Consider the following 57671-nt stretch of genomic DNA (forward strand, 5'->3'; position numbering starts at 1 on the left):
GTAGAGGCGCGTGAGCTATTAAACGGCGTAGCGGATGTGGTTGTAACAGATGGCTTTACAGGAAATATGGTGTTAAAGACAATCGAAGGTACAGCAGGTACACTATTTGCGATGTTAAAAGGCGCATTTACTTCTTCAACAAAAGCCAAAATTGGGGCTGTGTTAGCTAAAAATGGCTTAAAAGATTTAAAAACAAAAATGGATTATACAGAATACGGTGGGGCTGCGTTATTCGGGCTAAAAGCACCGGTTATTAAAGCACATGGTTCATCGAATGCTCGGGCGATTTATAGTGCCATTAAACAAGCGCGTACAATGGTTGAACATGATGTATGTGCGACAATTCAAGCAACGATTACGGTAGAGTAATCACATTTTGCAAAGGGGAATTAAACATGACAAAAATAGCTTTTATTTTTCCGGGGCAAGGCTCACAACAAGTAGGTATGGGGGCAGAGCTTGTCGCAGTAAATGAAAATAGTAAGGCGTTTTACACGCAAGCAGATGCTGTACTTGGTTTTTCATTATCAAAATTGATGTTTGAAGGGCCACAAGAGGAGCTTACTTTAACGTATAATGCGCAGCCAGCATTACTAACAACAGGTGTCATGATTGCTCGTCAATTAATGGATGCTGGGGTGAAACCGGATTATACAGCCGGTCATTCCTTAGGAGAGTATAGTGCATTTGTTACGTCAAATGTATTGACGTTTGAAGAGGCCGTACAAGTTGTTCATAAACGTGGTTTATATATGGATGAGGCAGTGCCTGCAGGTGAGGGTGCAATGGCCGCTATTTTAGGCATGGAGTCCACTGAATTACAACAAGTTTGTGAAGATGTGAGTGCAACAGGAGAAGTCGCACAATTGGCTAACTTAAACTGTCCAGGACAAATCGTGATTTCGGGTACGAAAGCAGGGATTGAACAAGCTTGTGCGCTAGCGAAAGAACGTGGCGCAAAACGAGCAATTCCGCTAACGGTTAGTGGACCGTTCCATAGTACATTGATGCAACCAGCAGCGGAAAAATTGGCTGATGCCATTGAGCAAGTCGATTTTAAAGTGCCTTCTATCCCTGTTGTAAGTAATGTTACATCGACGCTACTTGAAGATGTACAGGCGATTAAACAGGAAATGATTGATCAAGTATCAAGTCCCGTACAATGGGAGCAAAATGTGCGTACATTAATGGATTTAGGTGTAACCGTATTTGTTGAATGTGGTCCAGGAAAAGTGCTATCAGGGCTTGTGAAAAAAATTGACCGAGGCGCAACAGTATACGGTGTCTATGATGAAGCAACAATGGCGCAAGTGATTGAAGCGTCGAAAGGGTGGAATACACAATGAGTTTAACAGGTAAAACAGCAGTCGTAACAGGTGGTTCGCGTGGTATTGGTCGCGCAATTTGTATCGAGCTTGCGAAACAAGGCGTAAATGTTGTTGTGAACTTTAGCGGCAGTGAAGAAAAAGCAAAAGCAGTTGTTGCAGAAGTAGAAGCGCTTGGTGCAAAAGCAATGGCTGTACAAGCGAATGTAGCAGATAGCGATGCGGTAGAGGCTATGATGAAACAGGCGGTAGAAGCGTTTGGTTCACTTGATATTTTAGTAAACAATGCCGGTATTACACGTGATAATTTACTAATGCGTATGAAAGAACAAGAATGGGATGACGTTATTGATACGAATTTGAAAGGTGTATTCCTTTGTACAAAGGCTGTCACGCGTCAAATGATGAAACAACGTGCAGGCCGTATTATTAATATTTCGTCCATTGTTGGTGTCGCAGGTAACCCAGGGCAAGCGAATTACGTGGCGGCGAAAGCTGGTGTCATTGGTTTAACAAAAACATGTGCACAAGAGTTAGCAAGTCGCAACATTTTAGTGAATGCTATTGCACCGGGCTTTATCACAACAGAAATGACAGATAGTTTACCAGAAGAGTTAAAGGAATCAATGTTAAAGCAAATTCCGTTAGCGAAATTAGGACAACCAGAAGATATTGCAAAAGCGGTTGTATTTTTTGCATCCGAAAATGCGAATTATATTACAGGGCAGACATTACATATTGATGGCGGCCTAGTGATGTAACAACTGATTCATTGAGGGGAGGTGACTGATTTGGCTACAGTAATAGAGCGTGTAACGAAAGTAATTATCGACCGTTTAGGTGTTGATGAAAGCGAAGTAAAACCAGAAGCTTCATTCCGTGAAGATTTAGGTGCTGATTCATTAGATGTTGTAGAGCTTGTTATGGAACTTGAAGATGAGTTCGATATGGAAATTTCTGATGAAGATGCAGAAAAAATCGCAACAGTTGGGGATGCAATCACTTACATCGAAAACAAACAGAACTAATTATAAAGAGACACATAAATGCGGGAAATCGTGTTTATGTGTCTCTTTTTACTCATAATTTTCGTGAATGTGCAAAAAACGAAGGATAAACAGCGCATTTTATGAGAATCCCTTTGCGCAAAAGGTTTTAACGATGTAAACTAAACGATAGAAACTGAGTAGGAAGGCAGATTTGTCCATGACGATAAGAAAAAAAGGGAATCATCAGAAAACTGGTATATTGCCAGAAAAAGTTCGCACTCATTTTGAACAGTTGCAGCAAGAGTTGAACGTAGTATTTAGCAACAAAAATTTATTGTATCAAGCATTTACACATTCATCCTATGTGAATGAACATCGTCGCAAGCTATTTACGGACAATGAACGACTTGAGTTTCTAGGAGATGCTGTATTAGAGCTATCGGTGTCGAAATTTTTATTCGAAAAATATCCACAAATGAGTGAGGGTGAGCTAACAAAGCTGCGTGCGTCTATTGTTTGCGAGCCGTCATTAGTTATTTTTGCGAATGAATTAAAATTTGGACAATATGTATTACTTGGAAAAGGTGAAGAACTGACAGGTGGTCGAGAGCGCCCAGCATTACTAGCAGACGTATTTGAATCATTTGTCGGTGCGCTTTATTTAGATCAAGGGCTTGAAACGGTCGTCACATTCCTAGAGAAAATTGTGTTCCCGAAAGTAGAGAACGGTGCTTTTTCGCATGTGATGGATTTCAAAAGTCAACTACAGGAAATGGTGCAACAATCGAATAATGGGCTATTACATTATGAAATTGTTGATGAAAAAGGTCCAGCACATAATCGGACATTTGTATCACGTGTGCTATTAAATGATGAAGAGCTCGGTATTGGGCGAGGAAAGTCTAAGAAAGAGGCTGAGCAACAAGCAGCGCAAAGTGCGATGCAAAGGCTAAGACAGCAGGCACAAAAGGAGGAGTAACATGTTCTTAAAACGACTTGAAGTAGTTGGCTTCAAATCTTTTGCGGAGCGTATTGGTATTGATTTCGTCCCCGGTGTTACGGCTGTTGTAGGTCCGAATGGTAGTGGGAAAAGTAATGTAACAGATGCAATTCGTTGGGTTTTAGGCGAGCAATCGGCAAAATCATTGCGTGGTTCAAAAATGGAAGATGTTATTTTTGCTGGTAGTGAGTCTCGCAAACCACTCAATTTTGCGGAAGTAGCGCTAATTTTAGATAATACAGATGAACGAATCCCGATACCTTACACGGAAATTAGTGTGACAAGACGTGTGTATCGTTCAGGTGATAGTGAGTATCTACTCAACAATCAACATTGTCGCCTGAAGGATATTACGGACTTGTTTATGGATTCGGGACTGGGTAAAGAGGCGTTTTCAATTATTTCCCAAGGTCGTGTAGATTCTATTTTAAATAGCCGACCAGATGATCGACGCCTTATTTTTGAAGAAGCAGCAGGTGTTTTAAAATATAAACAGCGCAAGAAAAAAGCCGAGCTCAAGCTTGCTGAAACAGAAGAAAATTTACATCGCGTCTTAGATATTTTACATGAACTCGATAATCGTTTAGAGCCGCTTCAAATCCAAGCTTCTGCTGCTAAAGATTATGTCCGTATGAAGTCAGAGCTGAAAGATTTCGATATTTCGCTTATTGTCCATGACTTAACGGCATGTGAAGCACAATTAAAAGCTTTACAAGATGAATTAGCTGACCTTGAAGCAAATGAATTACTACATGCTGGTGAAATGACAATGCTTGAAAAAAGTTTGCGCCAAGTACGAGCAGAGTTAAAAACGCTTGACAGTCATTTAGATACGTCTCAGGAAAATTTAGTAGAAGCAACGGCTGAAGTGGAACGCTGGGATGGACGAAAAGCGCTCATGCATGAAAAACGTTCAAATGCAGAAAAGCATTTGAAACAATTGGAAGCACAATTCGTTGTATCGCAACAGGAAGCAAAGAAGCAAGCGTTAAACAAATCAGAGAAAATGGTGCTATTTGCGGAAAAGCAAAAAGAGGTTAGTTCACTTCGTCAAGCGATTAAACAGTTGGAACAAGCATTAACACGCTCAGCTTCTGAAATCGAAGAAGAAATTGACGTATATAAACATCAATATATCGATTTGTTAAATGAAGAAGCCACGATTAAAAATGAATTAAAGCATATAAATCAGCAATTACAACAACAACAAGAAACAGCTGAACGTATGACAGATCGCTCAGCGGAAATGCAAAAAGAGTTAACGCGTGTCATGGCTGAAAAGGAAGTGATTGCTGAGCGATTAGTGAATCTTCAACAACAGTTAAAAGACAAGCTTGCGTTACATGAAGGGATGCAAGGTTCGTTACAGCAGCTAACAGTTCAACTGGATGAGAAGCAAGATTTACTGTATAAAGCGTATCAGCATCAGCAACAGTTAAAAGCGCGTCGTGAAACATTAGAAGAATTAGAAGCGGATTTCTCGGGCTTCTTCCAAGGTGTAAAAGAAGTACTGCTGGCACGAGATAGAGGAGAGCTGTTAGGGATTGAAGGTGCTGTGGCGGAACTTGTTCAAGTAACAGGACAATATTCGCAAGCAATTGAAACAGCACTAGGCGCAGCGAGCCAACATATTGTAACGCAAAACGAACAATATGCACAGCAAGCAATTAATTGGTTAAAACAAAAACGTGCAGGGCGAGCTACTTTCTTACCAAAAACGGTGATGAAATCACGCCGCTTAAGCGATGCACAAATTTCTGCTGTCTCCAGTCATCCTGCCTTTGTCAATATGGCGTATAATCTTGTGACTTTTGATGAATCGAATCGCTCGATTGTTGAAAATTTACTTGGGAATGTACTGGTTGCTTCGCATTTAGAAGGTGCTAGCCAAATGGCGCGATTACTTGGCTTTAAGTATCGTGTCGTGACACTTGATGGCGATATTGTAAATGCAGGTGGTTCATTAACAGGTGGATCAGTCAAACAGCAAACATCCTTATTTACACGGAAGGCAGAACTAGATACATTATCGGCAAAAATTGCTGAACTGGAGCATTCCATTCAATCGGCTGAGCGTACAGTAACCGTTGAAAAAGAAAAGGTAGCAAACTTACGCCAAGATTTAGAAGAAGTACGTTTACTTGTAGAAGAGTTACGGGCACAAGAGCAGAAGCACAACACAATCTTATTTGAGCTAGATATGCAAGAAAAGAACTTAACTACGAGTGTTACACTTGCTACAAGTGAGCAAACGTCTATGGTCACGCGTGGGCAAACGCTTGCTGAACAAAAAGCACAAGCAGAGGTACGTCTTGCTGAATTAGCAACAGAGCTTACTGAAATTAATGAATTAGTAGAGCAATTAACATTGGCCAAAGCGCAAGGCGATACGCAAAAGGATGTACTCCGTGATGAAATAGGAGAAAAGCGCTCGCAACTTGCCGTAGCACAAGAACAGCTTTCACAAGTTCAGATTGCAATCGCGGATATGGATCTTCAAATGGCTAAAACAAATGAAACAATCGAAAAGATTTCCCAGGAAATCGAGTGGTTCCATTCAGATGCTGACGCCAATGGTCCTACAATGGAAGAAATTGAGCAAGCGATCATCGATTGGGGAGCAAAACGTGAATCATTACTGACAATGATTACGGAAAAGAAAGAACAAAAGGACGAATTACAGCGAAAGCTTGCTGCTATCGAAGAAGATTTAAAAGAGAAGCAACGTATTCACAAAAGCTTTATGGAAGCGATTAATACGTTATCGATTAAACGAAGTCGACTACAATATGAGCAAGGGAACTTCATCGCGCAGCTCAAAGAAAACTATGAACTTGATTTTGAGGCGGCGAAGGAACTGGCAGAAGCAATTGACGATGTCGCGCAAGTCCGCCGAAAAGTCAAATTACTGAAGCAATCGATCGAGGAGTTAGGCCCTGTTAACTTAACCGCGATCGATGAATTTGAGCGTGTGCAGGAGCGGCATGCCTTTTTATCTGAGCAACGTAGTGATTTATTAGCAGCGAAAGAAACACTGCATGAAGCCATTAAAGAAATGGATGCAGAAATGACTGCTCGCTTTAGTGAAACATTTACAAATGTAAAAGTGCAATTTAAAGCGGTGTTCCGTGAATTGTTTGGGGGAGGGCAGGCGGATTTAGTATTAGTTGACCCTGACAATTTACTAGAAACGGGCATTGAGATTGTTGCACAACCCCCTGGGAAGAAATTGCAAAGCTTGAGTTTACTATCAGGTGGGGAACGCGCTTTAACGGCGATTGCCTTATTATTTGCGATTTTAAATACACGTCCAGTACCGTTCTGTATTTTAGACGAAGTAGAGGCAGCGCTGGATGAATCCAATGTCATTCGTTATAGTCAATATTTAAAGAAATTTAGTAAAGAAACACAATTCATCGTCATTACACATCGTAAAGGGACGATGGAAGGTGCAGATGTTTTATATGGCATTACAATGCAAGAATCAGGTGTATCGAAGCTTGTTTCGGTCAAGCTTGAAGAGGAAGAAGTGCCAGTAGGTGAAGGAGTGTAGGAAATGAGCTTTTTTAAACGTTTAAAAGAAAAGTTAATCGGTTCATCAGAAGAAGAAAAGGTAAAAGATGAACTCGCTGAACAGGAAGAGGCTAAGCAGGATGATCTAGTCGATGTGAAAGAAACAACGCTACAAGATGACGCAAAAGTAGAGGAACCTGTAACAGTTGAGGAAGTAGAGCAGCCAACTGTAGAAGAAGAGCTACCACCAGTAGCAGAACCGATTGCAGAAATAACGGAAGAAGTAACAGAAGAACAGAAAAAACCTTCCGCTTGGTCTATTACACAAAAGTTTAAAGCGGGTTTAGCGAAAACACGTGACTCATTTACATCAAAAGTAAACGATCTTGTGGCGCGTTACCGCAAAGTAGATGAAGACTTCTTCGAGGAACTAGAAGACGTATTGTTACAAGCGGACGTTGGCTTTGAAACGGTCATGGAGTTAATGGACAAGTTGCGTTTTGAAGTACAACGTAAAAATATTAAAGATACAGAAGGCATTCAAACGATTATTTCAGAAAAGCTTGTGGAAATTTATGAGGCGGGCGAAGAAAATTTAACTGAATTAAATGTACAACCAAACGGGGAACTCACGGTTATTTTATTCGTTGGGGTGAATGGCGTTGGTAAAACGACAACCATTGGTAAGCTCGCACACCGCCTAAAATCAGAAGGTAAAACCGTGATGCTTGCTGCAGGTGATACATTCCGTGCAGGTGCAATTGATCAGCTTCAAGTATGGGGCGACCGAGTAGGTTGTGAAGTGATTAAACAATCAGAAGGGTCAGATCCGGCGGCAGTGATGTACGATGCGATTCGCGCGGCGAAAAATCGTAATGCGGATGTGTTAATTTGTGATACAGCAGGACGATTACAAAATAAGGTCAACTTAATGAACGAGCTTGAAAAAGTACACCGTGTCATTTCACGTGAAGTACCAAATGCACCACATGAAGTATTATTAGCACTTGATGCCACAACAGGTCAAAATGCATTAGTACAGGCGCAAATGTTCAAAGAGGCAACGAACGTAACAGGTATTGTCTTAACGAAGCTAGACGGCACAGCAAAAGGTGGTATCGTTCTTGCGATTCGTAACAAATTACACATTCCAGTGAAATTTGTCGGTCTCGGGGAGAAAATGGACGACCTACAACCATTTGATGCAGAACGCTATGTATACGGTTTATTTGCAGAAGGCTTAGAAAAAGAACTAGAAAAAATAGAAGACTAATCAAAAGTGGCTCAGAAATAATTCTGGGTCACTTTTTTCATTTACTAGCTTCATAATAAGCAAAAGTCTATTTTAAAAATACCATTTAAATGGTAAAAGGTGTTTATTATAGCCTCCGCGCTTTGCCACAGCCTACACAGGAGCTAAAACAGGCGTGGCCTGTTTGGATCTCCTGTTTCTGCTCCTGACGCTACGCTTTCGTCGCAAAGAGAATCTTGGCTCCTGTGGCTATGGCGCGCTACGGCAAAAAGTGAATACTTCTCAATATGCTAAAAAGTATTCTCCTTCTCTAAAAGAAATCATTTTCTTTCTATTTGCACATATCGTTGCCTAGCCCCTGTAATCTATGGGGAGATTTATTGCTTTTTAGCAACACATTTTTTATTGAACAACAGTTGCTTGTAGCGGAGGCACGAGACTCCTACGGGAAAAGCGAGACAATCAAGACCCCGCAGGCGCGAAGGATGAGCGACGAGGAGGCTTGATCTCGCCCGTGGAAAGCGAGTGCCGGAGCGGAAAGCAACGGTTACTCAAATGGTAATATATTTATGTGTTTACTCATTATGAGTTACTAGTATAAACATAAACCAAGCGCTTAACAGCAAAATCAAATTGCAAAAATTCTACTATAATCTGCAAGTAAATTCCCTTGACACTTCCCCTTAAAAAGCTATATGATACAGTAGAATAAATATGAATGGAGAGATGAAAATGCTACTTGAAAAGACAACACGCATGAATTTTCTCTTCGACTTTTATCAAGCGTTATTAACAGAAAAGCAGCGTAGTTATATGGAGCTTTATTACTTAGATGATCATTCACTCGGTGAAATTGCGGAATCTTATGAAATATCTCGCCAAGCGGTGTATGATAACATTCGCCGTACAGAAGCTATGCTTGAGGAATATGAAGATAAATTACGCTTATTAGAAAAATTTCAGCAACGCCAGCGTATGTTACAGCAGCTGACGGTAGCCATTCAAGACGATGATGCGACGTTAGAAGCGCGTCTTGCGTTAATTGAACAACTGAAGGAATCGGATTAGGAGGCGAACAATTTGGCATTTGAAGGTTTAGCAGAGCGACTCCAAGGAACCATTCAAAAAATTAAAGGTAAAGGGAAAGTAACTGAACAAGACGTAAAAGAAATGATGCGTGAAGTACGGTTTGCTTTAATTGAGGCCGATGTTAACTTAAAAGTCGTAAAAGAATTCGTCAAAAAAGTAAGTGAACGTGCAGTTGGTATCGATGTGATGAAATCGTTAACACCAGGTCAACAAGTCATTAAAATCGTACAAGATGAGCTGACAGCCTTAATGGGTGGAGAACAAAGCCCGATTAAATTTAATAATCGACCACCGACAGTCATTATGATGGTCGGCTTACAAGGTGCTGGTAAAACGACAACAACAGGTAAGCTAGCGAACGTATTACGTAGAAAATACAATAAAAAGCCGCTGTTAGTAGCTGCTGACGTATACCGTCCAGCGGCTGTAAACCAGCTTCAAACACTTGGGAAGCAGCTTTCTATCCCTGTATTTGCTCTTGGAACAGATATTTCGCCAGTCGAAATTGCACGTCAAGCCATTGAGCATGCAAAGGAAGAACATCACGATGTGGTTATCATCGATACAGCAGGTCGTTTACATATCGATGAGGCACTCATGCAAGAGTTAAAAGATATTCGTGCATTAAAAGAGCCCGATGAAGTATTCCTTGTTGTCGATGCGATGACAGGTCAAGATGCGGTAAACGTAGCGCAAAGCTTCAATGAGGCAGTCGGTATTACGGGCGTTGTGTTGACGAAACTTGACGGTGATACACGTGGTGGTGCTGCATTATCGATTCGTTCCGTGACGGAGAAGCCAATTAAATTCGTCGGTATGGGAGAGAAAATGGACGCGCTGGAGCCGTTCCACCCAGAACGTATGGCCTCTCGTATTCTTGGGATGGGTGATGTGCTTTCATTAATCGAAAAAGCACAAGCACAAGTGGACATGGATAAAGCGAAAGAGCTGGAAGAAAAGTTCATGACACAAACCTTTACGTTTGATGACTTTGTCGAGCAGCTACAAGCTGTGAAAAAGATGGGACCTTTAGATGAGTTGTTAAAAATGCTTCCAGGCGCAAACAAAATTAAAGGTTTAGATAATGTTAAAGTAGATGAAAAGCAAATGGGGCGCATTGAGGCCATTATTTACTCGATGACACCTGCTGAAAAAACAAACCCTGATTTAATTAATGCAAGTCGTAAAAAGCGTATTGCAAATGGTTCAGGTACGACGATTCAAGAAGTAAACCGCTTATTAAAGCAGTTTGAAGAAATGAAAAAAATGATGAAACAAATGACAGGTATGGCACAAGGAAAAGGCAAGAAAAAGATGAAATTACCTGGCTTTGATTCATTGTTTAAATAAAAATTTAGGTGTTAAGAAAAAACACTTTACAAACTCAAGAGACATTGCTAATATAATATCTTGTGTGAAACTTATTCGGAGGTGCTTATAAATGGCAGTTAAAATTCGCTTAAAACGTATGGGAGCTAAAAAATCTCCTTTCTATCGTATCGTAGTAGCTGATGCTCGTTCACCACGTGACGGTCGTCAAATCGAAACAGTAGGTACTTACAACCCACTTACAGTTCCTGCTACAGTACAAATCGATGAAGAGAAAGCTCTTAAATGGTTAGCTGATGGTGCAAAACCATCTGATACTGTTCGTAACCTGTTCTCAGAACAAGGTATCATGGAGAAATTCCATAACCAAAAATTCAGTAAATAATCGGAGGTATCTGTATGCAACAGCTGATTGAAGCAATCGTGAAACCGTTAGTCGATTATCCCGATGATGTTCGTATTGAGACGGACGAAAATGATAATCGAATTGTTTATAAGCTTTTTGTTCATCCAGAGGATCGAGGGAAAGTCATAGGCAAGCAAGGTCGTGTCGCAAAAGCGATTCGCACAATTGTTTACTCAGCATCGAGCGGATACCATAAGAAAAAGACTTACGTCGATATATTGGATTAAAAAAAGGATATTCCGAAGCGAATATCCGCACAATAAAAAGAGGAGGAGGCGCGTATGCTTTCTTCTCTTTTTCTATACAAGAGGTGATATGATGGAATGGTTTAACGTAGGACGTATTGTGAATACGCATGGCATTCGCGGTGAGGTGCGTGTATTATCTTCAACCGATTTTGAGGAAGTACGATTTGCACCAGGCAGTAAACTAGCGGTCTTTAAAAAGGATGAAAAGCGTCCGATTTGGGTAACAGTAGCAAGTGCACGTCGTCATAAAAACTTTATTTTATTAACGTTTGAAGGCTTAAATAACATTAATTTAGTGGAGCCTTTTAAAGAAGGTCTTTTAAAAGTGACGATGGACCAACTAGAAGAAGATGAGCTAGCAGAAAATGAATATTACCATTTTGAAATTATGGACTGTGAAGTGTACTCAGAAGAGGGCGAACTCATCGGTGTTGTCACAGATATTTTACAAACAGGTGCTAATGATGTATGGGAGATTAAAGCAAAAGGCGGCAAAAAGCATTACATCCCGTATATTGAAGATGTTGTAAAAGAGATTGATGTAGAAGAGAAAAAAATCATTATTCATGTAATGGAAGGCTTACTATAATGATGAAAATTCACGTATTAAGTTTATTTCCGGACATGTTTGAGGGCGTTTTCGGTGCATCCATTTTAAAGAAGGCGCAGGAAAAAGGAGCAGTTGAGTTAGCGGTAACGGATATTCGTGAGTTTAGTGGCAATAAGCATAAGCAAGTGGACGATTACCCGTACGGTGGTGGTGCGGGGATGGTATTAAAGCCAGAACCGATGTTTAATGCCGTCGAGACGATTACGGAAGGGCGCACACCGCGTGTTATTTTAATGTGTCCACAAGGAGAACGCTTTACGCAGAAGAAGGCCGAGGAGCTCGCGCAAGAGGAAGATTTAGTGTTCCTATGCGGACATTACGAAGGCTATGACGAGCGCATTCGTCAGCACCTTGTGACGGATGAGATTTCGATTGGCGATTTTGTCTTAACAGGTGGAGAATTACCTGCGATGACGGTGATTGACGCGGTCGTACGCTTATTGCCGGGCGTATTAGGCCAGGCAGATTCGCATATTCAAGATTCATTCTCGACGGGTTTACTAGAGCACCCGCATTATACACGTCCTGCGGATTTCCGTGGCATGAAGGTGCCAGACGTATTAACGAGTGGTAACCATGCAAAAATTGAAGAATGGCGCCAAGAGCAATCGTTAAAACGTACGTTTGAGCGTCGTCCGGATTTATTCGAGGCGTTACAATTAACGCCGAAGCAACTGAAGGTTTTAGAGAAATTACAGCAAGAAAAAATGTAAGCAAAACTACTTGACACTTATAATGCAGTGTGATAGACTTCAATTTGTGCAAAATGCACTGAATTACGGTGTTCCGCTGTGGCCAACTATGAGCGTGCAAGAGCATCTGTCTAAGGAGAGAAACGAAATGTCTAACATTATCACAGAAATCACTAAAGAACAACTTCGTACTGATTTACCTTCATTCCGTCCTGGTGACACTGTAAAGGTACACGTTAAAGTTGTTGAGGGTACTCGTGAGCGTATCCAGTTATTCGAAGGCGTAGTAATCAAACGTCGCGGTGGCGGCATCAGTGAAACTTTCACTGTGCGTAAAATTTCTTACGGTGTTGGTGTTGAGCGTACATTCCCTGTACACACACCAAAAATCGCTAAATTAGAAGTTACTCGTCGCGGTAAAGTACGTCGCGCTAAACTTTACTACTTACGTAACCTACGTGGTAAAGCTGCACGTATTAAAGAAATTCGCTAATAATTTTTTGAGAATGGAGCTTGTGATATGCAGGCTCCATTTCTTTTGGCGAATATAAAATCAGTAGTATTTATGGATGTTTGCATGTAGGTTTTTATAGGGATTTAGCAATAGGGAAAGGCATGCAATAGACAATTTTTTTGCTTCAAATACATATTTCCTTTACAATATAGGTGGATAGACGAGGGGGACATTTGTGTGGAAAAAGTCGAGAAAGAAAAAAATGAGTTATGGGAATGGATTAAAGCATTACTTATTGCTTTTGCAATAGCGGCATTCATTCGTTATTTTTTGTTTACACCAATTGTGGTAGATGGAGATTCCATGATGCCAACCCTTGAAGATGGCGATCGAATGATTGTCAATAAAATTGGTTATAAAATTGGAAATCCAGATCGTTTCGATATCGTCGTGTTTCATGCACCAGAAGGAAAAGACTATATTAAACGTGTCATTGGTGTACCAGGTGATCACGTAGAGTATATTGATGATCAGTTATACATTAATGGTGAACCAATTGATGAGCCTTATTTAAACCAATATAAAGCAGAAATCACAGAAGGCAATTTAACGGGTGATTTTACATTACAGGATATTGAGCCGAATTTAGATGTTATTCCGGAAGGTTATGTGTTTGTGATGGGAGATAACCGCCGCTTTAGTAAAGATAGTCGCCATATTGGGATTGTAAGTATTGATGAAATGATTGGCAATACGAATTTAATCTTTTGGCCAATAAGTGATATTAAAATTGTAAAATAATGTACGAGAGGGGATGTAATATCTCCTCTTTTCATTATTGGATAGTGACACGTCCCTCTCTTTAATGTTAACTGAGTAGGGACATGTTTGAGAAAGGATGTTTCAGATGACAATTCAATGGTTCCCGGGGCATATGGCGAAAGCACGCCGTGAAGTATCAGAAAAGCTAAAATTAGTCGATATTATTTTTGAGCTAGTTGATGCACGCCTCCCTCTTTCCTCGCGTAATCCTATGATTGACCAAGTCATCAATCAAAAGCCACGCCTCCTGATTTTAAACAAGCAAGATATGGCGGACGAGGCAGAGACACGTAAATGGATTGCGTATTTTGAGGAACGTGGTCATAAAGCAGTCGCAATCAATTCACTTGAAGGAAAAGGTTTGCAGACGGTAACAAAGGCAGCGCAAGAAATGCTAGCAGAAAAATGGGCGCGGATGAAAGCAAAAGGGATGAAGCCACGTGCCATTCGTGCGATGATTGTTGGTATCCCGAATGTTGGCAAATCGACGCTAATTAACCGTTTAGCGAAAAAAAATATTGCGAAGACAGGAAATACACCGGGGGTTACAAAAGCACAACAGTGGATTAAAGTAGGGAAAGAATTAGAACTACTTGATACACCCGGTATTCTTTGGCCTAAATTTGAGGATCAAGAAGTGGGCTATAAATTAGCTTTAACAGGTGCTATTAAAGATCAAATTACGAATATGGAAGATTTAGCAGTGTATGGTCTGCGCTTTCTTGCAACACATTACCCACAACGTATGGAAGAACGTTATCAATTACAGTTTGTGCACGAGGACTTAGTACAGACATTTGATCATATCGGTAAGCTTCGTCGTGTATTTGGACAAGGTGGAGAAATCGATTATGATCAAGTATCAGAGTTAGTCGTTCGCGATATTCGGTCCTTACATTTAGGAAAATTAACGTTTGATTTTGTCGATGAACAAATGGAAAAAGAGTTATTAGAGCAATAATCAAGGGGAGTGTCCAGAAAGTGAAAACTTTCCAGACACTCTTTTCTTTTACAAACATAAAAATAAACCGATATATAATATAGAACGAGCAAGGAGATTAGCAATGCGGACGATTAAAGAAATTACAGCTGCTTTAAAACAGGCAGAACAATTAGAACCATGGATGAAGGAATTGCAACAGGATGAGCGAGCAAGCGTACAAAAAGCATGGCTACAATTTGAAAAGCGCATGGCAAAAAAACAGGCCATATTAGATGCTCATCGTGAGAAGTGTGCGTTTGATGCATCATTTTTGCCCTATCCAGAAGCATGTATTGCGGGGGTAGATGAGGCCGGGCGTGGGCCGCTTGCAGGACCTGTTGTGACAGCTGCTGTAGTGCTACCTAATCATTGTGAGGCACTCGTTGGCATCAATGACTCGAAGCAACTATCAAAAGAAATGCGTGAAAATTACGTAGCCCGTATTAAAGAGCACGCAATTAGCTATTCTATTCATTTTCAATCAGCTGAAATGATTGATACATTAAATATATATGAGGCAACGAAGCAGTCGATGGTTGAAAGTGTGAAAGGACTTGCTGTTACACCAGATGTCGTATTAGCGGATGCGATGACATTGCCGATTCATATTCCACAGCATGCTGTGATTAAAGGAGATGCCAAAAGTTTAGCCATTGCGGCGGCTTCTATTTTAGCGAAAACAGCACGTGATCAATACATGGAACAACTACATGTTCAATTTCCGCAATACGGTTTTAATCAACATGCAGGGTATGGTACAAAACAACATTTAGCGGCGCTTGAGCAATTTGGACCAACCGAGCATCACCGTAAAAGTTTTGAACCGATTAAATCGATGATAAAGAGGTGAGGATTTTGACATTTACGTCATTCAATCCAGTTCAATCACAACCGCAAACGATGCAGGCAAATAAGCCTTTAGTATTACGTGAAGGACAAATTTTTCATGGCACAATCAATAAGTTATATCCTGACCAAACCGCAGAAGTACAAGTAGGTCAACAAAAATTAGTGGCAACACTTGAAACGCCTTTAAAAGTTGGCGATTCGCACTTTTTTCAAGTATCAAGTACTGGCGCACAAACGGAACTAAAAGTGGTAACAGGACCGATGACACAGGCGATGACACCACAGCAGCAAATGAATCAACTGCTTCAAAACATGAACTTGCCACCAACGAAAGAGTTGCAGCAAGTAATGAGCCATTTTATGAAAGAGCAAATGCCGATTTCACGTGAGCAGTTACTTGCAGCTGAAAGTTGGATGAAAACTTTACCTGAGGGCGTCACAAAACAAGATGCACTAGTGGCAATCCAGCGTATGGTTGAGCTGAAGATGCCCTTCACAACACAAGTATTTCAATCGCTCGTACAAGGGGCGAAATTAGATGGTATGAGTGCAACGCTACAAAATTTTATGAATCAACTAGAGAATGCAACCAATATAAACAATCAATTAAAAACCAATTTAATGACACAATTGCAAACTATTGCAAAACCGTTGGATGCCGAAACGGGCGGCGTGCTATTGGCGCGCGCTGTTCAAAGGTTAACCGACAATACCGTATCAATGACGAACCGCCTGCAAGCATTGAATATGTTAAAAGAAGCCGGCATCTTACCACAAAATGCAACACTAGCAAACTGGCAATCGCAACAAGGGCAGTCGCAACCACTCTCGACACAACCTGTACAAGCCGGGCAACTTATTCAACAAGTGATGATGGCAAAGCAGGAAGAAAGCGCACAAATGCTACAAAATGTGCGGACATTTGTTCAAAATGAAACGCTATTAACAACTGAGCAAAAAGGGCAACTTCAGCAACTCATGGACCGCTTTACACAACTACCGCAAACGAAGCAGGCAATCGAAATATTTGCCCGTCAATTACAAGAACAATTGTTAAAAGTATTTTCGGCAAATAATGACCATCACTTATTTACACAAAATAAACAGGGTTTGTCAACGAAAGATCAAATGCTCTCTCTTTTAAAGCCTGATGCAGCAGTTGCACGTTACGATACTATGTTTCAAGCATTAGTACGTGCTAGTGTGGAATCGACCCAACCTGCTATGCAAGCGGCTGTTACTCAAGCGGAGGCACAGGTACAAAATGCAGTAGATAGTAAGGCGATGGAGCAAGCAATGAAAACGGTGTTAAAAGGATTGGGGATTAGTTATGAAGCTGCGTTAGCGAATAAAGCAAACGATATGCAAGCACTGGCTCAACAAGTGAAACCGCAACTTTTAGCGCTGTTACAAGATGCACAAATCCCTGCGGCATTGCGAGATTCTGCTGAACTGTTCATGGCGCGTATGAACGGTATGCAATTGCTGTCGGGAGAAAATGGTCATCAACACCAGCTTGTCATGCAAGTGCCGCTTGATTTTTTTGGCAAGCAAATGGATGCGACATTACAGTGGAATGGTAGAATGGGAGATGACGGAAAAATTGATGCCGATTTCGCACGCGTGCTCTTTTATTTAAACATGGAATCTTTGCAAGAGACGGTCATTGATATGCAAGTGCAAAACCGTATTGTAACGATTACCGTGTTTAATGATGATCCACAATTAAATCTACTGGCAGAATCCCTTAAACAATCCTTAAAAGCAGGGCTTGCGGATAAGGAATATCGTTTATCGGGTGTGTTTATTAAACAGTTTGAGAAGGGAATAGTCGGAAAAGTCACAAAAATGTCAAATTTAGACTCCGAATCACATAATGGAGTGGATATTCGCGTATGAACGACAAGAAATATGCACGAAAAGAGGCAATTGCGTTATCTTATAATCCATCGAAATCATCTGGACCTAACGTGGTGGCGAAAGGGAAAGGGAAAATTGCTGAAAATATTTTAGAGCAAGCGATGCTTCATGATGTGCCTATTCATGAAGATTCCAATCTTGTACAATTGCTAGGACAGTTGGATTTAAATGAATCAATCCCAGAGGAATTGTACCAAGCAGTGGCGGAAGTCTTTGCTTTTATTTATCATTTAGATCGTAGACATGGTGACATAAAACACTTAAAAAAGTCGTGTAAATTAGACTGATTTACACGGCTTTTTGCGTTTTCTTTGAATGAAGTACGATAAAATCGCATAAAAAGCCAAAAAAATACACATGAAGACTAATATAGACATTATCAGAATCTTTGTATAAAATAGACCTTGTTAAAAATTTTTTTAATTGTCTGATGGGAGGATGTATTATGAATATCCATGAATATCAAGGGAAAGAGATCTTGAGAAAATATGGGGTAGCAGTACCAAATGGCCGAGTTGCTTTCTCGCCAGATGAGGCTGTGAAAGTCGCGAAAGAATTGGGGAGTAACGTGACTGTCGTAAAAGCTCAAATTCATGCAGGGGGTCGCGGTAAAGCGGGCGGTGTTAAGATTGCGAAAAATCTTGATGAAGTACGCACGTACGCAAAAGAATTACTTGGAAAGGTGTTAGTAACACACCAAACAGGTCCAGAAGGTAAAGAGGTGAAACGCCTTTACATTGAGGAAGGATCAGATATTCGTAAAGAATATTATTTAAGTTATATATTAGACCGTGCCACTTCTCGTGTAACATTAATGGGGTCAGAAGAAGGCGGTATGGATATTGAAGAAGTAGCAGAAACAAATCCTGAAAAAATATTCAAGGAAGTAGTAGACCCTGTTATTGGTCTAACAGCATTCCAAGCGCGTCGTATGGCGTTCAATATGAATATTCCAGCAAAATTAGTAAATAAAGCTGCAAAGCTAATGTTAGGCTTATATGAAGCGTTTATTGATAAAGATGCCTCAATCGTTGAAATTAACCCGTTAGTTGTAACAGGTGATGATGAGGTTATGGCGTTAGATGCGAAGTTTAATTTTGATAGCAATGCATTGTATCGTCAAAAAGATATTGTGGAACTTCGCGACTTTGATGAGGAAGATCCAAAGGAAATTGAAGCATCTAAGTATGACTTAAGTTATATTTCGTTAGACGGTAACATTGGTTGTATGGTAAATGGTGCAGGTCTTGCAATGGCAACAATGGATACGATTAGTTACTACGGCGGAAGCCCTGCTAACTTCCTGGATGTTGGGGGCGGTGCGACAGCAGAAAAAGTAACAGAAGCGTTTAAAATTATTCTTTCAGATGCGAACGTAAAAGGTATTTTCGTTAATATCTTTGGCGGTATTATGAAGTGTGACGTTATTGCTGAAGGGGTTATTACAGCAGCAAAACAAGTAGGTCTTAAAGTACCGTTAGTTGTTCGTCTAGAAGGAACGAATGTAGAACGTGGTAAACAATTATTAAATGAATCCGGTTTAAATATTGTCGCTGCTGATTCAATGGCAGACGGCGCTCAAAAAATCGTAGGACTTGTGAGCTAAAGGAAGGCGGGGAGAAGTAATGAGCGTATTTATTAATAAAGATACTAAAGTAATTGTACAAGGGATTACAGGGGATACAGCACTTTTCCATACAAAGCAAATGATTGAGTATGGTACAAAAGTTGTTGCAGGTGTAACACCTGGAAAAGGTGGACAGGAAATCGAAGGCGTACCGGTATTTAATACGGTGCAAGCAGCGGTAGAAGCTACTGGTGCCAACGTATCTGTAATTTATGTGCCAGCTCCTTTTGCAGCAGATGCTATTATGGAAGCAGTGGATGCAGAGCTTGATTTAACAATTTGTATTACAGAGCATATTCCTGTACTTGATATGGTCAAAGTAAAGCGCTATATGGAAGGGAAAAAGACACGCTTAGTCGGTCCAAACTGTCCAGGTGTTATTACAGCAGATGAGTGTAAAATCGGTATTATGCCAGGTTACATTCATACAAAAGGTCATGTAGGAGTTGTATCACGCTCTGGTACACTAACTTACGAGGCAGTACACCAATTAACACAAGAAGGTATCGGTCAAACAACAGCGGTTGGGATTGGTGGAGACCCTGTAAATGGGACAAACTTCATCGACGTATTAAAAGCATTCAACGAAGATCCTGAAACGTATGCGGTTGTTATGATTGGTGAAATCGGTGGTACAGCGGAAGAAGAAGCTGCTGAATGGATTAAAGCAAATATGACAAAACCAGTTGTAGGCTTTATCGGTGGTCAAACAGCACCTCCAGGAAAGCGTATGGGACACGCAGGCGCGATTATTTCTGGTGGTAAAGGTACGGCAGCGGAAAAAATCAAAGCGATGAATGCAGCAGGTATTGAGGTAGCACCAACACCATCAGTTATTGGCGAAACGTTAATTAAAGTTATTAAAGAAAAAGGTCTATACGAAAAATGTAAGACGCATTAAAATGAAGATGTAGCGCGGGTGGGGGTTCGCGCTACATCTTTTCTTGTACAGTCATTTTTTCTTCTATTATAAAAGGAGTGATAAAATGACAACCTTGCATAAATTATTAGCACTTCATTATGCATATCCGCTAACATTAAATAAACTACATTACTTATTGCGTAATATTCAAACACTCAACGAATTGGAAACGGTTTCAGTCTCAAATTTAGCTCAAATGATTAATATAAAAAAGGAAACTGCATATACACTAAAAAGGACATATGTTTCTCTATGTCAAACAGATTTACTAGAATTTTATGCATCAAAAGACATTGAAATTATTCCGTATACAAGTGATTTATACCCAAAACAATTATTCCAACTTAGTGATCCACCAGCAGTGTTATATTGCAAAGGAGATAGCAACCTGCTTACAGCCCAAAACAAAATTGCCTGTATTGGTTCAAGGGAAGCGACTGCTTACTCAGCAGAAGCGTTTAAACAAATTATCCCGCCACTTATTCAACATCATTATGTAATTGTCAGTGGTCTTGCAAAAGGTGCAGATACACTGGCACATCGAGCAGCGGTGCATTATGGTGGAAAAACAATTGCTGTACTAGGACACGGCCTCGAAACAATCTATCCGAGAAGTAATGAGCAACTTGCAAATCATTTAAGTCAACATCATTTATTAGTAACCGAGTACCCACCACATGTCGGAGCAAAAAAACATCATTTCCCAATGCGCAATCGAATTATTAGTGGGCTTTCGAATGCATTAGTCGTAACAGAAGCAGCACTTCGCAGTGGTACACTCATTACAACAGAGCTTGCTTTAGAGCAAGGGAAAGATGTATTTGCAGTACCTGGCCCCATTACATCGCTACAATCTGCTGGTACAAATAATTTAATCAGAGAAGGTGCCATTCCGATATGGAACGGGTATCAAATTATTGAGGAATTACAAATGTTTCAAATGAAAAATTGAAAAAAAGTTGCATTCTATGTAAATCTGTTATACATTTTGCAACAGGAATTGATTTGTAAAAAACAACAAGTAACCTCTATAAGGGGGAAGATGAATGGCAGATTATTTAGTAATAGTGGAATCACCTGCAAAGGCGAAAACGATTGAACGCTATTTAGGGAAAAAATATAAAGTGAAGGCATCTATCGGACATGTACGCGATTTACCGCGTAGTCAGATGGGGATTAATACAGAAAATAATTATGAACCTAAATATATAACAATCCGCGGAAAAGGACCTGTATTGCAGGAATTAAAAACAGCGGCAAAAAAAGTGAAGAAAATATATCTTGCAGCCGATCCTGACCGAGAAGGGGAAGCAATTGCTTGGCACTTAGCGACTGCTTTAAATATCGATACAACATCCGATTGCCGTGTTGTATTTAATGAAATTACAAAGGATGCAATTTTAGAAAGCTTTAAGCATCCACGTGCAATTAATATGGACTTAGTTGATGCACAACAAGCTCGTCGAATTTTAGACCGTCTTGTTGGTTATAATATTAGTCCGATATTGTGGAAAAAGGTGAAAAAGGGATTATCGGCAGGTCGAGTACAATCGGTGGCACTTCGTCTAATTATTGATCGCGAAAATGAAATTAAAAACTTTGTACCAGAAGAATATTGGTCTATTGAAGGACTTTTTGAAAAAGGGAAAAAACAATTCGATGCTTTGTTTTATGGTACAAATGAAGAAAAGGTAAAACTGACAAATGAACAGCAAGTGAAAGCTGTATTAGCACAGTTAAAAGGCGATGAATTTGAAGTACGCAATGTTGTCAAAAAAGAGCGTAAGCGTAATGCAGCACCTGCTTTTACGACATCATCCTTACAACAAGAAGCAGCGCGTAAACTAAACTTCCGTGCAAAAAAGACGATGATGCTCGCACAGCAACTGTATGAAGGCATCGATATCGGCAAAAAAGAAGGAACGGTCGGCTTAATTACGTACATGCGTACAGATTCGACACGTATTTCCGATACGGCGAAAACAGAAGTAGTCGGTTATATCGAACAGAAATACGGGAAAGATTATGTTGTTGGTGAAGTAAAGCAAGGGAAAAAGCAAGCGAATGCTCAAGATGCGCACGAAGCCATTCGTCCAACAAGTGTGATGCGCACACCGGATGAATTGAAAACGGTACTTAGCCGAGATCAACTAAGACTATATCGTTTAATTTGGGAGCGCTTTATCGCGAGTCAAATGGCACCAGCCATTTTAGATACGGTAACAGTTGATTTACAAAATGAAGGCGTTCAGTTCCGTGCTAACGGTTCACATGTAAAGTTTCCAGGGTTTATGAAGCTCTACATTGAAGGAACAGACGATCAAACCGAAGAAACGACGAAGCTATTACCAGAAATGGCGATAGGGGATAAAGTAAAAACGGTCAATATTGAACCAAAACAACATTTTACGCAACCACCACCACGCTATTCGGAAGCGCGTTTAGTGAAAGCGTTAGAGGAACTAGGGATCGGGCGTCCATCGACATACGCACCTACTTTAGATACAATTCAAAAGCGCGGGTATGTACAGCTAGATGCAAAGCGTTTTGTCCCAACAGAGCTTGGCGAAATCGTTCATCAAGCAACGTTAGAATTCTTCCCTGAAATCATTAACATCGAGTTTACGGCACAGATGGAACAAAACCTAGATGGTATTGAAGAAGGCATTACGAGGTGGGTAGAAGTCATTGATGCGTTTTACAAAGACTTTGAGCCGCGTGTGAAGCATGCAGATGAAGTAATGGAGAAAATCGAGATTAAAGATGAGCCAGCTGGTGAAGACTGTGAAAAATGTGGCGCGCCAATGGTGTATAAACTCGGCCGTTATGGCAAGTTTATGGCTTGTTCGAATTTCCCAGATTGCCGTAATACAAAAGCCATTATGAAGCCAATCGGTGTGAAATGTCCATCCTGTGAAGAAGGCGAAGTTGTTGAACGAAAAAGCAAAACAAAACGGATTTTCTACGGATGTAATCAATATCCAGAATGTGAATTTGTCTCATGGGATAAGCCAATTAATAGACCTTGTCCGAAATGTAGTGCATTATTAGTAGAGAAGAAATTGAAAAAAGGTGTTCAAATCCAATGTACGAACGCAGAGTGTGACTACGAGGAAACACCATCAGAATAAAGAGGTAAAGTTAAATGACACAACAGGTAGTAAACGTAATTGGTGCTGGCTTAGCAGGTAGTGAAGCAGCTTGGCAAATTGCTAAACGGGGTATAAAGGTACGCCTTTATGAAATGCGCCCTGTAAAACAGACGCCAGCACATCATACAGATCAATTTGCAGAGCTTGTCTGCTCAAACTCATTGCGTGCAAATAATTTAACCAATGCAGTTGGTGTAATTAAAGAAGAAATGCGCATGTTAGATTCGGTAATTATGGCAGCAGCGGATAAATGTGCGGTTCCTGCAGGGGGAGCACTTGCAGTAGACCGTCATGAATTTGCAGGATATGTGACAGAGGCTGTCAAAAACCATCCGCTGGTGGAAGTCATTCATGAAGAAGTGACAGAAATCCCAGAAGGTATTACAGTCATTGCAACGGGTCCTTTAACATCTGAAAGCTTAGCGAATAAAATTAAAGAGCTGACAGGGGAAGAGTATTTATACTTTTATGATGCGGCTGCACCAATTCTTGAAAAAGATAGCATCGATATGGAGAAAGTATACTTAAAGTCACGCTATGATAAAGGCGAAGCGGCCTACTTAAACTGTCCGATGACGAAAGAAGAGTTCGATGCATTTCGTGAAGCATTAATTACAGCGGAATGTGCACCGTTAAAAGAATTCGAAAAAGAAAAGTATTTCGAAGGCTGTATGCCAATTGAAGTAATGGCAACTCGCGGTGAGAAAACAATGCTATTTGGTCCAATGAAGCCAGTAGGACTAGAAGATCCGAAAACAGGTAAGCGTCCGTACGCCGTTGTACAGCTACGTCAAGATGATGCAGCAGGTACGCTTTACAATATTGTTGGCTTCCAAACGCATTTAAAATGGCCAGAACAAAAGCGCGTGTTCTCGATGATTCCAGGGCTGGAAAACTTAGAAATTGTACGCTATGGGGTTATGCATCGAAATACGTTCATTAACTCACCGAAAGTGTTGAATAGCACATATCAACTACGCTCGAACCCCAATATTTTCTTTGCTGGTCAAATGACAGGTGTTGAAGGGTATGTAGAATCAGCGGGTAGTGGCTTAATCGCAGGCATTAATGCAGCTCGCCTAGCTAAAGGGGAGGAATTATTGTACTTCCCGCATGAAACGGCACTTGGTTCTATGGCACGTTATATTACAGAAGCAGATGCTAAAAACTTCCAGCCGATGAATGTAAACTTTGGATTATTCCCTGATTTAGGTGAACGGATTAAATCGAAAGTAGAACGTGCAGAACGCCATGCTAATCGCGCTTTAGAAACAATTCGGAATTTTACGAATAAACAAACAATATAATTGCCAAAAGCCTCTAAAGATTGATATACTTTTAGAGGCTTTTTATATTACGGTCTTTTTTGTGGTACTAATTGGATAAAGAATTGTGAATTTGTGAACAAACAAATAAAATTTAAAATATTTAAGTATATTTCACTTGCACTATTCCGTATATAGGTATAGTGTCATTATGGATGTTTTAAAGCCAGCTATCTTCTTTAAATATAGTTCAGTAAAGTGCTACCGATGGGGGTAGGGAACATGTTAAATAATCCACAACAAGCTTTAAGTCAATTTATTAAATATGTACAACTAGAGAGAAATTTTTCAGTACATACTGTACGAGAATATGAGGCAGACATTCAGCAGTTTTTAGCCTTTCTTAAACAAGAAGGGGTTATGAGTTTAGCAGAGGTAGAGTATTTACATGCGAGGTTGTATGTAACAAAGCTGTATGATGACAACATGGCACGAACAACAATTTCTAGAAAGATTTCATCCGTTAGGTCGTTTTTCCGTTACTTGAACCGAGAAGTTGATTTAGATGATGCACCGTTTCGCTCACTTTATCATCCGAAAAAAGAGGAAAGACTTCCGAGCTTTTTTTATGAGGAAGAATTGCAACAGCTATTTCTCGCCTCGAGTGGAGATGATGAAAAATCCATTCGTAATATGGCTATTTTAGAGTTGTTATATGCAACGGGTATTCGTGTGAGTGAGTGTGTATCCATTGAGTTAAATCAACTGGATTTTTACTATTCTATCTTACGGGTAATGGGAAAAGGGCGTAAAGAGCGCATCGTACCGTTTGGTCAATATGCGCATAATGCTTTGCTCCGTTATATCAATGAAGTTCGACCGAAGCTTATGAAAACGAAAGAACATCAACGCTTATTTGTCAATATGCGCGGAGGCGAACTTACTGCGCGGGGCGTACGTCATATTTTAAGTGAGATGATGGAAGAAGCATCCTTGCATTCGAAAATTTATCCACATATGTTACGTCATACATTTGCAACACATTTATTAAATAATGGTGCAGACTTACGTACAGTTCAAGAATTACTTGGGCATGCGCACTTATCTTCTACGCAAGTGTATACGCATGTCACGAAGGAGCATCTTCGCAATACGTATATGAATGCTCATCCGAGAGCATAGTTTAGGAGGAACGTGTATGGGACAAATTCATGCAACTACAATTTTTGCCATTCACCACAATGGCGAGTGTGCTATGGCTGGTGATGGTCAAGTGACACTAGGCAATGCAGTCGTGATGAAGCATACAGCGCGGAAGGTCAGACGTCTGTTTAATGGAAATGTGCTTGCTGGCTTTGCTGGTTCAGTAGCAGATGCATTTACACTATTTGAAATGTTTGAATCAAAACTAAATGAATATAATGGCAATCTTATGCGTGCATCTGTTGAAGTAGCAAAACAATGGCGCGGTGATAAAATGCTTCGTCAACTAGAGGCGATGTTGCTCGTGATGGATAAAAACACGCTCTTATTAGTTTCAGGGACTGGCGAAGTTATTGAACCTGAAGATGGGATTTTAGCTATTGGTTCTGGTGGCAATTATGCATTAGCGGCAGGGCGAGCGCTGAAAATGCATGCAGGGGAGCATTTAAAGGCGAAAGAGATTGCTGAGGCTGCTTTGAAAACAGCTGCTGACATTTGTGTATTTACGAACCATAATATTATCGTGGAGGCGCTTTAATGAAAAACTTAAATTTAACGCCAAGACAAATTACGGAAAGTTTAAATCGTCATATTGTAGGACAAAATGAAGCAAAGCGTGCTGTAGCAGTTGCACTTCGTAATCGTTATCGTCGTTCTTTATTATCGGACGAAATGAAAACGGAAATTATCCCTAAAAACATTTTAATGATTGGTCCTACAGGTGTTGGTAAAACGGAAATTGCACGTCGCATTGCAAAATTGACGAATGCACCGTTTATTAAGGTGGAAGCAACGAAATTTACAGAGGTAGGTTATGTTGGTCGAGATGTAGAATCGATGGTACGTGATTTAGTAGAAGCATCAAGACGATTAGTAAAAGAAGAAATGATGGAAGGGGTACAAGAACAAGCAGAAAAGCTGGCGAATGAAGCGCTCGTAAAGCTTCTTGTACCCTCGAAGTTAAAGTCTAAAATGCCACAAAATCCATTTGCGATGTTTTTTGGTGGGCAACAGGAAGAACAGACAAAAGAAACACCGACCGAGGAAGCGGAGATTCGTTCTCGTCGTACACAAGTTGCGGAAGATTTAAAAGCTGGTAAATTAGAAGAACAATGGGTCACGATCGAAGTAACGGAACAAGCACCATCCATGTTCGATATGATGCCGGGGATGGACGCCAATATGGGCATGCAAGATATGTTATCTAATTTAATGCCGAAGAAAACGAAAAAGCGTAAAGTAAAGGTGAAGGATGCGCGTCGCTTGTTGACAATGGAAGAGGCAAATAAGTTAATTGATTCCGATGAACTTGCACAAGAAGCCATTACACGTGCGGAACAAGCAGGCATCATTTTTATTGATGAAATTGATAAAATCGCAAGTAAAGGGACATCTTCTGCAGAAGTTTCGCGTGAAGGTGTACAACGTGATATTTTACCGATTGTAGAAGGGTCGACGGTCACGACGAAATATGGTCCGGTCAAAACAGATTATATGCTGTTTGTTGCTGCTGGGGCATTTCATGTATCGAAACCAAGTGACTTAATTCCTGAGCTACAAGGGCGCTTCCCTATTCGTGTAGAACTTGAAAAATTAACGAAAGAAGATTTTGTGCGCATTTTAAAAGAGCCGGATCAATCGCTTGTTTTACAATATAAAGCACTGTTAGAAACAGAAGGTGTGACGATAGAATTTACGGAGGATGCAATTGAACGTATTGCGGAGATTGCGACAGAAGTAAATCAAGAAACAGATAATATTGGTGCGCGTCGTTTGCATACCATTTTAGAACGTCTACTAGAAGAAGTGTCATTCGAAGCTTCTGAAATTGCACCGGCACATATCGACATTACACCGGCGTATGTCGATCAAAAGCTTGGTAATATCGTAAAAAACAAAGATTTGTCACAATTTATCTTGTAAAAAGTCGAATTAGTTTCTTTGAATTGTGAAAACCTTTAGAATATTTAGTGAATTAATCGTTACAGATAATTTAGGAGGAAATATAAAATGAACTTATTAGCTAAAACTCGTAAAATTAATGCAATGCTCCAAGCGTCTGCGGGTAAACCGGTAAACTTCAAGGAAATGGCCGATACTTTAGGGGATATTATTGATTCAAATGTATTTATCGTGAGCCGAAAAGGGAAGCTTTTAGGTTTATCTATTCATCAACAAATTGAAAATGATCGTATTAAAAAAATGTTTGAAGAACGACAATTCCCAGAAGAATATACACAAAAACTGTTTAACATTACAGAAACTTCACCGAATATTGATATTAACAGTGATTACACGGCGTTCCCTATTGAAAATAAAGATTTGTTTGCATCAGGCTTAACGACGATTGTACCAATTATCGGTGGTGGTGAACGCTTAGGAACATTAATCTTAGCTCGCATTAACGCTCCGTTTGAAGACGATGACTTAATTTTAGCTGAATACGGTGCGACGGTAGTAGGAATGGAAATCTTACGTGAAAAATCGGAAGAAATCGAAGAAGAAGCACGTTCAAAAGCAGTTGTACAAATGGCGATTAACTCATTATCGTATTCTGAATTAGAAGCAATTGAGCATATTTTTGAAGAATTAGACGGTAATGAAGGTCTATTAGTAGCTTCTAAAATTGCGGATCGTGTAGGAATTACACGTTCTGTTATCGTAAACGCATTACGTAAATTAGAATCTGCTGGTGTGATTGAATCTCGTTCTTTAGGTATGAAAGGAACGTATATTAAAGTATTAAATGATAAGTTCTTAGTAGCGTTAGCAGAAATTAAAATGAAGTAATGACTTCATTTAAGATATTTCGTTTTGAATGATAAAAGTGTAGATGAGTTCAACTTGAACGTCATCTACACTTTTATTTTGGTTAAAAATAAAGGTGTGTGGATGGTTAAGTACAGGTGAAATTTAGAGGTTAATTTTTAAAAGTGAAACTTATCTAATAGGGGGATTCACTTTGTGTGTATCTTTTGTGACAATTTCCCTCGGGTTTTGAGTAGGGCATTAAATGTTTAAAAGGGAAATAGTGTAACTAGAATGTGTCTTTGTTAATGCTCTCTTTGATGGGGAGGTGAAATTTAGTGCAAATACATAGCAGAAATTTGCAAAAAAAAAGTGAAAAATATCGTACATTATATTATTTAGTCGAAAAATATTTCGAAAAAAATGGTCTTAATTTACCAATGAAAAGCGACAAAAGGCAATAGACACTAAGGATTATATTCTTTACAATTATAGTATTGATTGGTTAAGTGTATATAATTGAAATGATTCTATATAAATGAGGTGAAAAGTTTTGGATTTATTTGGTGGAACTATTAGTAGCTTGGAAAAAGGACTTTCCTATGCAACATTAAAAAATAAAACAATCGCTCAAAATATCGCCAATGTCGACACACCTAATTACAAAGCGCAGGATGTTAGTTTTAAACAAATGCTCACACAAGCGAAACAATTAGGGGTTAATGCTTATCGTACGGATACGAGACACTATGAATTTAAGATGGAGCAATCAACACCAGGTGTGTATACCTATGAGAACTTTAGAGCACGCCATAATGGGAATGGTGTTAATATGGATGCAGAGCAAGCGAGTCTTGCGGAAAATCAAATTTACTATAATGCCCTAATTGATCGTGTAAGTGGTAAATTAAGCTCACTCAATAATGTGATTAAAGGTGGGAGATAGCAATGACAATTTTTCATAGCATGAATACGACGGCTTCCGCTCTAACTGCGCAGCGACTTCGTATGGACGTTATTTCTTCTAATATTGCAAATGTTGATACGACGCGTGCTCGTCAAGTAAATGGAGAATGGGAGCCTTATCGTAAAAAGCAAATTGTATTAACAGAGCAAGATGGGAATCGTTTTAGTAATTTTTTAAACGTTGCCATGGGTAAAACGTCCAAACAAGCTGTTGGAAATGGCGTACGCATAAAAGAGATTAAAGAAGATACAGAAACGCCGTTTAAACTTACATATGATCCAACGCATCCTGATGCGGACGAAGCAGGGTACGTTCAAACATCAAATGTAGATTTATTATCTGAAATGGTAGATTTAATATCCGCTTCTCGTTCATATGAGGCTAATGTTACAATGTTTAATGCGAATAAAGCCATGTTAACGAAAGCTTTAGAAATCGGAAAAGGGTAACTCTAAGATTAGGGGGTAAATAAAAATGGCAATTAATCCGGTATCACTGACAGTACCAACAGTGTCAAACGAATCAACAAAAATCAATGCGGTGGTAACTTCAGCCGAAGCGCAAAAAACGTTTGCCAATACGTTAAAAGAAGCGATTACTAATGTCAATGACAAGCAAATTCAATCGGATATGATGACAGAAAAATTGATTAATGGTGGAGATGTAGAGTTACATGAGGTAATGATTGCTTCCCAAAAAGCGAGCATTACACTTAATGCAACAATGGAAGTTCGCAATAAGGTGATTGAAGCCTACCAAGAGATTATGCGAATGAATGTATAATAAGGCGGTTAAAGCGAATTGTAAATTGCTAGAGCATTCACTATAACCGGAGGATTCATAATGAATGAACGTTTAACGAGAATAAAAACGGATTCGACCAATTTTTGGTCGAGTCGAACGCGAAATCAAAAAGGTGCAATAATTGGTACGTTAGTAGCGATTGTTGCATTGGCAGGGATACTTACATACTTTTCAACAAGAACAACGATGGCGCCATTATTTACTGGATTATCGCCTAGTGAAGCAGGTCAAATTACGGAGGTATTAGGTTCACAAGGAATAGTGTACGAATTAGCAAATGGAGGCACTACGGTTTTAGTACCAGAAGAGCAAGTGGACCCTCTAACAGTGTCACTAGCATCACAAGGATATCCAGAAACGGGTGCTATCAGTACATCTTTCTTCACAGAAAATGCTGGATTTGGTATGACAGATAACGAATTCAATGTCATTAAACAGGCAGCAACAGAAACAGAAATCGCAAATTTAATAAAGCGAGTGCAAGGTGTACAAGATGCTAAAGTACTGATTACTGTACCGGATGAAGGACTCTTTATAAAAGATGCTACACAGGAAGCAACGGCCTCTGTTATGCTAACGACAGAACCGGGTGTGAAGTTTACAGATGATCAAATCAAAACACTGTATAGTTTAGTAGCTAAAAGTGTTCCGAACTTAAGTACCGAAAATATTGAGATTTCCAATCAATATGCTGAATACTTTGATTTGAATTCAGCGCAAACAGGCAGTAGTTCAGCAACGCCTGAAGGACAAATGGCTATTAAAAAGCAAATTGAGCGCGATATTCAACGACAAGTCCAAAATATGCTTGGGACGATGATGGGACAAGATAAAGTAGTTGTCTCCGTCACAACAGATGTTGATTTCAAGCAAGAAAATAGAGAAGAAAATTTAGTTCAGCCAGTAGACGAAGAAAACAATGAAGGGATTGCCATTAGTGCGCAACGCATTACAGAAACCTATTCGGGAACAGGTGCAACAGCGTCTGGTGTACCAGAAGCTGAAAATGTAACAGATAATTTTACAGATTACCAAGAAGGCACTACTGGAGATGGGGAATATGAGCGCGTTGAAGAAACGATCAACAATGACGTCAATCGTATCCGTCGTGAAATTCAAGAAAGTCCGTATAAAATTCGTAATATTGGGATTCAAGTAATGGTAGAACCACCTGTTGCGGATGATCCAGCGTCTTTAGATGCAACAGTGCAAGAAGAAATTGAACAAATTTTAGCCACAATCGTACGTACTTCCATTGATAAAGAAGCAGCGAGTGATTTAACAGATGAAGACATTAATAATAATATCGTTGTTTCTGTTCAACCGTTTTACGGAAAAGAAGGAGCAGATGCTACACCAGAATCTGCTATTCCATGGTGGGCTTGGGTAGTAGGTGGTATTTTACTTGTAGCCATTGGACTTCTAGTATTCTTCATTGTACGTTCTCGTAAACGTAAAAAAGAAGAAGAAGAGTTAAATATTATCGAACAACAACAAGAATTAATTGAAGTAGACGATATTTCAGAGGAAAAAGAGACTGAAGCAACCGTACGCCGTAAACAGCTTGAAAAAATGGCAAAGGACAAGCCAGAAGATTTCGCGAAGCTATTGCGTAGTTGGATTGCAGAAGATTAATAGGAGGTTCGCCTGTGTCCAAGAAAGATAAAGAGTTATCAGGAAAGCAAAAAGCAGCTTTGCTGTTAATTTCTCTAGGACCGGAAGTTTCGGCTTCTGTGTACAAACACTTAAGCGAAGAAGAAATTGAGCGCTTAACACTTGAAATTTCAAGTGTTAAAAAAGTCGAATCTACCGTCAAGGAGAACATTATTGAAGAATTTCATAATATTGCCTTGGCGCAAGATTATATTACACAGGGCGGTATCGGCTATGCGAAAACCGTTTTAGAAAAAGCGCTTGGTACAGATCAAGCACAAGCAATTTTAAATCGTTTAACATCTTCTTTACAAGTGCGTCCATTTGATTTTGCACGTAAAGCAGATCCATCACAAATTTTTAACTTTATTCAAAATGAACACCCACAAACGATTGCGCTTATTTTATCGTATTTAGATCCAACTCAAGCGGGGATTATTTTATCCTCGCTTCCGCAAGAGGTGCAAGCAGATATTGCGAAGCGTATTGCAGTAATGGATTCAACATCGCCAGAAGTGATTAGTGAAATCGAATCCGTATTAGAACGAAAACTCTCTTCTACTGTAACGCAAGATTACACAGAAACAGGTGGTATCGATGCAGTCGTGGAAGTGTTAAATGGTGTAGATCGTCAAACGGAAAAAACGATTCTCGATGCACTCGAAATTCAAGATCCAGAGCTAGCAGAAGAAATCAAAAAGCGTATGTTCGTATTCGAAGATATTGTTACACTGGATAATCGTTCCATTCAACGTGTTATTCGCGATTGTGAAAATGAAGACTTATTATTATCAATGAAAGTTTCTAGTGATGAAGTAAAAGAAATTATTTTCCGTAACATGTCACAACGAATGGCAGAAACATTCCGTGAAGAGATGGAAATTATGGGACCGGTTCGACTGCGCGATGTGGAAGAAGCCCAATCTCGTATTGTAGCGGTTATTCGACGTCTAGAGGATGCAGGAGAGATTATTATCGCGCGTGGTGGAGGAGATGACGTCATTGTCTAGAATCATCCGCAGCATGCAAGCAAAACAGGTTGAAGAAAAGGAAATACAAATTCAATCATTTCACTTTTTTCAACCTGAACGTGTAGAGGAATTTGAGCATATAGAAGAAGAGCTTGAAGTGACACGTGAACAAATTTTAGCTGAACGCGATCAGTTATTAGCTGATGGGCGTCAGCAACTTGAATTAGAGCAGCAACAGTTTGAACAGTTTCGCCAAGAGCAGTTGCAGACAATTGAAGAATTGAAGCAAATGTGGGAAGAGGAAAAGTTGGTATTGCAACAACAAGCATATGAGGAGAGCTTCGCACAAGGATATGAGGAAGGCATCCGAAAAGCAAATGCGGATATGCAGCAAGCGTTACAAACGGCAAATGAAGCGATGGCAAACGCACAGATAAATGCGGATAAATATATTGAATCGCAAGAGGCAGTTATTTTAGAGTTAGGTTTAACGGCAGCAGAGCGCATTTTAAATACGGTGCTGGAGCGCGATGATGAAGCATTTGTCTCCATTGTAAAATGTGGTTTGAAAGAAGCGCGTGAAATGAAAGAAATTAAAATTTATGTAGCGCCACACTATCACAGCATTGTCTCGAAAAATCGTGATGAACTTGCTGAAATGTTCCCAACAGATGTACCGTTTATGATTTTTGTCAATGAGGACTTATCAAGTACAGAGAGCTATATTGAAACAAATCATGGACGTATCGTTGTATCGCTTGATACGCAATTAAACGAACTTCGACTAAAGCTTCGAGAAATTTTAGATAGTAAGGAATGATCGCATGCGAGCGGCCCAATTAATCGAACATATTCCCAATATATCGACCTTTAAAAAATTTGGTAAAGTTACCCGCGTTGTTGGCTTGATGATTGAATCACAAGGCCCTGAGAGCTCTATTGGCGATGTGTGTAAAATACACGTCAATTCATCAACAAATGGTCATCAAATTATTTTAGCTGAAGTTGTTGGCTTTAAAGATGAGATTGTTGTGCTAATGCCCTATTCGTCTTTGCGAGAAATTTCAATCGGTTGTTTAGTGGAAGGAACAGGGAAGCCTTTAGAAATAAAAGTTGGACCTGAACTAATTGGGAAAGTGTTAGACTCAATGGGTGAGCCGTTTGATGGGTATGCATTACCTCGCGGACTTGTTTCAGTCCCGACTGAAAAAGACCCACCTAATCCAATGACACGCCCGCCTATTACAGCGCAACTAGAGGTCGGTGTCAAAGCGATTGATGGGATGCTGACAGTAGGGAGCGGTCAACGTGTCGGGATATTTGCCGGTTCAGGTGTCGGGAAAAGTACACTTTTAGGCATGATTGCTCGCAATACAAAAGCGGATATTAATGTGATCGCACTTGTTGGAGAGCGTGGGCGTGAGGTACGTGAGTTTATCGAGCGCGACCTCGGTCCAGAAGGCCTAAGTCGGTCAATTGTTGTAGCGGCTACGAGTGATCAGCCGGCTTTAATGCGGATTAAAGCTGCCTTTACTGCCACTGCCATTGCTGAATATTTTCGTGATCGAGGCATGAATGTCATGCTAATGATGGACTCTGTAACACGTGTTGCAATGGCCCAACGAGAAATTGGCCTAGCAGTAGGGGAACCACCTGCTACTAGAGGGTATACGCCATCTGTATTTGCTATTTTACCAACGCTACTTGAACGTACGGGGACAAACTTAGAAGGGGCCATTACCGCCTTTTATACCGTTCTTGTCGATGGAGATGATATGAATGAACCAATTGCTGACGCTGTACGGGGGATTTTGGATGGGCATATCGTACTCGACCGTACACTCGCAAATAAGGGGCAATATCCAGCCATTAATATCCTCAAAAGCGTTAGTCGTCTCATGAATCATATTGCAACGCCTGAGCATACAACGGCAGCCGCTCGTTTACGTGAAATGTACTATACATATTCAAAGTCGGAGGACTTAATTAATATTGGTGCATACAAACGTGGAACGTCTAGAGAAATTGATGAAGCAATGCATTATGAACCACTCATTACAAACTTTTTAAAGCAAGGGTTTAAAGATAAAGTTTCTTTTGAACAAACAGTCGATGAGATCATTGCATTATCGAATGGTGGTGCGAAATAATGCTACGATATAGTTATCGATTTGAGCAAATTTTAACTGTTCGCGAACAAGAAAAAAATGAAACAGAAATGGCTTATAAAGAATCTGTTCGCTCTTTTGAAGAAATTGCAACAAAACTTTATGAATTATTGAAGAAAAAAGAAGATTTAGTGGCGTTTCAACAAGAGCGCTTGCAAGTGGGCTCTTCCATTGATGAAATTAGTCATTATGCGCGGTTTATCGATAGCATGGAGAAAACGATTGAAGATGTGCAACAAAAGGTCGGGCAAGCACGAGCAAAAATGAATTGGCATGAGCAAAAATTATTAGAAAAAAACTTGGAAGTACGTAAATATGAAAAAATGCGTGAAAAAGATTTCGAAGCATTTAGGGAAGAACAAAATCGTTTAGAAACGATTCAATTAGATGAAATGGCCACCCTTACGTACAACAAAAGAGAAATTAGGTGATGGCATGGCGAAGAACGATGTCGAGAAAATAGAAGAAGTCGAGGTACAAGAGAAGAACCCAGGTTTTTTTCAAAAGTTATTTTTCTGGTTTCTAATTCCGTTAGTGTTTGCACTAGCAATTTTCTTAATCATCGCACATTTTACGAATACAAATGTGTTTCAAATAGCTGATAGCATGAAAGATAAAATTCCGTTTATTTCTTCAAAAGAAGAAATTGTAGAAAATCCGTCATTAAATGAAGAAAAAATTGTGACACTACAAGCAGAAATTCAAGAAAAAGAGGCGGAGATTGTACAGTTGCAATCAGAAATCGAGTCGGCTACAGCAACGAATGAGGAATTGTTAATTGAACAAGAACGTCTTCTTGCTGAAATTGAACAATTAAAACGTGTGCAAGAAGAAGCAGCATTAGAATTTAAAGAAATTTTAAAGACGTATGAGAATATGTCAGCGAAGAAAGCTGCCCCTATTTTAACGCAGATGAGTGAATCCGAAGCGTTACGTATTATGTCCAATATGAAGTCGGATACGTTAATGGCTATTTTTGAAAAAATGGATCCGGCAGACGCTGCTCGTTTTACGGAATTATTATCACAGGAGTAAAAGGAGGTGAAACAAAATAATGGATATCGCACTATTACAAATGGCACAAACACGTATAAATAATACGAAGCAAACTGAAATGACATCAAGCGCTAGTAATAAACAAAAATCGAACTCTTTTGACAAGGTGTTTAATGACACAATGTCAGCAACACAAGCCCCATCACAGCAAAAGCAAACAGAGCCTGTTGAAGAAGCAACGAAAGAGGTAACAGAAGTTGTGGAAGCAGAGACACTAGAAGAAGTGTTTGCAGCACTAGGTATTGTACACGATGAAGGGGGAATGTTTGCGGAAATTGATGGTCAGCTAATTCCGATTGAAGAAATGATGAATGTAGAAGATTTGACCGCTGCATTAGGAATCACGACAGAGGAGTTAGAAGCCATCATCCAACAACTTCTTGGCGAAGAAATGCCAATGGATGATGTATGGGCAATACTCGAACAATCACCAGCATTACTGGCCCAAGTATCGTCGGTTTTACAAGGTGAAAATCACAGTGTGACACCTAAAGAAGCAACAAAAATAGTGGAGTTTTTAAAGCTGGCACAAATGATTGGCATGAAATCAGATACAGTGTATCAGCAGGAATTTCAATTAAGCCAAACGAAAGATGTATTACAATCATTAGTAGCGCAATTACAGCTTGCAACACAGCAAGAAACAGGAAAGACGACAACATTCCAACAAGTCGTAAAGCAAGAAACAGGAAAGACAGCAACATCCCAACAAGTCGCACAACAATTGTCTCAAACAGTTGTCAAGCAGGAAACAGATACAGCACAAGTAAATGGTAATCAACAAACGGCAACGGTCACAACAAAAACCGTGACGGTGACACTACCAGCAGAGCGTTCAGCACAGTCCGAAGCATTAGCAAAGGAAATTCAAAACTTACTTAACCGTAGCCAACTGTCAAATAATCAAGGAACGATGCGTCTTGTCTTAAAATTATTCCCTGAGAATTTAGGGCAAATTCGTATTGAGTTAGTACAAAAAGATGGCTTAATGCACGCGCGTTTACTTGCAACGACTGCTGTAGGAAAAGAGCTACTTGACTCGAATTTAAATCAATTAAAATCAGCTTTTGTCGCTCAAAACATCCAAATGGAGCGGATTGATGTAGCACAGTCCCTTCAAGATGCAGAGCGCAACACACGCGACCAAAACTTCTTTAATAATTTCTTCCGCCAGCAACAGGAGGAACAAGAAGAACAGAAAGATAACGATGAAGAGAAGCAGTCATTTAGCGAATTTTTAACCGAAGAATTTTTCGCTGAGGAGGTGTAACAATGACTTCAGGTTCAACTTTAAGTTCGAATGCAGATGTAACTAAAACGACAAAGGGCATTACAAATGATTATTATTTAAATACATCAAAATATAAGTATACAACAGAATCTGATAATAGCACTTTGGGAAAAGATGCATTTTTACACATTCTAATTGCCCAATTACAAAATCAAGATCCAACAAATCCAATGGATGACCGTGAGTTTATCGCCCAAATGGCACAGTTCTCTTCTTTAGAGCAAATGCAGAATATGACAAAAGCAATGGAAGCGCTATTAATGTCGCAAAGAGAAACGCAATTAATGTCCTATACATCTTTTGTTGGAAAAGAAGTAAAATGGCATGAGTTATCAGAAGAAGAAGTAGATGAAAAAGGGGATCCAATAGTAGTAGAAGGAACAGGTGTTATAACGGAAGTTAAATTTAAAGATGGTGCACCTATTTTCGTCTTAGATAGTGGAAAAGAAATTTCTGCTGGACATATTTCAGCTATTTTAGGTGAAAAAGAAACGGGTTCCTCTACAGGGGAAAATCCTTTTGTGCAAGCTAGTCAATTAATTGGAAAGACCGTGCAATACAATTCAAATGGTGAGTCAGTCCAAGCTATGATTGAAGCGATTACAACGAAGAATGGCGTGATTGAGTATATTTTAAACAACGGTACTCGATTAACAAAAGAGCAATTTGAAGTCGTATCAGAAACAGAAAATACGGAAACAGAGCAAGATGAAGATGTAGAAGATACAACAGATTCAACTGAGCAAACACAGGAATAGGGTAGGGACGCTTATGATGAATAAAATTACTATTCAACATGTTCCGTTTCGTCCAGCGTTAACGCCGAAGCACAATGTCCAGGAAACGCAAATTAAGTCATTTCATGAACATTTTAGACAGGCACAGCAAGAGCTGAAAATTAGCAAGCATGCTTCTGAACGGATGCAGGAGCGGAATATTGAGATTTCGGAAGCAGAGTGGCAAGAAGTAACGGATAGAGTGTTTGAAGCGCGAGATAAAGGTGTCAAGCAACCGTTAGTATTAATGGAGCAAGCCGCACTGATTGTGAGTGCAAAAAATGCAACCGTTATTACGGCTATGGATCGTTACGAAACGAAATCGCAATTATTTACAAATATTGATGGAACAATCGTACTCTAAGGCAGGACCTTAAAAGGATGCCTCATATCGCTGACTGATTGACGCGATATTTTCAAATTAGAAGGGAGAACGACATTTATGTTACGTTCAATGTACTCAGGTATTTCAGGTTTAAAAAACTTTCAAACAAAATTAGATGTAATTGGTAACAATATTTCCAATGTGAATACACACGGATTTAAAAAGGGGCGTGTTATTTTTAAAGATTTAATTTCTCAAACACAATCAGGTGCAACAGGTCCAACATTATCAGTCGGTGGTGTTAATGCCAAACAAGTAGGTCTTGGTACTACATTAGCGGCCATTGACACTGTACATGGTACAGGTTCAATGCAATACACAGGTCGTACATTGGATGTAGCGATTCAAGGTGAGGGCTTCTTCATGGTTGCTGAATCTGAAGGTACAGACGCAACTACGAAAGCTGAATTTAGTAATGTTAAATATACTCGTGCAGGTAATTTTTATATGGATAAAAACGGATATTTGGTAAACGGGGACGGCTACTATTTGGTTGGGGCATCTGCTGCGGATGGTAATCCTTCAGCAGCAAATGATGCTTATCCTGCTTATCCAGATTTACAAGCAGGGGATACGTATAATATTTACGATCCAACAAATGCTGGCCAGTCAATTATGACAATTGATCCAGCAACGGGTGTTGTAGATTTAGCAATTGCAGGTTCGAGTAGTGGTGCTGCTCAGCCAATTCATATCCCTACAACTGCACAAAGTATGAGTATTGGTGAAGATGGTACAGTAACATTTACTGACTCAGAAGGTGTTTTAAGATGGGCAGGACAGTTAGTATTAGCAAAATTCCCGAACGCTGGTGGTTTAGAGAAAACAGGGAACAATTATTATAGCGAAACAGCAAACTCAGGTACGCCTTTAGCTAGCATTCCATCAGAAGAAGGTATTGGGAAGTCAGTATCAAGTACACTTGAAATGTCCAACGTAGACCTTTCTGAAGAATTCACAGAAATGATCGTTGCGCAACGTGGGTTCCAGGCAAACTCTCGTATCATTACAACTTCAGATGAAATTTTACAAGAGCTTGTTAACTTAAAACGTTAATTTTATAGATTTATAAATTCATTGCAAAGGAGGGTCGGGCCGGCTCTCGTGGCAGGTCCGGCCCCTTACAATGATTGAAGTTACTCGCCTTAATGGCAAAGCGTTTTCGTTAAATGCTTTATACATAGAAACAGTCGAAGCTTTTCCGGACACAACGATAACGCTAACGACTGGGCGTAAGTTTATCGTGTTAGAATCTGAAACAGAGGTGCGTGAGCGGATAAAATCGTTTTACAGACAAATACAAATTCTATCAAATCCGCATCTACGAGGTGAAGAAGATGAAGAAGAATAAACTGTTGACAATTATGCTCATCATTATAGCGGCACTTGCTTTAGTTGGTGTGATTGCCTTTGTTCTGTTAACACAGTTAAATAAGGAACCAGAAGTGAAGGAAACTTCAATTGAAGAAGTTTTACTCGCATCTGTTGATATTCCTGAAATTAGAACAAATTTAGCAGATGGCCACTATGCGGTTTTACAACTCAAAATTCAAACAGAAAGTGAAGATGCAGCAACGGAATTAACACAACGCATCTTCCAAGTAAATAATATTGTTATTCAAGAGCTATCTGAAATGACACAAGAGGATTTACAAGGTAAGCAAGGGAAAATCTTATTTGAAAAGGCCATTAAGGCAAAAATGAATGAATTGATGCAAGAAGGGGAAGTACAACAAGTTTACATTACCTCCTTCATCATTCAATAACTAGAAATAGGTTGAAAGAGGAGGTGGGCAAATGGCAGGAGATGTGCTTTCCCAATCCGAAATTGATGCGCTGCTGTCAGCGATATCGACTGGGGAAATGTCAGCTGATGAAATGAAAAAAGAAGATGAAGTAAAAAAGGTCAAAGTATATGATTTTAAACGCGCTCTTCGTTTTTCAAAAGATCAAATTCGAAGTTTAACTCGTATTCACGAAAACTTCGCACGGTTACTTACGACATTTTTCTCGGCGCAGCTTAGAACATATGTCCAAATTACAGTTGCTTCGGTTGACCAAATTCCATTTGAAGAATTTGTTCGATCGATTCCGAATATGACATTAATAAATGTATTTGAAGTACCGCCGTTAGATGGTAATATTTTAATGGAGATTAACCCGAATATTGCCTATTCGATGTTAGATCGATTAATGGGAGGAACAGGCGCAAGTCATAGTAACGTTGACAACTTAACTGAAATTGAAACGAAGATTATGACAAATTTATTTGAGCGCTCATTTGATAACTTACGAGAAGCATGGGAAAATATAGTGGAAATTGATCCGATGTTAATTGAGCTGGAAGTAAATCCACAATTCTTACAAATGATCTCACCGAATGAAACGGTTGTTGTCATTTCACTTAATACAATTATTGGTGAGACGACGGGGATGATTAATATTTGTTTACCACACGTAGTACTAGAGCCGATTGTACCAAATTTATCGGTACGCTACTGGATGCAAACGAATACGAAAGAAATGTCACCTGAGCAAGTCAAGATGCTTGAAAATAGAGTGAAACAGTCTACATTACCGGTAGTGGCGGAGTTGGGAACTACTTCTATTTCAGTTGAGGATTTTCTTACAATGAATATAGGGGATGTTATTGAATTAGATCAAAAAATAACAGATCCACTTATTCTTAAAGTAGGAACTTTACCCAAATTTACTGTGCAGCCAGGTAAGTTAAATAAAAAAATGGCCATTCAAGTAATCGACCCGGTAAAAGGAGGAGACGACGATGATGAGTGATGAAATGCTCTCCCAAGAAGAAATCGAAGCCTTATTAAGAGGCGAAACATTAGAAGATAGATTAACAGATACAGTGACAAATGAAACGGCTGAAGATAGTATAATTATCATGGAGGATTATTTAAGTCCACTGGAACAGGATGCACTTGGAGAAGTGGGCAATATTTCTTTTGGTAGCTCAGCAACTGCACTATCAGCTCTACTAGGGCAAAAAGTAGATATTACAACACCTAGCCTTAGCATGATCAATCGTAATAAACTAGAAGAGGAGTTCCCTCATCCGTACGTAGCGATACAGGTGGAATATACGGTCGGATTAACAGGTATGAATCTGCTAGTAATCAAGCAATCCGATGCTGCGATTATCGCAGACTTAATGCTCGGTGGGGACGGTTTAAATCCAAAACCGGAACTAGGCGAAATTCAATTGAGTGCGGTACAAGAGGCAATGAACCAAATGATGGGCTCTGCGGCAACATCAATGTCTACTGTATTTAATCAAAAGGTCGATATTTCTCCACCAACGATTGATTTAATGAATATTTCTAAAAATGAAGGGCGAGACAATATCCCTGATGACGATTTACTCGTGAAGATTTCATTTAGATTACGTATCGGTGAGTTAATCGATTCAAATTTAATGCAATTATTACCTTTAAACTTTAGTAAAAAAATAGTAAAGTCATTATTGGGGGAGAGTGAGGAAGAGTTAGCGCCGACCGCTATTGCTGAACCGGCACCTCAACCGGCTGCAACTAGCCAGCCACAGCCAACACCTCAAGCATCTCCTGTACAGCAGCCAATGTATGAGCAACCAATGATGCAGCAAGTACCGCCGCAACCAATGTATGAGCAACCAATGATGCAGCAAGTACCACAGCAGCCAATGTATGCTCAGCCATCAGCTGCACCTGTATATCAACAGCCGATGTATGCGCCACCACAGCAGCCAGTGAATGTTCAACCAGCACAGTTTGCGAGCTTCCAACCACCAAATATTTCGCAAGCTGAAGCGCGTAATTTAAATATGCTGTTAGATATTCCATTGCAAGTATCGGTAGAACTAGGACGTACAAAGCGTTCCGTGAAAGAAATTTTAGAGTTATCCAGTGGCTCCATTATTGAATTAGATAAGCTTGCTGGTGAGCCTGTTGACATTCTAGTTAATAACCGTTTAATTGCAAAAGGTGAAGTAGTGGTAATTGATGAAAACTTCGGTGTTCGTATTACAGATATTTTAAGTCAAACGGAGCGCTTAAATAATTTAAGATAGTACTAAATTGGAGGAATCTTACTATGTCTAAAAAGATTTTAATTGTTGACGACGCAGCGTTCATGCGTATGATGATCAAAGATATTTTAACGAAAAATGGCTTTGATGTAGTCGGTGAAGCCGCAGATGGTGCACAAGCAGTAGAGAAGTATAATGAGGTGCGTCCAGATTTAGTAACAATGGATATTACAATGCCTGAAATGGATGGCATCGCAGCGTTAAAAGCCATTAAAGCCTCTGATCCAAATGCAGTAGTCATTATGTGTTCAGCAATGGGACAACAAGCAATGGTTATCGATGCAATTCAAGCGGGTGCTAAAGACTTTATTGTAAAACCATTCCAAGCAGATCGCGTTATTGAAGCAATTCAAAAAGCTTTAGGTTAATAACATGCAAGTAAAGAAATCATTTTATGTAAGGATGGTTTTTGTAGTATTACTTATGTTTGTAGCATTAACCCATGTAACCGCTACTTCCTACGCAATGGTGAGTGATGAATGCTTAAAAAATCCAAGCCTTTGCGTAGATAGTGGTGAAACAGATGCCGACACAGAGAACAGTGATTCGGCGTCTGTTCGTATGGGCGCATGGGAATACATAAGAATTTTGCTATCACTAGTATTCGTACTAGGTTTATTAATTTATGTTTTACGCTTTTTAAATAAACGTAATCAAAATTATCAGCAAAACAGCATCGTGCGTAATCTTGGCGGGCATTCTGTCGGACCACAAAAATCTGTTCAATTGTTGCAAATTGGCAATCAAATTTATGTTGTGGGTGTTGGCGAAGATGTACGATTACTTCAAACAATTACTGACCCGCAAGAGATTGAGCAAATTGTAGCATTATACAATGAAAAGTATACGAATACATCTACTGCTCCGTATATTGCTGAGCTTTTTACAAAATTCAAACCACAGCGTTCTGCCAAAGTTCAGACAGAGGAATTCAATAGTATTTTAGATAAGCGTTTATCTGAAATCAAAAAAGAACGTAGTGATGAATTGGAAAGATGGAAGGAAAAGGGGAACGATAAGCAATGACAGATTTCATATCGATCTTTTCTGACACCGATCCAACCAATGTCTCTACATCGGTAAAGCTGTTAATTCTGTTAACAGTTCTTTCTTTAGCACCGAGTATATTAATTTTGATGACTTCATTTGCGCGTATTGTCATTGTGTTGTCGTTTACACGAACAGCACTTGCCACACAGCAAATGCCACCGAATCAGGTGATTATTGGTCTTGCATTGTTTTTAACGTTCTTTATTATGGCACCAACTTTTCAACAAGTGAATGAACAAGCGTTACAGCCGTTATTTGATGAGGAAATTGGTCTAGAAGAAGCATATGACCGAGCCTCTTTACCATTTAAGGAATTTATGGCAAAGCATACGAGACAAAAAGATTTAGAGTTGTTTTTAGAATACAATCAAGCAGAACGACCAGAATCCGTTGAGGCTATTCCACTAACAACGTTAATTCCAGCCTTTGCGCTAAGTGAAATAAAAACCGCTTTTCAAATGGGCTTTATGATTTTCATTCCGTTTTTAGTGATTGACATGATTGTAGCGTCTACATTAATGGCAATGGGGATGATGATGTTACCACCTGTTATGATTTCATTGCCATTTAAAATTTTATTATTCGTTCTTGTGGATGGATGGTATTTAGTAATGAAATCGCTATTACAGAGTTTTTATTAGGGGATGATATAGTATGACACAAGAAATGGTCATTTCAATTGCAGAGCGCGCCATCTTTATCGTCCTTGCTGCTTCAGGACCGCTCCTGTTGGTAGCATTAGTATCTGGTTTAGCAGTGAGTATTTTTCAAGCGACAACGTCAATCCAAGAACAGACATTAGCGTTTGTACCTAAAATTGTTGCCGTACTCGTAGCGATCGTCTTTTTCGGTCCGTGGATGTTATCACAAATCACAAGTTATGTGCATGACATTTTAAATAATTTAGTACGTTACATAGGGTGATATAGATGGTAGAACTAGTACCAAAAATATCCGTGTTATTATTGATTTTTGTGAGAGTAGCTGCATTTTTTGTATCGATTCCGCTATTTTCTTATAAAACAATTCCCCCTCAATTGAAAATCGTCCTTGCATTTGTTTTATCGTGGATGATGTATTATACGTTTTCAATTGAGGCTTTTACGATTAATGGGGAGTACATATTACTTGTTATTAAAGAGGCGATTGTAGGTTTAACACTTGGTTTAGTCGTATATATTGTTTTTTCGGCTGTACAAATAGCTGGTGGGTTTATTGATTTCCAGATGGGATTTGCAATGGCGAATATTGTAGACCCGCAAACAGGGGCCCAAAGTCCGCTCATGGGGCAGTTTTTTAATTTCTTATTGTTACTCGTATTTTTAGCAATTAACGGCCATCACTTAGTGCTAGATGGCATTTTTTATAGTTATCAATTTTTACCACTAGATCAGTTTTTTCCGAGTTTTGGAGATGTTGAATCAGTGGAATACATTATGAAGTTATTTGTTGCGGTGTTTGCAGTTGCTTTTCAAATGTCGGCTCCAATAATTGCAACCTTATTTTTAGTTACATTAGCTTTAGGTATTACAGGAAAAACAGTGCCACAGTTAAATATTTTCGTTGTCGGCTTCCCGATTAAAATTGCGGTAGGTTTTATCCTGCTCATTATTATGATGGGGGTAATGGTAGAGGTAATGGAACGTGTGATTGAAATGGCGATAATCGGCATGCGCAATTTAATGATTGTTTTAGGTGGTTCGTAAATATGAAGCTTATTATACAGTTAGACTTACAGTTTTTCGCTGGTGAAAAAACAGAAAAAGCAACACCTAAAAAACGTCAGGATTCGCGAAAAAAAGGGCAGGTATTAAAAAGTCAAGATGTTTCAGCGGCTATTTTGTTATTGATTGTATTTTTGTTTTTATTTTTTATAGCGCCTAGTATGTTTCAAGGCATGCGTTCCTTTTTAATGCAAGCCTTATATCGAGATATGCTAATTGAAACGGTTTCAATTGAAACGGTCATGGAAATGTATGCAGATGCAATACAGGAAATGGCGTGGATTGTGCTGCCGATTATGGTTATTGCGATGGTTGCAGGTATTGGAGCAAACTATTTGCAGTTTGGATTCCTCTTTACAACAGAGACTTTGAAGTTTGATTTAAAAAAAATGGATCCTATTAAAGGGATAAAAAAAATCATTTCAGTACGGGCGATTATTAATTTAATCAAATCTTTATTGAAAGTAACTTTATTAGGGGTAGTAACATTTGCGATTATTTGGATTTATCTTGAAGAAGTGCTTGCGCTGGCTTTTAAAAGTCCATGGGAATCGCTTACGACGGTTGCTTACTTATCGGGTTTAATGGGCGTGGCCGCAGCGATTATGCTGTTATTAATCTCGATTTTGGATTATGTGTATGAGCGCTATGAATATGAGAAAAATTTAAAGATGTCGAAGCAAGATATTAAAGATGAGCATAAAAATTCGGAGGGTGACCCATTAATTAAATCTAAAATTAAACAACGTCAGCGTGAGATGGCAATGCGTCGTATGATGCAAGAAGTACCTCATGCAGATGTGGTTATTACGAACCCAACCCACTATGCGATTGCGCTGAAATATGATGAAAATAGTATGGATGCACCACGTGTAGTAGCAAAGGGAACCGATTTTGTAGCACAAAAAATTAAATTAATCGCCAAGGAACACGATGTCATTATGGTGGAAAACAGGCCACTAGCACGTGCAATGTATGACCAAGTCGAGATTGGCGAGCAAGTTCCTGAAGAATTTTTTAAAGCAGTAGCAGAAATTTTAGCGTACGTTTACCGAATGAAACGTAAAATTTAAAACACGAAACATTAGGAGGGAAAACCATGCAAGTTCGCGATTTAGGGGTTTTAGGTGCGGTTATTTTAATCGTAGCGATGCTCATCATCCCTCTACCAACGTGGTTACTAAGTTTCTTAATTATTATTAATATTACATTAGCATTATTAGTGCTATTAACATCGATGAATATGAAAGAAGCATTAGACTTCTCGATTTTCCCAACCGTGATCTTACTATTGACATTATTTCGACTTGCTTTATCCGTTTCAACGACACGTGCGATTTTAGCACAAGGAGATGCGGGAGATGTTGTACATACATTTGGTAGTTTCGTAACGGGTGGTAATATTTTAGTCGGTCTTGTGATCTTCTTATTATTAGTTATTATCCAGTTTATCGTTATTACAAAAGGTTCTGAGCGTGTCGCTGAAGTTGCAGCACGTTTCACATTAGATGCGATGCCTGGTAAACAAATGAGTATTGATGCCGATTTAAATGCCGGTATGATCTCGGAAAAAGAAGCGCGTGAACGCCGTGATAAAGTAGCGGGTGAGGCTGACTTTTATGGTGCCATGGACGGTGCGACGAAATTCGTAAAAGGGGATGCCATTGCATCTATTATTATGGTATTTATCAACTTACTTGTTGGGATGATTATTGGTATTGTGCAAATGGAGATGAGTTTTGGCGATGCAGCAAACCACTTTTCAATATTAACAGTTGGTGACGGTCTCGTATCACAAATTCCGGCGCTGTTAATCTCCACTGCTACAGGTATTGTTGTAACGCGTGCAGCTTCGGATGGAAATTTAGGTGTCGATATTACAAAGCAATTATTTGCACAGTCAAAGCTACTTTATGTAGCAGGCGCCACAATTTTATTATTAGGGATGTTCACCCCTATTCCGGCTTGGATTACATTGCCAATTGCTGCAGCGCTTGCAATCGGTGCGTTCTTAATGGACCGTGAGAAAGAAGAAGATCCGGAAGAAATATTGGAAATGGAACAAGAGGTTGCAGCCGATACGATGAAAAGCCCTGAAAATGTTGTGAATTTATTAAGTGTTGACCCGATTGAATTTGAATTTGGTTACGGTCTCATTCCGTTAGTAGATGCAGCGCAGGGCGGTGACTTACTTGACCGCGTTGTCATGATTCGTCGACAACTTGCGCTAGAATTAGGGATTGTTATTCCTGTTGTACGTATTCGTGACAATATTCAACTACAGCCGAATGAATATCGTATTAAAATTAAAGGAAATGAAATGGCAAGAGGCGAATTATTACTTGACCACTATTTAGCCATGAGCCCTGGCGACGATAATTCTATTGATGGGATTGATACGATTGAGCCTTCATTTGGGTTGCCGGCAAAGTGGATTACAGAGCAAGTAAAAGAAGATGCTGAAATGTTTGGTTATACGGTAGTAGATCCACCAAGTGTTGTTTCCACACATTTAACCGAGATGATTCGTGGAAACGCGCATGAATTGCTAGGTCGACAAGAAACGAAACAGCTCATCGATCATTTACGAGAAACACATGCTATTTTAGTGGATGAATTAACACCTACACCGCTGTCAATTGGTGAAATTCAAAAAGTGCTAGCAAAACTACTGCGTGAAAATGTATCGATTCGAAATTTACCAATTATTTTTGAAACGCTTGCAGACTATGCAAAGCTAACAAGTGATACAGATATTTTGACAGAATATGTGCGTCAAGCATTAGCCCGTCAAATTACGTCGCAGTTTGTCGGTGTGCAACCTGCGTTAAAAGTCATTACAGTGTCTGGCAAGGTCGAGAAAATGGTTGCAGATAGCATTCAACAAACGGATCATGGCAATTATTTAGCGATGGATCCGCAAGAATCTCAATTCGTGTTAGAAGCCATTGCAAAAGAAGTAGAGCGTGTGTCCTTTATGGAGCAATCACCATTAATTTTATGCTCACCAGGTGTACGAATGTATTTGAGACAACTGACAGAACGTTATTTCCCGCAAGTTCCAATTTTATCGTACAATGAGTTAGATGCAGCCGTTGAAATTCAAAGTGTCGGGGTGGTAAACGTAGAATGAAAATGAAAAAATACAATGCGCCTTCTATTGCTGAGGCAATGAAACTTATTCGTGCTGATTTAGGAGAAGACGCAGTCATTTTAAATTCAAAAGTAGTTGTCACAAAGAAGTTTTTAGGCTTAGTGAAGAAAAGAAGTTTTGAAGTAGTAGCAGGGGTAGATCGAGTGGAGAAAAAATCACTTGTTCCACCGCTACCTGAGCTACCTTCAATTTCAGCTACAGTTCAACAAGAAGAGGTTATACGAGTAGCTCCTAATGAACAACGAAAAGATGAGTCATTCGTTAATGAGGAATTAAAGAAAGAAATTGCAGATTTAAAGTCCATTATGCAATCTGTACAACGACAATCGATTCAATCTCAATACCCAGATGAACTCTTACCTTTCATTGATTATTTGAAAAGTCAAGAGCTAAGCATAGAGCTCATCACAGCTATCGGTGATGAGCTCTTTAAGCATTTTAAAAATAGCGATCATGCAATTTCTTTTCATGAGATGCGAGAGTTTGTAGAGAATTACTTACGTCAACAGCTGTTACATGTTGAAATTGGTGGATTAACATATGACAAAAAATATATTAATGTGCTAGGACCGACTGGTGTAGGGAAAACAACAACCATTGCAAAAATGGCAGCTCGGTCCGTATTAGAAAAAAAGAAAAAGATTGGTTTTATTACAACGGATACATATCGTATCGCTGCTATTGAGCAATTAAAAATATATGCGGGTTTATTACAGGCACCAGTGGAAATTGTATATAGCCGTGAAGATTATAAAAATGCAATCAAAAAATTGGATTATCTTGATTTAATCTTTATTGATACAGCTGGGCGAAATTATAAAGAAGCAAAGTATGTGAACGATTTACAAACATTAATTGATTTTAGCGATCGATCAGAGTCCTTTTTAGTTGTGTCCTTAACGGCTAAAGAGCGTGATGTTGAAGCCATTGTGGAGCAGTTTGAACAAATACCAATTAATAAATTTATTTTTACAAAGATGGATGAAACAAATTCTATTGGCACTATGTTCAATTTAATGATTAAATATAAAAAGGGACTTGCTTACTATACGAATGGTCAAGAAGTACCGGAAGATATTGAGCAACCAGACCTAGAAAAATTATTTGAACTGTTCTTTCAAGGAGAATTTGAATGAGGGATCAAGCTGAGAAATTAAGATTGAAAATGCTTGAGAGTGAAGGTGCTTTAGGGCGATCCATCGCGGTTGTAAGTGGTAAAGGGGGCGTAGGAAAAAGTAATTTTTCCATGAACTTCGCCACATTACTTGCAAAAGAAGGAAAAAAAGTAGTCATTGTAGATATGGATATCGGTATGGGGAATATTCACATTTTAATTGGAAAAAGTGTACAATTGAATTTGAAGGACTACCTTGAAGGTGATGTATCGATTGAAAAAGTGCTATTTGAAGGACCGAATAATCTACAGTATATTTCAGGCGGTTCAGGAATGTCCTCTATATTAGAATGGTCAGAAGATATGTTTAACCGATTAGTTGAAGCCTTTGAGTACCTTCAAAAATCTTTTGATTATATTTTATTTGATATGGGTGCAGGCGCTACGAGTTGGTCACTAGATTTATTAACATCAATTGATGAAGTTATTGTCATTTCAACGGCTGAACCAACAGCGATTATGGATGCCTATTCCATGATGAAGTATATTCATATAAAAGATAGTCAAAAGCAATTTTATATTTTATGTAACCGATCTTTTACACGAGAAGAAGGGCGAGATACGCTAAATCGCTTGTCTGGTGCAATGCAAAAGTTTCTTTCAAAAGAAGTAACGGCTCTCGGGTCTTTACCAGAGGACCCGGTCGTTCGAAAAGCAGTAAGAGAGCAAATTCCTTTTACGCTAGCTTATCCAGATGCACCGATTTCGAAAACAATGAAATTGATTGTTAGTAAATTTATGCATCATCGTGTGGAAGAGGTACATGGACAACCAGAATCGAACAAATTTTTATCCAAGCTAAAAAGCATATTTTCGAAAGGACGTGATTAATTGGACTTCTCAAACAAAAGCAAGCTATTAGTTGTTGATGACTCTGCTTTTATGAGAAAGCTAATTAGCGACTTTTTTGTCGGAAATCCGAAAGTAGAAGTTGTCGGGACAGCTCGTAACGGGAAAGATGCTATAAAAAAAATTCAACAATTACAGCCAAATGTCGTAACAATGGATGTTGAAATGCCTGAGATGAATGGTCTAGATGCATTAAAAGAAATTATGACAATTTGTCCCGTCCCAGTTGTTATGCTTTCTAGTACAACAGACCGCGGAACAGAAAACACATTAATTGCTATGGAAAATGGTGCTGTTGATTTTGTTACCAAACCAAGTGGTACAATATCTCTTGATTTACATAAAATCCAAGTCGATTTGGTGCGCAAAGTAGAGCAAGCAGCACAAGTATCAGTCGCTAATTTAAAAAAAGCAATTGGTACAAAGCGCATAGAAAAAATGAAAATACACGAAACAATGCAAACTCCAGTATCAATGGGAACAAAGAAGCCGCTATTTAGTAAGCAATCGACATTAACTAAAATGGTTACTTGGCCGGCAAAGCCAGAATGGAGTAAAACATCAAAAAAAGTAGTGCTAATTGGTACATCAACGGGTGGTCCGCGTGCGCTACAAGAAGTCATTACAAAAATTCCAGCCAATATTCAAGCACCTATTTTGATTGTTCAGCATATGCCTGCGGGCTTTACAAAGTCGTTAGCGAATCGACTGAATCAACTAAGCCAAATTCAAGTAAAAGAGGCTGAACAAGGAGATATTCTGCAAAATGGGGTAGCCTATATTGCACCTGGAGGCTATCACCTAAAAATACGTAAAGTAGGGATGGCATTTGGTATCGTTCTCGATCAAACCGAACCGCCACGCTCTGGTCATCGCCCATCTGTAGACGTAATGTTTGAAGATGTAAGTAAATATAGCGATTTTGATAAGATTGCTGTCATTATGACTGGTATGGGGCATGATGGTTCAAAAGGCTTAGTCGCATTAAAGCAAACTGGTAACGTCATCGCTATTGCAGAGTCAGCTGATACATGTATCGTATATGGCATGCCAAAAGCTGCGGTGGAAACGCAGCTTGTAGATGAAATAGTCGATGTTGATGATATTGCACAAAGTATTATGAAATATATGCTTTAAAGGGGTGTCCTCTGATGGAAGTAAACCAATATTTAGAGATGTTTATAGATGAAAGTAAAGAACATTTACAAGCTTGTAGTGAACATTTACTAGAACTTGAAAAAAATCCAGAAGATTTGGCTATTGTAGGTGAAATTTTCCGTTCTGCTCACACATTAAAAGGTATGTCTGCAACAATGGGCTTTGAAGATTTAGCAGATTTAACACATAAGATGGAAAATGTCCTAGACGCCATTCGGAATGAAAAAATCAAAGTCACGCCAGAAATTTTAGACGTTGTATTTGAATCGGTCGATCACCTAGAAGAAATGGTACAAGACATTGCTAGCGGTGGAGACGGAAAGCGTGATGTTCAAGCAACGGTAGAAATGTTAAAACGGATTGAATTAGGTGAACAGCCAAATGAAGTAGCCATGATTTCTACAGCTTTAAATGAGCAAGCGGCAACAACTAGTACAGCGCAGTTAAATTTAACATACGATGATTTTGAAAAAACCATTTTACAACAATCCGTAGAGCAAGGGTTTAATACGTATGAAATTGCCGTGTCGTTACGAGAAGATTGTTTATTAAAAGCAGCACGTGTGTTTATGGTGTTTGAGATTTTAGAGAAAAACGGTGATGTCATTAAATCTTCACCAACCGTAGATAAATTAGAAGAAGAACAGTTTGATAGCTTGTTCTATGTTGCTTATATTACAAAAGAAGCAGCAGAAGATTTACAAAAGAAACTACTGAAAGTGTCAGAAGTAGAAACGGTAGAAGTAACATCAATTGATAGATCTTTATTTAAAGAAGTAAAGGGCGAGGAAATTCCTCAAGAACAAGTGCAGGAAGTGGCTGCAACACAAGTAGTAACGCAGCCCGTAGAAGAAAAATCTACTGAGAAAAAGTCAGCTGCGACGAATAATAAATCACATGCACCAACGACAAGTAAAACGATTCGTGTCAACATTGAACGTTTAGACGTATTAATGAATCTATTTGAAGAGTTAGTTATTGATCGCGGACGTTTATTATCCATTGCTTCAGAAGTCAATCACGGTGAATTAAGTGAAACAGTAGAACGTATGAGTCGTACGATGGGTGATTTACAGAACATCATTCTTACGATGCGTATGGTTCCAGTAGAAACGGTATTCAATCGTTTCCCGAAAATGGTGCGTCAATTATCACGTGATTTAAACAAGAAGATCAATCTTGAAATTATTGGTGCTGAAACAGAACTGGACCGTACTGTAATTGACGAGATTGGTGATCCACTTGTTCATTTAATTCGCAACTCGCTTGATCATGGAATTGAAAGTCCAGAAGTACGTCGCCAAAAAGGAAAGCCAGAAGAAGGAACTGTACAGCTTCGAGCATACCATAGTGGAAACTATGTGTTTATTGAAATTGAAGACGATGGCGCAGGAATCAACCGTGAAAAAGTATTGGCAAAAGCAATTTCAAAGGGCGTTGTGTCACCAGAAGTAGCAAGCTCTTTATCGGACAAGCAAATTAATGAGTTAATTTTAGCATCAGGCTTCTCAACAGCAGATGTCATTTCTGATGTATCGGGTCGCGGTGTTGGGCTTGATGTTGTAAAAACAACAATTGAATCTTTAGGTGGGAATATTTCAATTGAATCTACACCCAATGTAGGGTCTGTATTCTCGGTGCAGCTACCGTTAACATTATCGATTATTTCAGTCATGTTAGTTGAAATTGAAAAAGAAATTTATGCAATTCCACTATCATCTATTATTGAAACGTCGATTATCCGTAACTCGGATATTTTAAATGCGCACAATCAAAAGGTGATAGATTTCCGCGGGAAAGTAGTGCCGTTAGTGTTCTTAGAAGAAGTATTCGAAGTACCGCGTAAAGAGTCACAAGAAGATGAGTTCCATTCCGTAGTTATCGTTCGTAAAGGCGAGAAATTAGCTGGTTTAGTTGTAGATTCATTCATCGGTCAACAAGAAATTGTACTGAAATCATTAGGAAACTACTTAACAAATATCTTTGCGATTTCAGGTGCAACAATTTTAGGTAATGGTAAAGTAGCGTTAATCGTAGACTGTAATGCGCTAATGTAAATAGGATGAATAAAGAGGTGTAAAATATGACAAATGCTGTTGAGCAAGCTTACATTAAAGTAATTGTCTTTCAATTAGCAGATAAAGAATACGCAATTCCTGTATCGTATGTGCGTGGTATTGAAAAATTAATGCATATTACACGCGTCCCAAAAACACCACGTTATGTCAAAGGCGTAATTAATCTTCGTGGGGTTGTTACACCGATTATTGATTTGCGTGAACGTTTTGGGTTACTAGCTTCTGAAAATGAAGAAAACGTACGTATCATTATTATTCAACTAGAAGATATGGAAGTTGGCTTTGTAGTAGATTCTGCTAATGACGTGTTAGATATTCAATCTTCTACAATTGAGCAACAACCAGAAGTAGTCGGTTCTTCAGAAGAAGAATTTATTTCAGGTGTTGCAAAGTTAGATAAACGATTATTAATTTTACTGCACTTAGATAAAGTACTAAATCCATTATCATAAATAATCAACATTCTAAGGATGCTCATGTCTAGCTGGCATGGGCATCGATAGAATGGACTAAAGTAGGGATGTATATGAACTTTGATCAAAAAATTACTTCATTACATTTAGATGTGTTAAAAGAAATAGGTAATATAGGTGCAGCGCATGCGGCAACGGCTTTATCAGATTTACTAAATAAAAAGATTGATATGCATGTACCAAAAGTTGAAATGGTGTCGTTTAGCGATATGATGGAGCTCGTAGGTGGATCTGAAAATGTCATCGTGGGTATTTTTCTTCGGATTGAAGGGGATGTGGAAGGCAGTATGTTTTTTGTCTTACCCATCGAACAAGCAAACCGTTTTATTCGTGGACTGATTCACGATGAGACATTTGATTTTGCTAATCCGCCTGTACCAGAGCTAGGGTTATCGGCAATGCAAGAGATGGGAAATATTTTATCAGGTTCGTATTTATCTGCTTTATCAGATTTTACGGGATTGAAAATATATCCAACTGTACCAGGTTTAAGTGTTGATATGTTTGGTGCGATTATTAGTATCGGGTTAATTGAGCTATCCCATGTAAGTGACCACGTCATTGTGATCAATACGTCTATTATTGATGACGAATTGCAAGACAACGAATCTGTGCGAGGGCATTTCTTCCTGTTACCAAATCCCGATTCATTTCAGGCTATTTTTAAAGCACTTGGAGTGGCGTAACGATGTTAAATACAGGCCAGGTTATTAAAGTAGGAATTGCTCAAATGGATGTAGTAAAAACGCCTGATACGATTCGCACATCAGGATTAGGCTCGTGTGTAGGGGTTGTTTTGTATGATGAATCCAAAAAAATTGCAGGTTTAATTCATATCATGTTGCCAGATTCGAGTTTAGGTCGTTCAGATGCAATCAATATAGCGAAATTTGCCGATACAGGGATCGTTGCCCTCATTGATTTATTAAAAGCTGAAGGTGTGCAGCCGTTTAGGTTAAAAGCCAAAATTGCAGGTGGTGCACAGATGTTTCAATTCACATCGCATAAAGACTCCATGCGGATTGGACCACGTAATGTGGAAGCAGTGAAAGAACAGCTACGGAAAAATAGCATTCCGTTAGTAGCAGAAGACACAGGTGGTAATAGTGGACGGACGATTGAGTTTAACCCGATCACATGTAAGTTGAATATTCGCACAGTGAATCAAGGAGTGAGTGAAATATGATGTACGGCTCCATTTTATACAATTGCTGGGCGGCATTATTAGGGTTTACTGTGTATTTTTTCATTGCACTACAGGAGCCCTATGCACTACCAGTAAGTATACTAATTAGTTCCTTCATTGCTGCATTGATTGTGTTTGTCTGTACTTTTCTCGTGCGACTGTTTTTAGGGTATGTGTTATTTACACCGCAAGAGGTGGCGCTACAGGAAGCGAAAGAAGTGGATGCACAACAAAACATGACCGAAGACGTTCAAGTCCCTTTAAGGGAACAATCGTCAACGGTTGAATTTGAAGAAGACAATACAGAAGAAATTGCAAAAGTTGTACGCACAATGATGCATAAAGATGACCAATCAATGCTTGGACGTTTATAAACCATGAATACATTAGTGAAAGAGTCGAGAAATCGGCTCTTTTTTTAGTTGCTAGAGGATAGTCATCCGTCAATATACACATAGTTTTTAGCTGAAATTGTGTCTTTATATTGTCAAAAAAAGATTTTTTTGAGCTAATGGGACTAGATTTAGTGCTTAGGAAGCGTGTGTAAAATAACGCCAAATTTGATATAATGTCTAGTAGAAGTCTTGTTTTGTAGAGAGGTGGATACGAATGACGCAACCAAGTAATGATGAACAAAAACTTTGGAATAGCTGGATTAACAATCGAGATCCACAAGCAGGAGATTTACTCATCAAAAAGTATAAGCCTCTTGTTTCCTACCATGTACAGCGTATCGGTGCTGGATTACCGAAAAATGTATCACGGGATGATTTAGTGAGTCTCGGCATGATGGGACTATTTGATGCATTAAATAAATTTGATATAAATCGAGATTTAAAGTTTGATACATATGCTTCTTTCCGTGTGCGCGGCGCGATTATTGACGGACTTCGCAAAGAAGATTGGCTACCACGATCTGCACGAGAAAAGGCAAAAAAGTTAGAGACGCAGGTAGAATATTTAGAGCAAAAGCTTATGCGCCATGCGACACCTGAGGAATTAGCTGAACATATGAATTTATCTGTACAAGAAGTCTATCAAATCGTCCAGGAACATTTCTTTTCCAATGTACTATCGATTCATGAGCAACAGCAAGATAATGAGGAACTGGAAGGAAAAGCGTTTGTCATTCGGGATGATCATACGAGAACGCCAGAACAAGAAGTGATTCGTGCAGAGTTGTTAGCAGATTTAGCGGCAAATATTCAACACTTAAATGAAAAGGAAAAGCTTGTATTAAGCCTTTTTTATACGGAGGAAATGACATTAACAGAAATCGGTGAAATGCTCAATTTGTCGACCTCACGTATTTCTCAAATCCATTCGAAAGCATTATTTAAATTGCGTAAGCTTTTATCTGCTGAAATGATGAATGTCTAGGAGGGGTAGGCATGAGTTTAAAAGGGGTAGAATTACAAATTGCGATTCCCAAAACATTTGATGCAGGGAAAATGGTAGAGCAACATCAACAAAACACTATTAACCAACAAATACATGCAAACGAAGCATTAAAAAAAGAGCTTGATCGTAAGCAAACGACGGTTAATGAGACGGACAGTACAGATGCGATTACAGATGAGGAAGAGCGTCAAGGAGACGCGGAAAATCCATCTATGTTGGCAAAAAAGAAAAAGAAAGTACCAGAAGCACCTAAAGCGCAACACCCATTTAAGGGGAACTTTATAGATTTTAGTGGATAGGAGACATCATGGTTTCAATTATCTTAATTGTATTATTTATTGGTCAGCTTCTTAGCTTTTTCTTCATCGTGCTATTAAATAGCAAGTTGGCGAAATTTAAAGATTTAGAAGCGCGACAAGAGAAAATCATTCGTGAAATGGATGATGCAATCGGTGTGTACTTAATGGAAATGAAAGAAGAAAATGATCGTCTCATTCAGGAATTGAAGACGGTAAAGCAGGGACATACTGTAAAAGATGACATTGAGTATATGACGCAACAACCTCAAGAAAAAATGAAGCACATACAGGAAGCCGTAAAGGTAGATGGAATACCCCCTTTATTGACACCAGATGAGCAAATAAGCGAGCAAAAAGTACAGATGACACAACTAAAACAGGTGATTCCTCTTCCTTTTGCGACAAATGCTTATAATAAACAAAAAAAGCAACTACATAGTGAAGCAGTGCCTGTTACGACAAAGGCTAGTCAACAACAGGAAGTACCACCAGCAGTCGATCAAGCCCCAGTTGCCCACGTAACCTCCCTTGAGCAACAAATCGTCCAGATGTACGTAGCAGGGAAATCGA

The 57671-nt window shown here is 39.2% G+C and carries 63 protein-coding genes (2 of these 63 running past the window's edge); all 63 read left to right on the top strand.

Annotated elements, in window-relative coordinates; genetic code table 11:
- A protein-coding gene (plsX, locus tag AAGS61_RS00840; protein ID WP_391366385.1) for a phosphate acyltransferase PlsX crosses the window boundary here: on the top strand, positions 1 to 369 show its 3' portion. Its footprint begins 615 nt before the window's first position; only the last 369 of its 984 coding nucleotides appear in the window; its start codon lies beyond the left edge, outside the window; it ends in the stop codon at positions 367 to 369.
- 26 nt (positions 370 to 395) lie between these two features.
- On the top strand, positions 396 to 1346 hold the full coding sequence (gene fabD, locus AAGS61_RS00845; RefSeq protein WP_391366386.1) for an ACP S-malonyltransferase: 951 nt from the start codon (positions 396 to 398) through the stop codon (positions 1344 to 1346).
- Positions 1343 to 2086, top strand: coding sequence for a 3-oxoacyl-[acyl-carrier-protein] reductase (gene fabG, locus AAGS61_RS00850; RefSeq protein WP_391366387.1), 744 nt, complete (start codon positions 1343 to 1345; stop codon positions 2084 to 2086). The genes fabD and fabG overlap by 4 nt, the downstream gene beginning before the upstream one ends.
- A gap of 30 nt (positions 2087 to 2116) precedes the next feature.
- A complete protein-coding gene (gene acpP, locus AAGS61_RS00855; protein ID WP_391366388.1) occupies positions 2117 to 2353 on the top strand; it encodes an acyl carrier protein in 237 nt (78 codons plus the stop codon).
- A gap of 178 nt (positions 2354 to 2531) precedes the next feature.
- Complete coding sequence (gene rnc / locus AAGS61_RS00860; protein WP_391366389.1) at positions 2532 to 3293, top strand: ribonuclease III; 762 nt, start codon at positions 2532 to 2534, stop codon at positions 3291 to 3293.
- Position 3294: 1 nt separating this feature from the next.
- Positions 3295 to 6867, top strand: a complete 3573-nt coding sequence (gene smc / locus AAGS61_RS00865) for a chromosome segregation protein SMC (RefSeq protein WP_391366390.1) — start codon at positions 3295 to 3297, stop codon at positions 6865 to 6867.
- 3 nt (positions 6868 to 6870) lie between these two features.
- Positions 6871 to 8100 (top strand): signal recognition particle-docking protein FtsY, encoded by a 1230-nt coding sequence (gene ftsY / locus AAGS61_RS00870; protein ID WP_391366391.1) that lies wholly within the window; start codon positions 6871 to 6873, stop codon positions 8098 to 8100.
- Positions 8101 to 8811: 711 nt separating this feature from the next.
- The gene (locus AAGS61_RS00875; protein ID WP_391366392.1) at positions 8812 to 9147 is read left to right on the top strand and encodes a putative DNA-binding protein; all 336 of its coding nucleotides are present in this window, start codon (positions 8812 to 8814) and stop codon (positions 9145 to 9147) included.
- A gap of 12 nt (positions 9148 to 9159) precedes the next feature.
- On the top strand, positions 9160 to 10518 hold the full coding sequence (gene ffh / locus AAGS61_RS00880) for a signal recognition particle protein (RefSeq protein WP_391366393.1): 1359 nt from the start codon (positions 9160 to 9162) through the stop codon (positions 10516 to 10518).
- Positions 10519 to 10609: 91 nt separating this feature from the next.
- Positions 10610 to 10882, top strand: coding sequence for a 30S ribosomal protein S16 (gene rpsP / locus AAGS61_RS00885; RefSeq protein ID WP_391366394.1), 273 nt, complete (start codon positions 10610 to 10612; stop codon positions 10880 to 10882).
- 14 nt (positions 10883 to 10896) lie between these two features.
- Positions 10897 to 11130 carry a KH domain-containing protein gene (locus AAGS61_RS00890; protein WP_391366395.1) on the top strand — a complete coding sequence of 78 codons (234 nt, stop codon included), beginning with the start codon at positions 10897 to 10899 and terminating at the stop codon, positions 11128 to 11130.
- Between the two features lie 91 nt (positions 11131 to 11221).
- Positions 11222 to 11740, top strand: coding sequence for a ribosome maturation factor RimM (rimM, locus tag AAGS61_RS00895; protein ID WP_391366396.1), 519 nt, complete (start codon positions 11222 to 11224; stop codon positions 11738 to 11740).
- 2 nt (positions 11741 to 11742) lie between these two features.
- The gene (trmD, locus tag AAGS61_RS00900) at positions 11743 to 12474 is read left to right on the top strand and encodes a tRNA (guanosine(37)-N1)-methyltransferase TrmD (RefSeq protein ID WP_391367286.1); all 732 of its coding nucleotides are present in this window, start codon (positions 11743 to 11745) and stop codon (positions 12472 to 12474) included.
- A 127-nt stretch (positions 12475 to 12601) separates the two neighbouring features.
- Entirely contained in the window at positions 12602 to 12946 is a 345-nt protein-coding gene (gene rplS, locus AAGS61_RS00905) for a 50S ribosomal protein L19 (RefSeq protein ID WP_391366397.1), read from the top strand.
- 198 nt (positions 12947 to 13144) lie between these two features.
- Positions 13145 to 13708: a signal peptidase I gene (lepB, locus tag AAGS61_RS00910; RefSeq protein ID WP_391366398.1), complete on the top strand. Its 564-nt coding sequence runs from the start codon at positions 13145 to 13147 to the stop codon at positions 13706 to 13708.
- A 106-nt stretch (positions 13709 to 13814) separates the two neighbouring features.
- The gene (ylqF, locus tag AAGS61_RS00915) at positions 13815 to 14690 is read left to right on the top strand and encodes a ribosome biogenesis GTPase YlqF (protein WP_391366399.1); all 876 of its coding nucleotides are present in this window, start codon (positions 13815 to 13817) and stop codon (positions 14688 to 14690) included.
- Between the two features lie 103 nt (positions 14691 to 14793).
- The gene (locus tag AAGS61_RS00920) at positions 14794 to 15561 is read left to right on the top strand and encodes a ribonuclease HII (protein WP_391366400.1); all 768 of its coding nucleotides are present in this window, start codon (positions 14794 to 14796) and stop codon (positions 15559 to 15561) included.
- Positions 15558 to 17459, top strand: a complete 1902-nt coding sequence (locus AAGS61_RS00925; RefSeq protein ID WP_391366401.1) for a hypothetical protein — start codon at positions 15558 to 15560, stop codon at positions 17457 to 17459. The genes AAGS61_RS00920 and AAGS61_RS00925 overlap by 4 nt, the downstream gene beginning before the upstream one ends.
- A complete protein-coding gene (locus tag AAGS61_RS00930; RefSeq protein WP_391366402.1) occupies positions 17456 to 17767 on the top strand; it encodes an EscU/YscU/HrcU family type III secretion system export apparatus switch protein in 312 nt (103 codons plus the stop codon). The genes AAGS61_RS00925 and AAGS61_RS00930 overlap by 4 nt, the downstream gene beginning before the upstream one ends.
- Positions 17768 to 17925: 158 nt before the next feature.
- A complete protein-coding gene (sucC, locus tag AAGS61_RS00935) occupies positions 17926 to 19086 on the top strand; it encodes an ADP-forming succinate--CoA ligase subunit beta (protein WP_391366403.1) in 1161 nt (386 codons plus the stop codon).
- 19 nt (positions 19087 to 19105) lie between these two features.
- Entirely contained in the window at positions 19106 to 20008 is a 903-nt protein-coding gene (gene sucD, locus AAGS61_RS00940) for a succinate--CoA ligase subunit alpha (protein ID WP_391366404.1), read from the top strand.
- An 85-nt stretch (positions 20009 to 20093) separates the two neighbouring features.
- The gene (gene dprA / locus AAGS61_RS00945; RefSeq protein WP_391366405.1) at positions 20094 to 20981 is read left to right on the top strand and encodes a DNA-processing protein DprA; all 888 of its coding nucleotides are present in this window, start codon (positions 20094 to 20096) and stop codon (positions 20979 to 20981) included.
- A gap of 94 nt (positions 20982 to 21075) precedes the next feature.
- Positions 21076 to 23160, top strand: a complete 2085-nt coding sequence (gene topA, locus AAGS61_RS00950; RefSeq protein WP_391366406.1) for a type I DNA topoisomerase — start codon at positions 21076 to 21078, stop codon at positions 23158 to 23160.
- Positions 23161 to 23174: 14 nt separating this feature from the next.
- Positions 23175 to 24488, top strand: coding sequence for an FADH(2)-oxidizing methylenetetrahydrofolate--tRNA-(uracil(54)-C(5))-methyltransferase TrmFO (trmFO, locus tag AAGS61_RS00955; protein ID WP_391366407.1), 1314 nt, complete (start codon positions 23175 to 23177; stop codon positions 24486 to 24488).
- 240 nt (positions 24489 to 24728) lie between these two features.
- Positions 24729 to 25628, top strand: coding sequence for a tyrosine recombinase XerC (gene xerC, locus AAGS61_RS00960; RefSeq protein ID WP_391366408.1), 900 nt, complete (start codon positions 24729 to 24731; stop codon positions 25626 to 25628).
- 16 nt (positions 25629 to 25644) lie between these two features.
- The gene (gene hslV, locus AAGS61_RS00965; protein ID WP_391366409.1) at positions 25645 to 26187 is read left to right on the top strand and encodes an ATP-dependent protease subunit HslV; all 543 of its coding nucleotides are present in this window, start codon (positions 25645 to 25647) and stop codon (positions 26185 to 26187) included.
- A complete protein-coding gene (gene hslU, locus AAGS61_RS00970; RefSeq protein WP_391366410.1) occupies positions 26187 to 27572 on the top strand; it encodes an ATP-dependent protease ATPase subunit HslU in 1386 nt (461 codons plus the stop codon). Before hslV ends, hslU begins: the two co-directional genes overlap by 1 nt.
- Before the next feature lie 87 nt (positions 27573 to 27659).
- Positions 27660 to 28439 carry a GTP-sensing pleiotropic transcriptional regulator CodY gene (codY, locus tag AAGS61_RS00975; protein ID WP_391366411.1) on the top strand — a complete coding sequence of 260 codons (780 nt, stop codon included), beginning with the start codon at positions 27660 to 27662 and terminating at the stop codon, positions 28437 to 28439.
- 511 nt (positions 28440 to 28950) lie between these two features.
- Positions 28951 to 29343, top strand: a complete 393-nt coding sequence (gene flgB, locus AAGS61_RS00980) for a flagellar basal body rod protein FlgB (protein WP_391366412.1) — start codon at positions 28951 to 28953, stop codon at positions 29341 to 29343.
- Positions 29344 to 29345: 2 nt separating this feature from the next.
- Positions 29346 to 29813, top strand: a complete 468-nt coding sequence (flgC, locus tag AAGS61_RS00985) for a flagellar basal body rod protein FlgC (protein ID WP_391366413.1) — start codon at positions 29346 to 29348, stop codon at positions 29811 to 29813.
- A 25-nt stretch (positions 29814 to 29838) separates the two neighbouring features.
- A complete protein-coding gene (fliE, locus tag AAGS61_RS00990) occupies positions 29839 to 30147 on the top strand; it encodes a flagellar hook-basal body complex protein FliE (protein ID WP_391366414.1) in 309 nt (102 codons plus the stop codon).
- 60 nt (positions 30148 to 30207) lie between these two features.
- Entirely contained in the window at positions 30208 to 31803 is a 1596-nt protein-coding gene (gene fliF, locus AAGS61_RS00995; RefSeq protein WP_391366415.1) for a flagellar basal-body MS-ring/collar protein FliF, read from the top strand.
- 14 nt (positions 31804 to 31817) lie between these two features.
- Entirely contained in the window at positions 31818 to 32831 is a 1014-nt protein-coding gene (gene fliG, locus AAGS61_RS01000; RefSeq protein ID WP_391366416.1) for a flagellar motor switch protein FliG, read from the top strand.
- Positions 32815 to 33612 (top strand): FliH/SctL family protein, encoded by a 798-nt coding sequence (locus AAGS61_RS01005; RefSeq protein WP_391366417.1) that lies wholly within the window; start codon positions 32815 to 32817, stop codon positions 33610 to 33612. Before fliG ends, AAGS61_RS01005 begins: the two co-directional genes overlap by 17 nt.
- Positions 33613 to 33616: 4 nt before the next feature.
- The gene (gene fliI / locus AAGS61_RS01010; protein ID WP_391366418.1) at positions 33617 to 34942 is read left to right on the top strand and encodes a flagellar protein export ATPase FliI; all 1326 of its coding nucleotides are present in this window, start codon (positions 33617 to 33619) and stop codon (positions 34940 to 34942) included.
- The gene (gene fliJ / locus AAGS61_RS01015; protein ID WP_391366419.1) at positions 34942 to 35391 is read left to right on the top strand and encodes a flagellar export protein FliJ; all 450 of its coding nucleotides are present in this window, start codon (positions 34942 to 34944) and stop codon (positions 35389 to 35391) included. The genes fliI and fliJ overlap by 1 nt, the downstream gene beginning before the upstream one ends.
- A gap of 4 nt (positions 35392 to 35395) precedes the next feature.
- A complete protein-coding gene (locus AAGS61_RS01020) occupies positions 35396 to 35995 on the top strand; it encodes a MotE family protein (protein WP_391366420.1) in 600 nt (199 codons plus the stop codon).
- 19 nt (positions 35996 to 36014) lie between these two features.
- Positions 36015 to 37286, top strand: coding sequence for a flagellar hook-length control protein FliK (locus AAGS61_RS01025; RefSeq protein ID WP_391366421.1), 1272 nt, complete (start codon positions 36015 to 36017; stop codon positions 37284 to 37286).
- 2 nt (positions 37287 to 37288) lie between these two features.
- Complete coding sequence (flgD, locus tag AAGS61_RS01030; RefSeq protein WP_391366422.1) at positions 37289 to 38065, top strand: flagellar hook assembly protein FlgD; 777 nt, start codon at positions 37289 to 37291, stop codon at positions 38063 to 38065.
- 16 nt (positions 38066 to 38081) lie between these two features.
- Complete coding sequence (locus AAGS61_RS01035) at positions 38082 to 38447, top strand: TIGR02530 family flagellar biosynthesis protein (RefSeq protein WP_391366423.1); 366 nt, start codon at positions 38082 to 38084, stop codon at positions 38445 to 38447.
- Between the two features lie 78 nt (positions 38448 to 38525).
- Positions 38526 to 39524: a flagellar basal body rod protein FlgG gene (gene flgG, locus AAGS61_RS01040; protein WP_391366424.1), complete on the top strand. Its 999-nt coding sequence runs from the start codon at positions 38526 to 38528 to the stop codon at positions 39522 to 39524.
- A gap of 70 nt (positions 39525 to 39594) precedes the next feature.
- Positions 39595 to 39819, top strand: a complete 225-nt coding sequence (locus AAGS61_RS01045) for a flagellar FlbD family protein (protein ID WP_391366425.1) — start codon at positions 39595 to 39597, stop codon at positions 39817 to 39819.
- Positions 39806 to 40234, top strand: coding sequence for a flagellar basal body-associated protein FliL (gene fliL / locus AAGS61_RS01050; protein ID WP_391366426.1), 429 nt, complete (start codon positions 39806 to 39808; stop codon positions 40232 to 40234). The genes AAGS61_RS01045 and fliL overlap by 14 nt, the downstream gene beginning before the upstream one ends.
- Before the next feature lie 31 nt (positions 40235 to 40265).
- Positions 40266 to 41264, top strand: coding sequence for a flagellar motor switch protein FliM (gene fliM / locus AAGS61_RS01055; RefSeq protein ID WP_391366427.1), 999 nt, complete (start codon positions 40266 to 40268; stop codon positions 41262 to 41264).
- Positions 41257 to 42537: a flagellar motor switch phosphatase FliY gene (fliY, locus tag AAGS61_RS01060; protein ID WP_391367289.1), complete on the top strand. Its 1281-nt coding sequence runs from the start codon at positions 41257 to 41259 to the stop codon at positions 42535 to 42537. Before fliM ends, fliY begins: the two co-directional genes overlap by 8 nt.
- A gap of 23 nt (positions 42538 to 42560) precedes the next feature.
- Positions 42561 to 42923 (top strand): response regulator, encoded by a 363-nt coding sequence (locus AAGS61_RS01065; RefSeq protein WP_391366428.1) that lies wholly within the window; start codon positions 42561 to 42563, stop codon positions 42921 to 42923.
- Positions 42924 to 42978: 55 nt separating this feature from the next.
- Positions 42979 to 43581, top strand: a complete 603-nt coding sequence (locus tag AAGS61_RS01070) for a flagellar biosynthetic protein FliO (RefSeq protein ID WP_391366429.1) — start codon at positions 42979 to 42981, stop codon at positions 43579 to 43581.
- Complete coding sequence (gene fliP / locus AAGS61_RS01075) at positions 43578 to 44246, top strand: flagellar type III secretion system pore protein FliP (protein WP_391366430.1); 669 nt, start codon at positions 43578 to 43580, stop codon at positions 44244 to 44246. Before AAGS61_RS01070 ends, fliP begins: the two co-directional genes overlap by 4 nt.
- Before the next feature lie 13 nt (positions 44247 to 44259).
- Positions 44260 to 44529 (top strand): flagellar biosynthesis protein FliQ, encoded by a 270-nt coding sequence (gene fliQ / locus AAGS61_RS01080; RefSeq protein ID WP_391366431.1) that lies wholly within the window; start codon positions 44260 to 44262, stop codon positions 44527 to 44529.
- A gap of 5 nt (positions 44530 to 44534) precedes the next feature.
- Complete coding sequence (gene fliR, locus AAGS61_RS01085; protein WP_391366432.1) at positions 44535 to 45311, top strand: flagellar biosynthetic protein FliR; 777 nt, start codon at positions 44535 to 44537, stop codon at positions 45309 to 45311.
- A gap of 2 nt (positions 45312 to 45313) precedes the next feature.
- On the top strand, positions 45314 to 46402 hold the full coding sequence (gene flhB / locus AAGS61_RS01090; protein ID WP_391366433.1) for a flagellar biosynthesis protein FlhB: 1089 nt from the start codon (positions 45314 to 45316) through the stop codon (positions 46400 to 46402).
- Positions 46403 to 46428: 26 nt separating this feature from the next.
- Positions 46429 to 48462: a flagellar biosynthesis protein FlhA gene (flhA, locus tag AAGS61_RS01095; RefSeq protein ID WP_391366434.1), complete on the top strand. Its 2034-nt coding sequence runs from the start codon at positions 46429 to 46431 to the stop codon at positions 48460 to 48462.
- Positions 48459 to 49619 (top strand): flagellar biosynthesis protein FlhF, encoded by a 1161-nt coding sequence (gene flhF, locus AAGS61_RS01100; protein WP_391366435.1) that lies wholly within the window; start codon positions 48459 to 48461, stop codon positions 49617 to 49619. The genes flhA and flhF overlap by 4 nt, the downstream gene beginning before the upstream one ends.
- The gene (locus AAGS61_RS01105) at positions 49616 to 50488 is read left to right on the top strand and encodes a MinD/ParA family protein (protein ID WP_391366436.1); all 873 of its coding nucleotides are present in this window, start codon (positions 49616 to 49618) and stop codon (positions 50486 to 50488) included. The genes flhF and AAGS61_RS01105 overlap by 4 nt, the downstream gene beginning before the upstream one ends.
- Positions 50489 to 51643 (top strand): protein-glutamate methylesterase/protein-glutamine glutaminase, encoded by a 1155-nt coding sequence (locus AAGS61_RS01110; protein ID WP_391366438.1) that lies wholly within the window; start codon positions 50489 to 50491, stop codon positions 51641 to 51643.
- A gap of 14 nt (positions 51644 to 51657) precedes the next feature.
- Positions 51658 to 53721 (top strand): chemotaxis protein CheW, encoded by a 2064-nt coding sequence (locus tag AAGS61_RS01115; protein WP_391366440.1) that lies wholly within the window; start codon positions 51658 to 51660, stop codon positions 53719 to 53721.
- 26 nt (positions 53722 to 53747) lie between these two features.
- Positions 53748 to 54194, top strand: coding sequence for a chemotaxis protein CheW (locus AAGS61_RS01120; RefSeq protein WP_391366442.1), 447 nt, complete (start codon positions 53748 to 53750; stop codon positions 54192 to 54194).
- A 74-nt stretch (positions 54195 to 54268) separates the two neighbouring features.
- The gene (locus AAGS61_RS01125; RefSeq protein ID WP_391366444.1) at positions 54269 to 54901 is read left to right on the top strand and encodes a chemotaxis protein CheC; all 633 of its coding nucleotides are present in this window, start codon (positions 54269 to 54271) and stop codon (positions 54899 to 54901) included.
- Between the two features lie 2 nt (positions 54902 to 54903).
- The gene (locus tag AAGS61_RS01130; protein ID WP_391366445.1) at positions 54904 to 55401 is read left to right on the top strand and encodes a chemotaxis protein CheD; all 498 of its coding nucleotides are present in this window, start codon (positions 54904 to 54906) and stop codon (positions 55399 to 55401) included.
- A complete protein-coding gene (locus AAGS61_RS01135) occupies positions 55398 to 55775 on the top strand; it encodes a hypothetical protein (protein ID WP_391366447.1) in 378 nt (125 codons plus the stop codon). The genes AAGS61_RS01130 and AAGS61_RS01135 overlap by 4 nt, the downstream gene beginning before the upstream one ends.
- 235 nt (positions 55776 to 56010) lie before the next feature.
- Positions 56011 to 56781: a FliA/WhiG family RNA polymerase sigma factor gene (locus AAGS61_RS01140; protein ID WP_391366448.1), complete on the top strand. Its 771-nt coding sequence runs from the start codon at positions 56011 to 56013 to the stop codon at positions 56779 to 56781.
- Between the two features lie 11 nt (positions 56782 to 56792).
- Entirely contained in the window at positions 56793 to 57101 is a 309-nt protein-coding gene (locus AAGS61_RS01145) for an RNA polymerase subunit sigma (RefSeq protein ID WP_391366450.1), read from the top strand.
- Positions 57102 to 57109: 8 nt separating this feature from the next.
- Positions 57110 to 57671, top strand: partial view of a DUF6115 domain-containing protein gene (locus tag AAGS61_RS01150; RefSeq protein WP_391366451.1) — the 5' portion only. Its footprint extends 71 nt past the window's final position; only the first 562 of its 633 coding nucleotides appear in the window; its start codon is at positions 57110 to 57112; the stop codon falls past the right edge of the window.

The organism is Lysinibacillus sp. KU-BSD001 (genome assembly GCF_042920265.1).
Lineage (GTDB): Bacteria > Bacillota > Bacilli > Bacillales_A > Planococcaceae > Lysinibacillus_B.

What these genes read in the sequence shown, in the direction of transcription:
- fliY (WP_391367289.1), top strand. Translation starts at nt 41,257, where the DNA reads ATGAGTGATGAAATGCTCTCCCAAGAAGAAATCGAAGCCTTATTAAGA.
- fliM (WP_391366427.1), top strand. Translation starts at nt 40,266, where the DNA reads ATGGCAGGAGATGTGCTTTCCCAATCCGAAATTGATGCGCTGCTGTCA.
- AAGS61_RS01135 (WP_391366447.1), top strand. Translation starts at nt 55,398, where the DNA reads ATGATGTACGGCTCCATTTTATACAATTGCTGGGCGGCATTATTAGGG.
- AAGS61_RS00920 (WP_391366400.1), top strand. Translation starts at nt 14,794, where the DNA reads ATGCGGACGATTAAAGAAATTACAGCTGCTTTAAAACAGGCAGAACAA.
- trmFO (WP_391366407.1), top strand. Translation starts at nt 23,175, where the DNA reads ATGACACAACAGGTAGTAAACGTAATTGGTGCTGGCTTAGCAGGTAGT.
- fliI (WP_391366418.1), top strand. Translation starts at nt 33,617, where the DNA reads ATGCGAGCGGCCCAATTAATCGAACATATTCCCAATATATCGACCTTT.
- AAGS61_RS01035 (WP_391366423.1), top strand. Translation starts at nt 38,082, where the DNA reads ATGAATAAAATTACTATTCAACATGTTCCGTTTCGTCCAGCGTTAACG.
- ftsY (WP_391366391.1), top strand. Translation starts at nt 6,871, where the DNA reads ATGAGCTTTTTTAAACGTTTAAAAGAAAAGTTAATCGGTTCATCAGAA.
- rplS (WP_391366397.1), top strand. Translation starts at nt 12,602, where the DNA reads ATGTCTAACATTATCACAGAAATCACTAAAGAACAACTTCGTACTGAT.
- flhB (WP_391366433.1), top strand. Translation starts at nt 45,314, where the DNA reads ATGAAGCTTATTATACAGTTAGACTTACAGTTTTTCGCTGGTGAAAAA.
- fliP (WP_391366430.1), top strand. Translation starts at nt 43,578, where the DNA reads ATGACAGATTTCATATCGATCTTTTCTGACACCGATCCAACCAATGTC.
- flhA (WP_391366434.1), top strand. Translation starts at nt 46,429, where the DNA reads ATGCAAGTTCGCGATTTAGGGGTTTTAGGTGCGGTTATTTTAATCGTA.
- sucD (WP_391366404.1), top strand. Translation starts at nt 19,106, where the DNA reads ATGAGCGTATTTATTAATAAAGATACTAAAGTAATTGTACAAGGGATT.
- flgG (WP_391366424.1), top strand. Translation starts at nt 38,526, where the DNA reads ATGTTACGTTCAATGTACTCAGGTATTTCAGGTTTAAAAAACTTTCAA.
- flgC (WP_391366413.1), top strand. Translation starts at nt 29,346, where the DNA reads ATGACAATTTTTCATAGCATGAATACGACGGCTTCCGCTCTAACTGCG.
- codY (WP_391366411.1), top strand. Translation starts at nt 27,660, where the DNA reads ATGAACTTATTAGCTAAAACTCGTAAAATTAATGCAATGCTCCAAGCG.
- fliQ (WP_391366431.1), top strand. Translation starts at nt 44,260, where the DNA reads ATGACACAAGAAATGGTCATTTCAATTGCAGAGCGCGCCATCTTTATC.
- AAGS61_RS01125 (WP_391366444.1), top strand. Translation starts at nt 54,269, where the DNA reads ATGAACTTTGATCAAAAAATTACTTCATTACATTTAGATGTGTTAAAA.
- AAGS61_RS01140 (WP_391366448.1), top strand. Translation starts at nt 56,011, where the DNA reads ATGACGCAACCAAGTAATGATGAACAAAAACTTTGGAATAGCTGGATT.
- rimM (WP_391366396.1), top strand. Translation starts at nt 11,222, where the DNA reads ATGGAATGGTTTAACGTAGGACGTATTGTGAATACGCATGGCATTCGC.
- AAGS61_RS01020 (WP_391366420.1), top strand. Translation starts at nt 35,396, where the DNA reads ATGGCGAAGAACGATGTCGAGAAAATAGAAGAAGTCGAGGTACAAGAG.
- fliE (WP_391366414.1), top strand. Translation starts at nt 29,839, where the DNA reads ATGGCAATTAATCCGGTATCACTGACAGTACCAACAGTGTCAAACGAA.
- hslV (WP_391366409.1), top strand. Translation starts at nt 25,645, where the DNA reads ATGGGACAAATTCATGCAACTACAATTTTTGCCATTCACCACAATGGC.
- AAGS61_RS01145 (WP_391366450.1), top strand. Translation starts at nt 56,793, where the DNA reads ATGAGTTTAAAAGGGGTAGAATTACAAATTGCGATTCCCAAAACATTT.
- dprA (WP_391366405.1), top strand. Translation starts at nt 20,094, where the DNA reads ATGACAACCTTGCATAAATTATTAGCACTTCATTATGCATATCCGCTA.
- fliR (WP_391366432.1), top strand. Translation starts at nt 44,535, where the DNA reads ATGGTAGAACTAGTACCAAAAATATCCGTGTTATTATTGATTTTTGTG.
- AAGS61_RS01130 (WP_391366445.1), top strand. Translation starts at nt 54,904, where the DNA reads ATGTTAAATACAGGCCAGGTTATTAAAGTAGGAATTGCTCAAATGGAT.
- AAGS61_RS00890 (WP_391366395.1), top strand. Translation starts at nt 10,897, where the DNA reads ATGCAACAGCTGATTGAAGCAATCGTGAAACCGTTAGTCGATTATCCC.
- flgD (WP_391366422.1), top strand. Translation starts at nt 37,289, where the DNA reads ATGACTTCAGGTTCAACTTTAAGTTCGAATGCAGATGTAACTAAAACG.
- AAGS61_RS01105 (WP_391366436.1), top strand. Translation starts at nt 49,616, where the DNA reads ATGAGGGATCAAGCTGAGAAATTAAGATTGAAAATGCTTGAGAGTGAA.
- rnc (WP_391366389.1), top strand. Translation starts at nt 2,532, where the DNA reads ATGACGATAAGAAAAAAAGGGAATCATCAGAAAACTGGTATATTGCCA.
- rpsP (WP_391366394.1), top strand. Translation starts at nt 10,610, where the DNA reads ATGGCAGTTAAAATTCGCTTAAAACGTATGGGAGCTAAAAAATCTCCT.
- fliL (WP_391366426.1), top strand. Translation starts at nt 39,806, where the DNA reads ATGAAGAAGAATAAACTGTTGACAATTATGCTCATCATTATAGCGGCA.
- fliJ (WP_391366419.1), top strand. Translation starts at nt 34,942, where the DNA reads ATGCTACGATATAGTTATCGATTTGAGCAAATTTTAACTGTTCGCGAA.
- AAGS61_RS01065 (WP_391366428.1), top strand. Translation starts at nt 42,561, where the DNA reads ATGTCTAAAAAGATTTTAATTGTTGACGACGCAGCGTTCATGCGTATG.
- flhF (WP_391366435.1), top strand. Translation starts at nt 48,459, where the DNA reads ATGAAAATGAAAAAATACAATGCGCCTTCTATTGCTGAGGCAATGAAA.
- fabD (WP_391366386.1), top strand. Translation starts at nt 396, where the DNA reads ATGACAAAAATAGCTTTTATTTTTCCGGGGCAAGGCTCACAACAAGTA.
- hslU (WP_391366410.1), top strand. Translation starts at nt 26,187, where the DNA reads ATGAAAAACTTAAATTTAACGCCAAGACAAATTACGGAAAGTTTAAAT.
- AAGS61_RS01070 (WP_391366429.1), top strand. Translation starts at nt 42,979, where the DNA reads ATGTTTGTAGCATTAACCCATGTAACCGCTACTTCCTACGCAATGGTG.
- xerC (WP_391366408.1), top strand. Translation starts at nt 24,729, where the DNA reads ATGTTAAATAATCCACAACAAGCTTTAAGTCAATTTATTAAATATGTA.
- fabG (WP_391366387.1), top strand. Translation starts at nt 1,343, where the DNA reads ATGAGTTTAACAGGTAAAACAGCAGTCGTAACAGGTGGTTCGCGTGGT.
- sucC (WP_391366403.1), top strand. Translation starts at nt 17,926, where the DNA reads ATGAATATCCATGAATATCAAGGGAAAGAGATCTTGAGAAAATATGGG.
- AAGS61_RS00875 (WP_391366392.1), top strand. Translation starts at nt 8,812, where the DNA reads ATGCTACTTGAAAAGACAACACGCATGAATTTTCTCTTCGACTTTTAT.
- AAGS61_RS01005 (WP_391366417.1), top strand. Translation starts at nt 32,815, where the DNA reads ATGACGTCATTGTCTAGAATCATCCGCAGCATGCAAGCAAAACAGGTT.
- AAGS61_RS01115 (WP_391366440.1), top strand. Translation starts at nt 51,658, where the DNA reads ATGGAAGTAAACCAATATTTAGAGATGTTTATAGATGAAAGTAAAGAA.
- AAGS61_RS01120 (WP_391366442.1), top strand. Translation starts at nt 53,748, where the DNA reads ATGACAAATGCTGTTGAGCAAGCTTACATTAAAGTAATTGTCTTTCAA.
- AAGS61_RS01025 (WP_391366421.1), top strand. Translation starts at nt 36,015, where the DNA reads ATGGATATCGCACTATTACAAATGGCACAAACACGTATAAATAATACG.
- AAGS61_RS00930 (WP_391366402.1), top strand. Translation starts at nt 17,456, where the DNA reads ATGAACGACAAGAAATATGCACGAAAAGAGGCAATTGCGTTATCTTAT.
- AAGS61_RS01045 (WP_391366425.1), top strand. Translation starts at nt 39,595, where the DNA reads ATGATTGAAGTTACTCGCCTTAATGGCAAAGCGTTTTCGTTAAATGCT.
- fliF (WP_391366415.1), top strand. Translation starts at nt 30,208, where the DNA reads ATGAATGAACGTTTAACGAGAATAAAAACGGATTCGACCAATTTTTGG.
- trmD (WP_391367286.1), top strand. Translation starts at nt 11,743, where the DNA reads ATGAAAATTCACGTATTAAGTTTATTTCCGGACATGTTTGAGGGCGTT.
- ylqF (WP_391366399.1), top strand. Translation starts at nt 13,815, where the DNA reads ATGACAATTCAATGGTTCCCGGGGCATATGGCGAAAGCACGCCGTGAA.
- topA (WP_391366406.1), top strand. Translation starts at nt 21,076, where the DNA reads ATGGCAGATTATTTAGTAATAGTGGAATCACCTGCAAAGGCGAAAACG.
- smc (WP_391366390.1), top strand. Translation starts at nt 3,295, where the DNA reads ATGTTCTTAAAACGACTTGAAGTAGTTGGCTTCAAATCTTTTGCGGAG.